Origin of the sequence: Croceivirga thetidis (assembly GCF_012272815.1) — a bacterium.
Classification (GTDB): Bacteria; Bacteroidota; Bacteroidia; order Flavobacteriales; family Flavobacteriaceae; genus Croceivirga; species Croceivirga thetidis.
On record NZ_JAAWWL010000002.1, the window covers coordinates 1 to 57,671 of the forward strand.

Genomic DNA, 57,671 nt, shown 5'->3' on the forward strand with positions numbered 1-57,671 from the left:
GAACCCTTCAGGTACGACCAATGAGTGGATTGTATATTTACCGGCCTCGCTTATTGAGAATACCGGATTTGCATCGAGTCCAGAGATGACCAAATCGTCACCTGCGGTCAATACGAACAACTGCACGTATCCGTCAGGAACGTTTCCATCACCGTTATAAGTAGCGGAAATCTGAACGCTATCAGCATCAAGACAGATAGGTGTTGCATCGGCTGTCATTGTACCGGACCTTGGGTCGTTAACGGTCACCGTTGCCGTTGCCATGGCCTCACAGCCATCAGCAGTTGTTACGGTCACGGTATAATCACCGGCCTCTGTCACCTCGATTGAGGTTGTATCGTCACCGGTGTTCCATAGATAGGTTACACCATCGGTTCCTGTAGCGGTCAATGTACCGGTCTCACCTTCACAGATGTCGATATCGTCAACAGTGACCTCAGGAATTTCATTTACTGTTACAGTCACATCTTTTTCTGCCTCGCAATCAGCGCAGTCTTTAACAGTAACTGTATAGGTAGTTGTTTCATCAGGGGAAACCGTAATTGATTGGGTGGTTTCACCATTTGACCACAAATATTGAATTTCACTTTGTTCTTCGGCAACCTCACATACTAAGTCAAAATTTCCGAACATTTCAGAGCAATTTCCAATAGAACCTCTAGGCCAAGCACCAATTCCATATCCATTACCATCATTACTGGTACCATATCCTATATTCGCATAGGCACTATCCCCACTATTGTAGATAGAGTAAGTATTACCCCCATTTACTTTTAAAGTTCCATTATAGTGGTAGTTATCAAATTCACCAAGGTTATTTTCGTAACATCTAGCAGTCCAATTGCTTGAAGCATTCTCTTTGAAATCATAGTAATCTATTTCAAGCTCCCCAGTATAATTACCTCTATAGACCGTTCCAATAATCTTTGCTGTTTGATTTGGAAACTCTAAATAGTACAAATCATTTCCAGCTTTCCATACATCATAATGATTGCTATTGTTACACTGAAATATAATTCCGGCGCCAGAACCATCAAATATTGAACAAGTTGGATCAGAATCACTTACCTTATATATTTTAGTACCAACGGGATAAGAACCATAATCTTCACAGGTTTCACAAGTTGCTTCACCTGAGGCATTTGCGGTCAGGGTAACTTCTTCACCCTCACATATTTCTTCGTCATCAGCATCAACCGTAAGATTACATTCTACAACTATTTCGAAGTTCAGGGTAATGGTTCCACAAAGTTCACTATAGGTGTTATTGCCTTTATAAGCGGATACTGTAACATGGTGTTCACCAAGGCCGCCATTCCAATTATAACCATCTTGAGCCCCTCCAGGAAATGTGTAAGGAACAATTGTTTCAAGTTTGGATTCACCGTTAACGGTTAAGTTCACACTTCCTATATTACCAGAAGTCTCAGCAACGATATAATAATTAGTAGGCAGGTCGGTAATAGTGATATTCTCCCCATCAACAATTGGCCCATAGGCCCTAGTATCTGTTGTTTGATCATAAATGTATACTCCAGTAAGAGTTCCACATGGGGCGTCATAATGAATATCCGGAGTCTCGCGCATCGAACGTTCTGAACATCCAACTTTTAATGCGCAAAGACGATAATTACCTGCAGAACTTGGATAAAAAGTTAATTCAGCAGGATCAGTAGTCCAACTCGTACGTGCTTCAATTCTTCCATTTACATTTTCGGCCCATAAGAATTGAACTTGATCGCCATAACCATATGGCATACCAGATGCAACAATACTGTTGCCCTCTATGCGTAAAGTTGGCATGACAATGTCAGAACAGCCGAAAAATGTATTGTTTGAGGTAGCTTGAATAAAGCTGCCATTCTCTAATCTTGGACCAAAATTTGCGGTCGTGTTGTTAAAATAGCTAAGGACCGAATTAGCACTAATACCTGATAAAAAGTTCAAGCTGTAGCTACTATTGTAGTCCATGTTCACGGAATTCAATGCATTAGCTTCTGCAGAAAACCCACTGAGGGGCAAAAAGCAAAAAAGCATGCATAAAAAACCTGAATAAAACTGTGAGATGTAGTTTTTCTTCATATAAAACTTGATGTTAATAAACTTTAGTTGTTTTCAAAAAATGAAAATACCAATGGCAGAATGCAGAAAAGTGAAGAGTTGTGGGGCAAAACTTCTGTGTGGGGTGTTTATGTCATAGGCATTAAAGGGTTAGTGTACATTGCAAATTACTAGCCGAAGCCCCGTCATTAAGATTTATATCGATTAACTGCACAATAAAATCTATCAAAAGCCAATAAATTCTTAAAAATGTTAAAAAATGGTAACGATTAGTGTTAATTATAGTTCGGTAAAAAACACATTAGTATCGATAAGTGTCTGATTTTAATGTATTTGTACTTAGCAAAATCTTTTAAGAATTTCAGATTTTTAACTTAAAAAAGTAGGAAAAAGAGGTGTATTTAATATTAAAAACTGTCAAAATTTAGAAGGAAAAAATTAAAAAAAAATATAAATCTTAATTGCATGATTGCTCCGAACTGAATAGCAGATTTGATACTTTTCAAATTGTTATTTTTGGCCATGCAAAATCAGGTTTTAATTTTAGATTTTGGGTCGCAATACACTCAATTAATTGCCAGAAGGGTACGAGAGCTTAATATCTATTCTGAGATTAAGCCATTTAGTTCGTTACCAAGTAATCTGGATGCTTATCAAGCAGTTATTTTGTCAGGATCTCCTTATTCAGTTAGAGCTGAAGACGCACCACACCCTGATTTAGAGAAGATTAAGGGGGTTAAACCTTTACTCGGAATTTGTTATGGCGCACAGTATTTGGCTCATTTTAATGGTGGTAATGTAGCACCGTCTGCAACACGTGAATATGGCAGGGCAAATCTTTCAACTGTCTTGAATGAAGACGTATTTCTTGACGGGATTTCAGCGGGGAGCCAAGTTTGGATGAGCCATAGTGATACGATAAAGCAATTGCCTGAGAATGGGGTTTTATTGGCAAGTACACATGATGTTGAGAATGCTGCATACCGCATAAAGGGAGAAGAAACTTATGGAATACAATTTCACCCAGAAGTCTACCATACGAAAGATGGTAGTAAGATTCTTGAGAATTTTCTAGTCAAAATTGCTGGTATAAAACAAGATTGGACTCCAAAGGCATTTATTGAAACAACAATAAACGAGCTTAAAGAAACAATTGGAAATGAGCAGGTCATTTTAGGATTGTCAGGAGGAGTGGATAGTAGTGTTGCAGCAATGCTTTTGCACAGAGCAATTGGCAGTCGGCTGCATTGCATTTTCGTCAATAACGGGTTGTTGCGCAAGAATGAATTCAATAGTGTTTTGGAGCAATATAAGGACTTGGGCCTTAATGTGAAGGGGGTTGATGCTTCGGCACGTTTTTTGGAAGCCCTTAAAGGTGAAAGTGACCCAGAGGGTAAGCGAAAAATCATAGGTCGCACTTTTATCGATGTTTTTGATGATGAATCTCAGATGGTGGAAAACGCAAAATGGTTGGCGCAAGGAACCATTTATCCTGATAGGATTGAATCGGTTTCTGCTAGTGGAGGCCCATCGGCAACCATTAAGAGTCATCATAATGTAGGTGGTTTGCCTGATTATATGAAGCTAAAAATAGTTGAGCCTTTACAATTGTTATTTAAGGATGAAGTACGTAGAGTTGGTCGCAGTTTGGGAATGCCAAGTGATATACTTGGTAGACACCCTTTTCCCGGTCCAGGATTAGGAATTCGTATTTTGGGAGATATTACGGAAGAAAAGGTAACGATGTTGCAAGAAGTGGATGCTATTTTTATAAGTAGTCTTAAGGAAAACGGTCTTTATGACCAGGTTTGGCAAGCTGGAGCCATATTATTACCTGTTAATAGCGTCGGAGTAATGGGTGATGAACGTACATATGAACAATGTGTGGCATTAAGAGCGGTAGAAAGTACTGACGGAATGACCGCGGATTGGGTCAATTTACCTTATGAGTTTTTACAAAAAGTCTCAAATACAATAATTAACAGGGTTAAAGGCGTTAATAGAGTGGTGTATGATATTAGTTCGAAACCGCCTGCCACTATAGAATGGGAATGAAAAAAAAGAAAATACTTCAGAATTTAATTCTGGCTCTTTTCTCCTTTACGGCAATGAACGGCGTTGCTCAAGAGAAATATGTGAGCCATGAAGTTCTGCCTGGAGAAACGATTTACAGTATCTCCAAAAAATACAAGGTTACACCTTATTCTATTCTTCAACGAAACCCAGACATAAAAGACGTTGAAGAAATCAAGCCGCAGACTATCTTAATAATTCCAGTTGCCAATAGGTCCAATTCAATTTCTGCAAAAAAGAATGGTCAGACGCTACCGCAAATAGAGCCCTTAGGATTCAAAAAGCATAAGGTTAGAAAGCGGGAAACTTTTGAAAGCATACTTTTTAAGTATGGAATTTCAGAACAGCAGCTGAAAAGGTATAATGCTGAATTGTATGCCGAACCTCTCAAAAAAGGTATGGTTTTGCAAATTCCTGAGTACCCAAAAACGGATGCTACGGAAGAAAGAGAGTTAGAGTTTGACAACTACATTGTAAAGCCCAAAGAAACTCGATGGAGCATTGCCCATAAATTTGGTATTTCGTTGGATAGCCTAGCTGCTTTAAATCCAGATCTCCCAATAAATAGCAGTTATTTAGCTGATGGCCAATCCTTGAAGGTACCTCGCCCAAAAGGAGATAGTCTAGATGAACAAGAGGTTATTCTTTATGAATCTTACACAGTTCCAAAATCAATAGGTTTATATAGGGTCTCACAGAATTATGATATATCGGTTGATTCAATTATGCGTCTTAACCCGCAGATTGCAGAAGCTGGCGGTTTGAAAGAGGGCATGGTTTTAAGATTGCCCAAGCCGACTTCAAAAAATGAGTTGATAAACACTGACAACTATATTTTTCATGTTGTCAAACCAAAACAAAATATTTTCCGACTTACACAAGAATTAAAGATTTCTCGAGATTCATTGTACTTATTGAATCCCGAGTTGGAAAATGGCCTCAAGGCAGGAATGATTCTGAAATTACCCAAAACCAAGGCTAAACAGCTCGAGGTCAAAAACTCTTTGGTTATGGAGCAAATAAATTTGGTGGATAGCATAGATGTGGCCAATCGACCTAATTTAGTTTTTATGTTACCTTTCAGATTGGATAGAATCAATTTTTCAGATAATGAGAAAACAGAAGCACAAGTAAAAACGAGAAAGGATATTCGCTATTCAATGGGCTTATATACCGGAGCATTGATTGCTTTAGATTCTATTAAAAAACTCGGGTTGTCTGTAAATGCAAGGTTCATTGATACCGAAAATGATAGTCTAAAGGTAAATGCCGCTTTAGTTCCAGAATCATTGATTGGAGTGGATGCCATAGTTGGACCTGTTTTTCCTAGTTTATTGGGAGAGATTGCTGCAAAAAGTTCTAGTGCAGAAGTACCTTTGGTTGTTCCTTTTGCTTCAGAAAGCAGCTATCAATTCAACAACATATTTTTTAGTTCACCAAAGGATGCCGTGCTGCGTGATAAATTACTTGATTATGTTGAAAGCCAGCGAACAACTGAAGAAATTATAGTTATTGCAGATGCCAAACATCAAGTTGCAAGAGATAGTATACTGAGTAAATTTCCAAGGGCAAGAAGCGCAAAAATGAGTGCGGATGGTTCACTACATCTTGTCGATTTTGAAGATATGTTACTCGATGATACCACCTATTGGATTTTTGTTGAAACCAACGACCAAAATTTGGTTTCGAGTATATCATCCATTCTAAATGCAAAGAATTCTGAAGAATTGTACACTGTAAGAATGTTTACTACAAATTATAATAGTGCTTTTGAATCTGAATCAGTATCAAGGCCTCATTTGTCAAATCTGGAATTTACCTTCCCTTCAGCTTTTAGGGAAGTAGAGGATGATAGTTTTACAAAAGCATACCGAAAGAAGTTTGGTTATAGACCGGATAGATATGCAGTACGTGGTTTTGATATCACGTATGACTTACTCCTTAAGTTAGCGCACAAGAAAAATTTATTTGCAACCTCTCAGATAATCGGACAGACCGAATATAGTGGAAATCGTTTCGATTATGTCAATCGCTGGATGTCAGGCTATTATAATACAGCTAGTTATTTGATGAAATATCAGGATCTAAGATTAATGGAAATCAAGGAAAATGAGATTAAGGGTAACGCATCTAGATAAACAAACTATTTTAAATTTTATGGTCTGAAGTTGAATGTATTTTTGAACTACGTAGAGCGATACTTCAAAAATCAGCTTGTACTATAAACGCTCATTCTAATTATTTTAAATACCCCTGACACCCGATGGTATCAAAGCTTATGTTTCTATATTTTCTTTTAGGTATTGTCTATATGACCAATGCCCAAAAGAATGGTGAAGAGGTGATACCTTGGTCTGAAGAAAGACGCCTTTCATGGTCTGATTTTAAAGGTGAGGTGCCCCGAGATGCCATGGCAGCTGCAACCACGGCCAGTGGAATTAGTTATAAATATTCGGCCAATCTAATGTTCAATGAGGTAAACTTGGATTTTGAAGTGAATACCTACTTTTATCCTGATGGGTCTTGGTACAAACCGGATATTTGCGATAGCACGGTGTTGGCTCACGAACAACTACATTTCGACATTACCGAACTTTTTGCACGTAAGATGCGGAAAAGATTACGACAGTCTACTTTTTCAGACAATGTTAAAGCAGAAGTAAGGGATATCTACAATACAATTTTAGCTGAATTGAATGCCTTTCAAGAACGTTATGATTGGGAAACTGATTTTTCTCGAAAACATGAAGCGCAAAAGCGCTGGAAGGAAAGGGTATGGGCGCAACTGGCTGTTTATGAGCCAGAAAAATAAAACTATATTTTGTTTACGCTAGCCTCGAACAAAGACGATATCAAACTCTATCTTTAACGGGAATTACAAATTTCAGTCCTGACCAAGTTGCATCTACTGCACAGACTTTTACATCTACTAAACCGATGTTTAACCCAAATGACCGAACAATATTGCCATCTAGGTTTGTGTCAATTTTTGCAGCTTTTTTTGGCCATGACACCCAAACCATCCCGTCTTGTTTGATTTCTTTGGCCAGATTAGGTAATAGCTCTTCCAGTTCTTTCCTTTCTTTGGTAAAAAAATGAATGAAGTTTTTTAAAACAGCTGAGTTTTCAGTGATTAGCAAACCAGAAGGTAGCTCATCAAAAAGTTCGAAATAATTTGTTGGAGGATTTACCAATTTGATTTTGTATCCCTCTTTTAGTCCTAACTTTTTGACTAAAGGTGTGGCAGAATACCCAGCTGATTTCATTTAACCACTTTAGACATCACAGCGTTTTAAGGCATCCTTTAATGCCTCGATTTTATCTTCCCAGGTTACTACAAATTCCTGGGCTACATGGCCAGTGAATCCAGTATCCAAAATCGCTTGCATTATTGCTGGATAATATAACTCTTGGCTTTCATCAATTTCATTACGACCAGGTACGCCAGCAGTATGGTAGTGTCCAAAATATTGATGATAGTTTTTAATGGTATTGATAATATCACCTTCCTGTACTTGCATGTGATATATATCGTAAAGCAATTTGAAGTTTTCGCTACCCAGCCTTCTGCAGAGTTCAACTCCCCAAATTGAACTATCACACATATAATCAGGATGGTTTTGTTGATTGAAAAGCTCCATTTGAATGACCACTCCATGTCTCTCTGCAAGCGGAATTATTTGTGATAATCCTTCGAAACAATTCTGTAAGCCTACATAATCATCCATACCTCTCCTGTTGCCGCTAAAGCAAATGAGATTTGTATAACCTGCTTCCGCAACTTTTGGAATGATATCGGTATAATTTTTAATTAGTTCATCATGATATTTGGGGTCATTCCAGCCTTCGGTCAAACTAATTTCAGCCCCATTGCACATAGAGCATTCGATGTTGTATTTTTTTAATAATGGCCAATCATCAGGCCCTATTAAATCGATGGCTTTAACCCCTAGGTCGTTTAGGATCGCAAGAAATTCTTCCAGTGGGTAGGTATCAAAACACCATTGGCAAACGCTATGGTTTATATTTCCTTTTAAAACAAAATCGCCCATTGGTTTATAAGGTTGGCTTTGCGCGTTGGTTGCCATTACCCCCGCTGAAGCCATTAATGATGTAGAAAGAAAATTTCTTCTTTTCATAATAAGGTAGTTGGTTATTGATGTAAGGTACTATTTTAGGGACTGAAATGGAAATCAAGCCAGATATAAAAAAACTACTGGAGTTAGCGCACTATAAAATGCCCTTCGGTAAATATAAAGACCGTTATCTAGTCGATTTACCGATTGCCTACTTGGTCTGGTTTAAACAAAAAGGATTTCCTAAGGGCAATTTGGGTAATCATATGCAAACCATGTTGGATTTGAAATCAGATGGGCTCGAACCAATGATTCGAAAAATTCGACAAGATTTTCCTCGGGAATAATTTTCATTCTGACCAAACTTTGTAACTTTACATCCCGTAACAATACTTCCCAAAATGGCCGAGACCAAATACATTTTCGTTACGGGTGGCGTAACATCTTCATTAGGAAAAGGAATTATCGCCGCTTCATTGGCCAAGCTCCTTCAAGCTAGAGGATACAAATCAACAATACAAAAACTTGACCCTTATATAAACGTAGATCCAGGGACCCTAAATCCATATGAGCATGGTGAATGCTATGTTACCGATGATGGTGCCGAAACCGATTTGGACCTTGGTCATTATGAACGATTTTTAAATCTCAAAACCTCTCAGGCCAATAACGTAACAACAGGTAGAATATATCAAAGTGTCATTGAAAAGGAACGACGTGGAGAGTTCCTCGGCAAAACGGTTCAAGTGGTACCCCATATCACCAATGAGATCAAAGAGCGAATTCAGATATTGGGTAAAAGTGGGGAATATGATATTGTTATCACCGAAATTGGAGGTACTGTGGGTGACATTGAATCTTTACCATATATAGAAGCTGTACGTCAGTTATTATGGGAACTCGGAGAAAACAATGCTATCGTGATTCATTTGACCTTGGTTCCCTATTTGTCAGCGGCTGGTGAATTAAAGACCAAGCCTACTCAGCATTCGGTTAAGACTTTAATGGAAAGTGGAATAAAGGCCGATGTTTTGGTTTGTCGAACCGAACACGAAATTTCTGAAGAAAAACGGGAAAAATTAGCGCTGTTTTGCAATGTTAAGAAAGAGGCTGTAATACAATCTATCGATGCGTCTACAATTTATGATGTGCCACTTTTAATGATGCAAGAAGGATTGGACACTGTTGCCCTTAAAAAACTGGCTTTGTCTGATGCACTTGATCCCGACCTCACCAGATGGAATCAATTTTTATCAAGACATAAAAATCCAAAAGAAGAAGTTACCATCGGACTAATTGGTAAATATGTTGAACTTCAAGATTCCTATAAATCCATATTGGAATCATTCATCCATGCAGGAGCCGAAAACGAGGTAAAGGTCAATGTTAGGTCAATACATTCAGAGCATTTGAATGCTAAAACATTGGATAAAAAACTGATGGGTCTTGATGGTATTCTTGTTGCTCCTGGCTTCGGTGAACGCGGTATAGAGGGTAAAATTATGGCAGTTCGATACGCACGAGAGAATGACGTGCCTTTTCTAGGAATTTGTTTAGGAATGCAAATGGCCTGTATTGAATTTGCCAGAAATGTGCTTGGAATGGAAGGTGCCAATTCAACAGAGATGGATGAAGACTCCCCATATCCAGTAATTAGTTTGATGGAGGAACAAAAATCAATTACAGATAAAGGAGGAACTATGCGTCTTGGGGCCTGGGACTGTAATTTAAAAGCGGGTTCCTTAGTACACCAAGTGTATGGACAAACTGAAATTTCTGAGCGACATAGGCATCGCTATGAATTCAATAACCAATTTAAGACAGAATTCGAGCAAGCCGGTTTGATTGCCTCAGGGGTTAATTCTCAAACGAATTTGGTAGAAATCATTGAAATTCCTTCGCATCCTTGGTTTATAGGTGTTCAGTACCATCCAGAGTACAAAAGTACTGTTGTCAATCCACATCCGCTTTTCGTTGGTTTTGTTAAAGCAGTACTTCAACAAAAACAGGCACAAACAAATGCCAGTTTGGCATAAACTGCCTTTTTGGACATATATTTGCGAGCTGACTAAACCAACAGACGGAAACACAATTTCATGGAAGAGAAAAAACTCGATATAAACTCCATAATAGGTTTTGTTCTAATTTTTGCAATTCTTTTAGGATGGATGTACTTAAGACAACCAAGTGAAGAAGAATTGGCCGCGCAAAAAGCGCAACAAGAACAACTTGAAGCTCAACAAAAGGATAGTTTACAAAAACTCGATACCCAAACTGTTGCAAAAACACCGGTTAGGCTTGACGTTAATGACTCAACAGCGATATCTAAATATAAAAGTGAAGTAGGAGCATTTGGATTTACCCAAGTTGCTGAGGGCGAAACCGTACTTGAGAATGAACTTCTTTATTTAAGGATATCGAACAAAGGAGGTCAAATCGTTGAAGCTAGACCTAAAGAGTTTGTAACCTATGATTCGCTTGCAGTTCATTTGGTGAAGGATGGCAACGCTGATTTCGGACTTAATTTTTCCACCTCGGATAATAGAGTACTTAACACCAAAGACTTGTATTTTGAACCATCGGTTTCTTCAAGTGGTGAAAACCAGGTGTTGTCGCTTAAAGCGAAGGTGAACCAAGACCAATTTTTGGAATACCGGTATGAAATGAAACCAAACGATTACTTGGTTGATTTTACGATTCGTTCCCAAGGCCTTGAAAGTGTTATTAACAACAGTAAACCTGTTGAGTTAGAGTGGAACTTAAAAGGCATTCGTCATAATAAGAGTGTTCAGTACGAGAACCGTTATACCCGTTTAACTTATAAGTACGAAGGTGACAAAATCAGCAAATTGTCTGAAAGCAGTGAGCTTGATGAAGAAACGGAAACTGAGGTCTCATGGCTTTCCTATCGGCAACATTTTTTCAGTTCAATTTTGGTTTCAGACAATCCATTTGAATCAGCTGAATTGAGTTCACGTAATTTGGTTGAAGAAGAAAGCAAGGAGACCAAATTTACAAAAGCTTATTCTTCAAAGGTACCATTGACTTTAACGGGTGGCGAACTAGCCCAAAATATGCATTGGTATTATGGTCCAACAGACTTAAAGGTTTTGAAACAATACAAAACCTATGGTCTTGAAGATTCGATTCCTTTTGGTTGGGGAATTTTCGGATGGATAAATAGAAACGTGTTTACACCTTTCTACGCATTTTTGAGCTCATTCTTACCTTATGGTATTGCGATTATTGTAATGACTATTGTAGTACGTTTGGCGCTTTCTCCAGTAACTTATAAGTCGTATTTGTCTCAGGCAAAAATGAAGGTTTTGAAACCAGAGATTACTGAGCTCAACGAAAAGTATAAGGACAATGCCATGAAAAAGCAACAGGAGACAATGAAGTTGTACAACAAGGCAGGAGTGAATCCTATGAGTGGTTGTATTCCAGCATTGTTACAACTTCCGATATTCTACTCGCTTTTCATGTTTTTCCCTACTTCATTTGATTTAAGGCAAAAATCATTCTTATGGGCTGAGGATTTAAGCTCGTATGATACAATTTTCAATTTACCCTTCAGTATTCCATTTTATGGGGATCATGTCAGCTTATTTCCAATTTTGGCGTCTGTGGCGATTTTCTTTTATATGACTTTGACTACTGGTCAAACCATGCAGATGCAACAACAACCTGGTATGCCGAACATGAAATTCATCATGTATCTATCACCGTTGATGATGCTGTTTTTCTTTAATAACTACGCAAGTGGATTGAGTTTGTATTACTTTATTTCAAACCTGATTACCATCGGAATTATGCTTGTTATTAAGAATTACATACTTAATGAGAATAAAATTCACGCGCAGATTCAGGCAAATAAAGCGAAACCTAAGAAAGAAAATCGTTTTCAAAAGAAAATGCGTCAAATGATGGAAGAGGCTGAAAACCAAAATCGAGCAACTCGAAGAAAAAAATAATACCAACAAGGTTAAACCTTTTTACTTATTTCTGGTCTAAATCTCAAAACAAATACCCGTTGAGATGAAAAACCTTAGAATTATTTATTTGTTTCTTTTTCTTGTTATGTTCTTGACGCCAACGTCAACTACTGAGGCACAAGATTCAAATTCCACCACCACGGTAATTACAAAACGTAAAAACCGTAGGATTAAAAGAAGAAAGACCAGACGAAAAGTTCGGCGAACCGTTCGAAGGGTCAATAGAAGAAACACCAGATTCAATAATCTGAATACGTTGCCAGTTGGTACACGAGCGGTCTTATTTAGAAACGTAAATTATTACCCCGTGCGAGGTGCGTATTATATCAGCCGAAATGGTATCTACGTAAGAAGGGTACCTCCTGTCGGTTTTAGAGTAGCTGCCATTTCTGGAAGACCTTATAGGTTTTCATTTCGCAATAGAGCTTATATTTATTCTTCGGGTCTTTTTTATAAAGAGGTAGATGATTCTTATGAGTTGATTGAGGCCCCTGTTGGGGCAATAGTGCCAGAATTACCAGAAGAGACCGAGGAAGTTCTATTGCAAAATATTACTGCTTATGAGCTCTATGACATTTTATATGAGAAAACCGATGAAGGTTATGAAGTACTTGGTAAACTTGAAGACTTTGAATAAAAAAACTTCCCCCAGAAAATTAAGGGGGAAGCTTTTGCCATAACGAGGCTTAGTTTGGAAAGATTTGGGACTCCAAAGATGGCCCATAATAAAGCAAGAAAAAATTATTAGTTGTCAAAATGCCTTTTTCTGTATGGCAAAAGAAAAGCTTTTGTAGGCTTATCGACGAACTACTTTCAAAGGGTTGCAACGCAATAATAATAGTCAAAACATAATGTAGGATTATACTGTAATATGCTATAAAAAAAAGGCCTCAAAATAGAGACCTTTGGTTTATCATCAATACTAAATATTAGTTCATTGTGTCAGGTAACATCACCTTATTAACTACATGAATTACGCCGTTGAATGCTTGCACATCGACAACTATAATTCCTATATCATCGTTTCCTGCACCATCTGTAACATCAGCTATATTATCTCCTGTTCCAGGTAGGTTAAGCGTAATATTATCACCTTCTAAGGTTTCAGGTGAAATGCCATCGGTTAAATCGCCTGATCTAACATTTCCTGAAACCACATGATGGTTCAAGACTGCTGTTAATAGTCCTTCTTCAATGTCTGATGAACCATTAACCTCTAACGCAGTATACAGATTTGAGAAAGCATCATCGGTCGGTGCAAAGACTGTAAAGGCTCCTTCGCCGCTTAATACTGTTGCAAAATCTGTTTCTGGTGTAGATGTTGTCAAAGCACCCACTAATTCAGAAAATGTACCATCTGCTACTGCAAATGTTACTACAGTTGGCAGATCAATGACATTATCCACGGCGTGTACAACACCGTTTGTTGCAACTACATCAGCAATCGCCACCGTACTACCTCCGTTGATTACAACACCATCATCAACATTGATATATTGACTCAAATTATCACCATCGCCATTGGTCGCGAAAGTTGAAGCGTAGCCGTTAGAAAGTTCATCTGAATAAACAGCATCACCTACAATAACGTGATATGAAAGCACATCATTGATATCATAGGAATTTGGATTTGTATAACTACTGAAGCCACTATTTACAGGAGCAAATACCGTAAAAGTAGTTTGGTCATCTGAAAGGGTAGTAGTGAATGTTGTGTTGCCGTCTGCAGTCAGCGCACCTACAAGTGATGATAATTCGCCATTGGCAACAGCGTGATCAACAATAGTTGGTAACCCAATTACACCGTTAACGATATGTACTACACCATTATCTGCGGTAACATCTGGTGTAGATACCGTTGCAACGCCATTTATTACAACTCCGTTAGAAGTATCAACAAATAAACTTAGGTTTCTACCTTCCGCACCCGCGGTAGACAGACTTGAAATATATCCAGTGCTTAAGTTGGTTGAAAGATTTGTTCCACTTACAACGTGGTTCAATAAAACCTGAGTTAAGACATCAGTTGGAACATCATCAAGAGAAGCAAAATTGTTAGCGGTCAAAAAAGCTTCAAAAGCTGCATTTGTTGGAGCGAATACAGTAAAAGGTCCATCTCCCTGCAGGGTTGTTACCAAGTTTGCTCTGGTAAGTGCAGTAACCAAAATACTTAAATCTTCGGTATCCAACGCCAAGTCAACTACGGTAGTTGTTGGGTCAACGTTTGGCGTGGTGCCATTGTCATCATCAGAACATGAGTAGGCCATAAACAATACTAACGTTGCTGCGAAGACATTTTTAAATAAATGTTTCATTTAATTTTAGGGTTTTAAATTAGAATTGAAAAAAACCTCCTTTACCATTATTTGATAAAGGAGGTCGTTATTTTTAGTGAAGCGCGTCTATAACTTCTTGAGGTATTAAGACTTTGTTGATAATATGCACTATTCCGTTGCTAGCTTCATTATCAGCTCCTATAACTTCTGCATCAACATGTGTTTTATCTCTAATAAACACACCATGGTTTAAAATTGCGAAAAGTGATTCTCCTTGAACGGTACCCAGTTCTTGGTGGTCATATAGGTCACCTGAAGCAACTGCAGCACCAGCCACTACGTGGTACGTCAATATACTGGCCAAAAGCTCTTTTTCAGCCGCAGTATCAAAATCGGCAAGACTGTTGTAATTGTCACCTAGAGCGTGTAAAAGGTCTGCAAAAGCCTGATTCGTTGGAGCAAAGACCGTAAAAGGACCATCGCCCTTAAGCACCTCTACAAGACCGGCATCTGCCTGTACTAGAGCATCAACCAATAAACTCAAATTGTCAACCGATTGCGCTAGTTCGACGATGTCAGTTGATTGTAGATCGGTTACAAAATCGATAGCCTCTTGTGGCAACAATACCTTATTGATTACATGCACCACACCATTGCTTGCCTCTACATCCGGCATTACGACCTGAGCATCGGAATCGGAAGCGTCTTGGATAAACACACCACCATCAAGGCTTACAGTCACATCGGCTCCGTTTACGGTTGGAATCATCATACCATCAGACAGGTCCGTTGAGAAAGCGGCAGTTCCTGCAACAACATGGTAGGTCAATATTTTAACAAGAAGGTCCAATTCTTCCTGTGTATCGAAATCGGCAAGACTGTTGTAGTCATCACCAAGAACGCCCAATAGGTCAATGAAGGCCTGGTTGGTAGGGGCGAAGACTGTAAAAGGTCCTTCGCCGCTCAAAGTTTCGACCAAGCCAGCATTTGCGGCGGTCAAAGCATCAACCAAAAGGCTAAGGTCATCTGTCTCAACAGCGATTTCAACAATGTTCTTTAATTGTAGGGAAGCAACGAAATCGATAGCCTCTTGTGGCAACAATACCTTATTGATTACATGCACCACACCATTGCTTGCCTCTACATCCGGCATTACCACCTGCGCATCTGAATCGGAAGCGTCTTGGATGAACACACCACCATCAAGGCTAACGGTCACATCGGCTCCGTTTACGGTTGGAATCATCATACCATCAGACAGGTCCGTTGAGAAAGCGGCAGTTCCTGCAACAACATGGTAGGTCAATATTTTAACAAGAAGGTCCAACTCTTCCTGTGTATCGAAATCGGCAAGACTGTTGTAGTCATCACCAAGAACGCCCAATAGGTCAATGAAGGCCTGGTTGGTAGGGGCGAAGACGGTAAAAGGCCCTTCACCGCTCAAAGTTTCGACCAAGCCAGCATTCGCAGCGGTCAAAGCATCAACCAAAAGACTAAGATCATCTGTCTCAACAGCAATTTCAACAATGTTCTTTAATTGTAGGGAAGCAACGAAATCGATAGCTTCCTGTGGCAACAATACCTTATTGATTACATGCACTACACCATTGCTGGCCTCTACATCGGGCATTACGACCTGTGCATCTGAATCGGAAGCGTCTTGAATGAACACACCACCATCAAGGCTAACGGTCACATCGGCTCCGTTTACGGTTGGAATCATCATACCATCAGACAGGTCCGTTGAGAAAGCGGCAGTTCCTGCAACAACATGGTAGGTCAATATTTTAACAAGAAGGTCCAACTCTTCCTGTGTATCGAAATCGGCAAGACTGTTGTAGTCATCACCAAGAACGCCCAATAGGTCAATGAAGGCCTGGTTGGTAGGGGCGAAGACGGTAAAAGGTCCTTCACCGCTCAAAGTTTCGACCAAGCCAGCATTCGCAGCGGTCAAAGCATCAACCAAAAGGCTAAGGTCATCTGTCTCAACAGCGATTTCAACAATGTTCTTTAATTGTAGGGAAGCAACGAAATCGATAGCTTCCTGTGGTAATAAAACTTTATCGATTGTGTGGGCAACCCCATTGGAAGCAATAAAATCAGTACCTGTTATATTGGCGTTTGTATCTGAAGCATCGCCGATAACAAAAGTTTCATTTGCGGCGATTACTTCAATAGAATTATCCATTAGGGCAGTTCCTACTTCACCTTCAGCCAAATCGGCCTCAAGAACTTGTGCTGGAATAACGTGGTATAGTAAGATGTTGGTCAGTAAGGCGATTTCCTCGTCTGTATCGAAGTCATCCAAACTATTATAATCATCTCCAAGGGCATCCAGTAATGCAACGAAAGCATCATCGGTCGGTGCAAATACTGTAAAAGGTCCTTCGCCAGATAAAGTTCCTGCCAAATCGGCTTTTAAAACAGCAGCTTCTAAAACAGAAAGAGCATCTGTTGCAACCACCAAATCAACTAAGGTATTTGAATCTTCAGCGTCACTACTTAACGCATCGATTACAGCTTGTGGTAGCAGTACTTTGTTGATTACATGTACAATTCCATTTGAGGTGTTAACATCTGGCAGGGCTACTTGGGCATCTGTATCTGTAGCATCGCCAATAAAAACACCACCTTCAAGAGAAATGATTACATTTTCACCTTGTACGGTTTCTATTTCTTGACCTTCTGTCAAATCAGTTGAAGCGGCGGCAACACCTGCGACAACGTGGTATTTTAATATTGTAGCTAATAATGCTTTTTCTTCTTCACTATCAAAATCCTCTAATGAATTAAAGCCATCCAAACTTTCCAAAAGCGCAGTAAAGGCCTCGTCAGTAGGCGCGAAAACGGTAAAAGGTCCTTCTCCGCTTAAAGTACCTACCAAATCAGAATCATCATTTTCGTCGGCTTTCAACAGAGCTCCGACCAAGGAACTCAAAATTTCGGTTTGCTGGGCCGTTTCAACAATATTGGAAGAGGCAATCATTTCTTCCATTGCTTCGGCTTCTTTATCATCCTCACAAGAGAGGGCAAAGAAGCTAAGAAAGGCAAAAAGGAGCATGCCTTTAAAATTCATCAAGTTTTTCATAGTCAATTGTTTAAATGTTTAACTTTTAGTGATATAAATTAGTCAACTAAAAAATTGATGATTATTGGCTATTTGAGCTTAGACATTTATAATATGCTAATAAAATAGGATAATCAGCTGTATTTGTTTAGTATGTGACAAAGATTAAAGAAACTTCTCTTGGTTGCTTTTGTGTAACATTATTTATAAAAAGTTTAACAAAAAGTATATAAAGCCAAGTTCCAAACAACTTCTTTTATCTTCTTCGAAGAGAATTTTTTATACATGCAGTTTACCTGGTACCAATAATTGGCACTATTAAAAAATGTCAAGTTTAGCCAGTTGAAATGGTTCTTAACAGATTGTAAGTTTTGTAATTTTGTACTACCAATAACAGGTATGAAAAAAGTAGTCGTTGGATTGTCCGGTGGAGTAGATTCCAGTGTTGCAGCCTATTTGTTAAAAGCTCAAGGTTACGACGTGATTGGTCTATTTATGAAGAATTGGCATGACGATTCAGTAACAATTTCTGATGAATGCCCTTGGTTGGAGGATAGTAATGATGCTTTACTTGTAGCCGAGAAACTAGGAATTCCATTTCAAACTGTTGACCTAAGTAAAGAATACAAAGAACGCATTGTTGATTACATGTTCGACGAATATGAAAAAGGTCGTACGCCAAATCCCGATGTGCTTTGTAACCGTGAAATCAAGTTTGATGTATTTTTAAAAATTGCACTTGATTTAGGAGCGGATTTTGTTGCAACTGGTCATTATTGCCGAAAGGGTATTATTAATAATGCCGATGGAACCAAGACCTATCAACTATTAGCAGGTAAGGATGGTAACAAAGATCAATCTTACTTTCTTTGTCAAGTTTCACAAGAACAATTGGAGCAAGCTTTATTTCCGATTGGTGAGCTTACCAAGCCAGAGGTGCGTAAGATCGCTGCAGAGAACAACTTAATAACTGCTGAAAAACGTGACTCACAAGGTCTTTGCTTTATCGGTAAAGTCAGATTACCAGACTTTCTTCAACAAAAGCTAAAACCTAAAAAGGGACTAATAGTTGAGGTGCCCAATAGTTCTATTCATTATCATCAGGAGATAAATAAATTCGATGATAAATCAGAAGAACTGGCCCATTTTTCTTCGAAACCGAATTATGTCTTAGAAGATGGGAAAGTTGTCGGACAACATAATGGAGCCCACTTTTTTACTGTTGGACAACGTAAAGGATTAAATGTGGGAGGTACTAAAGAACCCCTTTTTGTTTTAGATACGGATGTCAATGAGAATGTTATTTATACTGGTCAGGGTAAGTCTCATCCTGGACTTTTCAGAAGGACGCTTTTTGTGAAGGACGATGAACTTCATTGGATTCGAACTGACCTATGTCTTGAAATTGATGGAACTATGCAGGTAATGGCGCGTATTCGATATCGGCAACCGCTACAAAAGGCAACCCTTTATAAAGTTGAAGGGGGAATGTATGTTGATTTTCAAGAAAAACAGTCAGCAATTACCGAAGGCCAATTTGTTGCTTGGTATCAAGAAGATGAATTAATTGGGTCTGGGGTTATTTCTTAATTGTGGAGAACAAGGTAAATCAATTGTTTGGTATCAAATATCCGCTTATACAAGCGGGTATGATATGGGCTAGTGGGTGGCGATTGGCATCGGCCGTTTCCAATGCCGGAGGTCTTGGACTTTTAGGAGCTGGAAGTATGTATCCAGAAATACTCAGAGAACATATCCAAAAATGTAAAAAGGCCACTGAAAAACCTTTTGGGATCAATGTTCCAATGCTATATCCTGACTTGGAACAAATCATGCAGATAATAGTTGATGAGGGTGTGAAAATTGTATTCACTTCAGCTGGAAATCCAAAAACATGGACTCCTTTTTTTAAAGAACATGGTGTGACCGTAGTACATGTGGTAAGTAGTTTGAAATTTGCACTTAAAGCACAGGATGCAGGTGTTGACGCCGTAGTTGCAGAGGGTTTTGAAGCTGGAGGTCATAATGGTAGGGATGAAACCACAACATTTGTATTGATTCCTATGCTTAGAAATGAAATTGAAATTCCTTTAATCGCGGCTGGCGGTATTGCAACTGGCCAACAAATGCTTGCCGCAATGGTACTTGGTGCAGATGGCGTTCAAATTGGAAGCCGTTTCGTGGCTAGCACAGAGGCTTCTTCACACCAAGCTTTTAAAGATGCCGTTTTAAACGCAAAGGAGGGGGATACACACTTGACCCTAAAAGAATTGGCCCCCGTAAGACTACTAAAAAACAAATTTTATAGCGAGTTGCAGACAGCTTATTCAAATTGCGCATCACCCCAAGAACTAAAGGCCATTTTAGGTCGTGCTCGAGCAAAAAAAGGAATGTTCGAAGGGGATATGGAAGAGGGGGAACTGGAAATTGGTCAAGTATCTGCCATGATTAACGAAATTAAACCTGCCTCTGAAATTGTTTCAGAAATTATGCAGCAATACTTGAAGGCCAAAACGAATCTGCCCCTTTAATACCATCAAAAAACAGCAGCCGTTATTTCGAGGTCTGAATGCTCCATAGCTTTTTTCAATTCCTGTCTTATTTGATTGGCTTCTTCTAGTTTCCCTTGTTTCTCGAGGGATAGGTAAAGACCGGTCAATGACCAACCATTTTGGCGTAATTCAGCTAAATCTTCTTTAAACGTACTTTCTGCTTCATCGTATCTTTCTGCTTTTAGTAATGCTGTACCAAGATTTTGCCGTGGTGGTATATACCAAGCAGAAGGTTCATTGTAAACTAAACTATCTTCAATATGAACAGCATTTTTAAAGTGTGAAATAGCTTCGTCAAAGCGCGCCTCCATCAAAGCAATTTCCCCTGAAACTATTTCTGAAGCTAGAGTCGCTATTGTATGACTTGAATCAAAACCTACAGCCATCATATTTTTCAAGTCATCATCCAAAAGCATTGCTTCGATAGCTTCAAGTTCCTCTTTTGCCTCTTTTAGGTTTTCCTTTTTCGCAAAAGCCACCCCTCTAGCATAATGCCAAATAAGACGTAAGTGTTTAATTTCTTGATTTGGAGGTGGCGTGGTCAGAATATCATTCCATTTGCCAAATCGCACGTAGGACAGTAAGGGTGTGGCGGCGAAATTTTGGAGGAAGTGCAAATCTTTCATCTCACCAACCGGAACCTTTTCAGCTGTTTTTTTTGCGGCATCAATGGCAATTTCACTATGCCCCAATAAACTGGCCGCAGACCAAAGAAAATGGACATTGTGAGGGTAATAGGCCAATGGATACATTCCTTGTGCATAACATTGTGAAATGTAATCTTCATCTGCCAATATCGCTTTTTGATTGACCTTTACGGCATCAAGATATCTTCCTACTCGTATATAAATGTGTGAAGGCATATGCACGATATGTCCGGCAGAAGGCATTAGGTTACCTAAAGAATCTGCACTTTGAACGGCCAAATCAGGATTTGGAAGTTCAACCATATGAATATAATAGTGATGTGCACCGGGATTTTTCGGATTAATTTTAATTGCTTTTTCCAAGCCTTTTTTTGCTTCTGCAATACCATTCATGGGCTCATTGCTTTCATTCCAATAATTCCATCTTGTAGTATTCATAACTGATGCGGCAAAAAGGGTTAAAATGTCAGTATCATCCGGAAATTTTTTGACAACTTTTTGCATTGCCTCCATGTAACGTTCGTCAAGTATATTTAAATCAATGGTGGTATCGGCCGAATATCTCACTGATAATGCTTCAATTAAAGCTTTTTCCTTCGAATCTGCCTTTGAAACATGCTTTAATGCCTTGAGTGCCGCTTCATTTGCCTTGATTCTTCTTTTGCTATCAGGAATCGGATCATTAATATTTGGACCTAAAGCGTAGGCTTGACCCCAATAAGTCATGGGTGAAGATGGGTCTAACCTTGAGGCCTCCAAAAATGAGCGGTGGGCTTCGGCATGGTTAAACGCATAAGTTAGCTTTAAACCTTGGTCAAAAAACATTTGACAATCTGGTTCATCGGTAGAAATCTTTAAATGATGATTTCCTAGACCTTCAAATATTGGTGCAATTTGTTGGGTGCTATCAACGGCTTCCAACATAAAGTTTGCAACGGTACATTTCATAAAATTTAAAGAAGCCAATTGTCTTTCTGACGATTTTTTCTTTTCGTTCAATAAAATGGTTATGGAAACCAAAAGAAAAATTGCGAAAAGTAGATACGTGTTTTGTTTGAAGCTTTTCATTTGATTGAAATTAATGTTCAAAATAAAATATCAACGCGGAGAAATCCGGTATAGGGGGGAAGGTCAGGTCTTGGTGGAGTTAATTCTGCTGTAAGTATTGTAAAGTACTAAAAAAAAGCAAATTAAGTCCAATTTTCAAGCGTTAATCTGAAATTGAAGTAGACAAGGTAGTAGCATACTATTCAATTCAAACTTTAACTAGTTGCTTCCTTGTATCAAACCTTATATTTGTGTCCTATGAAAAACCTATTATTTGGTCTGGTATTGCTATTCTTTATAAAGGGAAATGCTCAAATAGAGAATGACAAAATCCTTCATTTTGTGGGAGGTAATCTCTACGGTTTGGCTGGCGCTGGAATTGCAAAACAAGTTTCAAATGGGAATCGTTTTTGGACGTTCGCTGGTGCAATCGGCGGAAGTGCGCTGGTTGGTTTAGGTAAGGAGGCCATAGATTCAAACCCAAATGGCTCTGGTTGGGATAATGGCGATTTATTGGCTACAATTCTTGGGGGAGCTACCGTTGGAATTACTATTGATATTTTTACAGACCATAAAAAAAATAGAAAAACTAAGCCTCAGGGCGGTTTAACGGTCGGGTTCGTACCCGAATTACAAGAACTTCAGATGGTTGACAATAGGCTTCCAACACTTTCGGAATTAGCGTTGCCTACCCATATTTTAGATTAATCCTCGAGCTTTGATTTCTAAATACTTATTTATGGTATTTATAGTCAAATCTTCTGGTTTTGTTAGGATTGTTTGAATACCGTATTTCCTCAATTCATTTACGATGCGTTTTTTTTCGTAAATAAACTTTTCCGCTATTGTTTGCTCAAAAATTTGATGGGTGTTTTTTGGTGGTTTTGAGGCAAAGTCCTGTAATTCGGTATTTTCGAAAAAGATGACAACCAACAAATGGTTTTTTGAAATGGCCTGTAGATATGGTAATTGCCGATGCAATGCATCTAAGGTTTCAAAATTGGTGTAAAGTAAGAGAAGACTTCTTTGGTTTAGGTTTCTTTTAATATCGATATATAATCGACTGAAATCACTTTCTACGAAGTTGGTATCCAAATTATATAGGGTCTCAAGAATCAAATTCATTTGAGAACTTCTTCTGTCAGCAACAACTCGATTTTGAATGGCATTGCTAAAAGCAAACATACCGGCCTTGTCATTTTTTTTAATCGCTATGTTACTAATGACCAAGGTTGCATTAATTGCATAATCCAATAATTTAAGACCATTGAAAGGCATTTTCATAACCCGTCCCTTATCAATAACTGAATAAATTGGTTGTGATTTTTCATCCTGATACTGATTAACCATCAATTGGTTTCTTTTGGCAGTTGCTTTCCAATTAATGTTACGAATGTCATCGCCTATTACATAGTCTTTAATCTGTTCAAATTCCATAGTGTGGCCGATGCGACGAATTTTCTTTAGGCCATATTCAAAAAGTCTATTTGAGAATGCGATTAAATCGTATTTCCTTAATTGTAAGAATGAGGGATACACTGGAATTTCTGCTGCTTGATCAAATTGAAACCTTCTGGCCAACAAACCTAAAGGGGAAGAGGCGAAAATATTTAAACTGCCGAACGAATAGGAACCTCGCTCTGTTGGTCTAATATGGTAGTTGTAAAATTTGGCAGCTCCAGATTTTAAGTTGCTTTCAAGACCAAAATCACGCTTCTGAAATTGAAAGGGCAACTCGTCTATAATTTTTATCGTTGCTGTAAATAAATAGGTGTTTGAAATGTTTATTGGGATAGGGTTTTCATCACCATTAGAAAGCTTATCTGGTAATTCACGCTTGCCTTCAATCCGTCCTTTTGAAACGAAAAGTAAAAGAATATCCGCTACAATCAACAACACAAAAACGTAAAATAAGATTTGAAAAACACCCAATAGATTTTGAAAAATGAATGCCACCAAAAAACCTATCAAAATGCATGTTAGCACAATGAAAAATCGTTTTTGTAGAAATACATTTTTAAAAACCTTCTTCACCTTAACGGGGTATTTCAATTGATTCCACCAACTGATCAATCACCTTTTCAGGAGTAAGCCCTTCCATCTCGCGTTCTGGAGTCAAGATGATTCGGTGTCTTAAGATGGGTTTGGTAACTTTTTTAATGTCTTCTGGCGTAATGAAATCACGTCCGTTCATAACAGCCAATGCTTTAGATGCATCCATAATGGCAATAGAAGCCCTTGGTGAAGCCCCTAAATACAGACTAGCATTGGTTCTTGTGTTTTCAACAATAGAAGCGATGTACCTTAAAAGATTGCTTTCTACTATGACCTCTTTAATTATGTTTTGGTATTCTGCAATTTCTTTAGCGGTCAAAACAGTTTCTACAAACGCTTCTTCATCTTTATTTTTAAGGTCGTGTTTACTCTCTAATATTTTAATCTCTTCTTCCAATGATGGATAATCTACGTTGATTTTAAAGAGAAAACGATCTAGTTGGGCTTCAGGTAGGCGATACGTACCTTCTTGTTCTACAGGGTTTTGGGTAGCAAATACCAAAAAAGGAGCTTGCATTTGATATTCTTTGCCATCAATGGTAATTTGGCGCTCTGCCATAGCTTCAAACAATGCCGATTGTGTCTTGGCCGGAGCCCGATTGATTTCATCAATTAATATCAAGTTTGAAAACAAAGGACCTTTTTTGAATTCGAATTCTGAGGTTTTAACATTAAAGACCGACGTACCTAAAATGTCGCTGGGCATTAAATCTGGGGTGAATTGAATTCGATTGAAATCAACATTCATTGTACGGGCCAATAGTTTGGCTGTAACAGTTTTAGCAACACCTGGCACTCCTTCAATTAAAGAATGTCCATTTGCCAAAATTGATATGATAAGTAGTTCTATCATATCGTGTTGCCCGATGATAACTTTGCCCAACTCCGCTTTAATTTTTTCAACGGCTTCTTGCAATTTTGCAAGGTCTATTCTTGAGCTAAATTCCAATGGATTATTTTCTTGGGTTGTTTCCATGTTAAGATTTAAATGCGGTGATTTTTTTGTTCAACTGAATGAGGTCTTGCTCAGAGTTGATTGGTTTTCCCTTTAGGTAAATGATGAACTCCATGAGCTTTTTAACTTCTTCGTATGGTTTCGCTGACTTAGATGCGATAACCTTAAATGTGTTTTCGTTTATGGTAGTTGTATCTATATAATATCGTTCACGTAAAAAGGCTAAAAAGTAATTCAATTTTTTTTCGATAAGGTCATTATAATCTTTGCTCTGATAATATAGGGAACCAACAGTTCTAGCGAATTCAACCGAAGAGTTTTGAATTGGTTCTATAACAGGTATAATACGTTGCTCTCGTTTTGCCCTAAAAATTACAAAGAGCAGTAATCCGATAATCATGAGGTAGTAGGCCCATTTCAATGCATCTTGATTAAGAACAAACCGCATTGGGGAATCAATTATTACGCGACCTGATTTTTTATAATTATCCCAGAATATTTTGTCGGTATCTATATAGGAAAGGACATTTGCTGCGTAATCGGAATTACCACCAAGTAAATAATAATTTGCAAAAGCTTGGGGGGTAGAATGAATAAAAATATCGCCTCTACCGAATTTGGTTTTTATAAAGTTCGGCAACTTTATTTTTTCTGCAGGTTCTGGAACAAATTCATTTTTACGAAGAAATTCCAAATAACCCAAGATTGTTGTGTTTGCCGTATCAACTTTGGTGATTTGGGTGTTGTTCAATCCTCTTGCAAATGAAAATTTTTGACCTTTAAATTTTTGATGGGTCAAATCGACCAATACAGTGTCTTCAGTTATAGTATAATCACTTCTGATGACCAAGTTCAATGTGTCCGCTAAATTATAACTGATTGAATTTGTAGATAAAAAGACCGAGTTTCCTTTTTCGACGAAACTCAATAATTGATTGAGTTCTTGTTGATCTAAATCCACAAAATCATTGATCAGCATGTAATTGGATTTTTCGGTAGAATCCAATGCGATCAAAACATCGTACAAGCTCTCTTCGATAGTCTCAATTTGACTGTTCGGAAAAATAGTGGGGAGTTCATTGTGAAGTACATAACACCCAAATGGAATTTTGTCATTCAAAGTATACGAAGGGCGCCAATCTAGTGGTCTGGGTCTAATAATTTCCGATGCTATGATGCCCAATAATACCAAACCGAAAATCCATAATATGATTTTTGCACGCCTTTCCATATTAACGTGGAATGATTTGGTTCATTTTTTCAAACTGATTTGCTGCCCTACTGAACAGACTTTCGGTGATGGGTTGTTCACCATACCAAACATAATCGTACAAATACGCTAGCTCTTTAAAACCAGATTGTAATTTGGGCTCCTGGATTTCTTGATGGTATTCAGAGTTTGTCTTTTCAAAATGCCATTCAATAAGTTCCTTTTGGGATAATCGTTTTAGCAGTTTTAGAAAGTGGTATCTCACAGCCAAACGATAATCTTTATTTTTCAATGCATCTTTAAGTAAGCTATCAAAATCAATGGCTTCAATATGTTGCTCGGCGAGTTCAATGTCGGCAAAGGACTTGGCTTTTTTTGAAAAAATGGCTTCAAAGCGTTCATTAACGAACATTCGAACAATTAGGAAGATAACCAAACCGCCCATAACAATGTAGATCAACCATTTAAGCACTTCAAGTGTTCCAGGCGGAATTTGAATTCCGAATGTATCATTTAGCCAATTGCCGAACCATCTCAAAAAACGGGAAATCAGGTTTGCAGATTCACCCGTTTTTATGGTGTAATCAAATTCCTCTCCTGAATATCTTTCATTTAAGCCATCCTCAAAATTCCTTTCTTGAAGAATGGAATTTTTATCCTCCGCAAGGGACAATGAATCTTTTTCGACTTGTGTAAAGCCAAAAAAAGAACATAAGAAAAGAAGGATTGTAATTCTCACTATAGTGATTCGCCTATTTGCTCAATTTTTTTCCTTGTGTGGATATTGTATGTTTTTTCATGCAAAGTATAATACAATAATCCATTGCCAAATTGGGTGAGGCATTGACCGTAAACAGCAACTATTAAAACCACACAAGTACCCAACGTATATACGATTGTAGCCACCACTGAATTCACAAAGTCCACATCATTTTGCACCACATGAAAGGTGTAAAATCCGATAATGACCCCAGGGACGATTAAGGCAACCAAAATTAGGATTCCCAACAATAGGCCTAAAACAAAATTAACCCCGACCGAACGCCAAAAGTTTTTCGTTACAAGATTCCACCCTTCACCAAGGGCAGCTGTAACACCTTTGTTATTTTGTAACATGTCAAAAAAGGAGACCCCAACCCATGCTATTAGAAAGTATTGGATGATGTATTGGGCAAATATTCCTAGAATAGGGATTATGGCGCAAATAATGGCGATAATCATGAATATAATGTAAATGGGTATTAACAGTAAAACAAAAAGAACAATGTTCCCTAATTGGTTTCGCGCGTACCCCCAAACCTCTTTTTTGTCAAATTGATTACCCTCTTTTTCATCATATTTGACCATATAACTGGTTGAAAGGCTATAATTTAAAATGGCGACAGCGATAAAAACAAAGAAAAATAATATACCACCGGCACCAATAAGAATTAAATAGTCTTGCTCGGATGAATCAGGTCTATTCAAACCAAAGGTGCTACGTTCTGCGGCAATCATTCCCATAAAACCGGAAACCAAGAGGTAACTGACAATTAAGAGGGCCACTAAAAAAATACCGTTGTAACTTAAAAATACATTGGTGAATTTTTTAATGTTTTGCTTGAAAAAATCAAAGTAAGTGGTGATGATATCACCAAAATCTCGATTTACCCTAAGCGGGATGTAATTTTTTTGCATCTAAACGATTTAAAATTCTAGGATATATTCCGTAATAAAAAACGATTAATAGTAATGAAGCCCCTATAATCAAAAAAGCCAACCAATTGGGCATATCGGTATAACGAGTTATAAAGCCTTCAATAAAACCTGCAACTATAAAAAACGGAATAGTGCTTACCACTACCTTAAGCCCGTCTTTCGCACCTTTCATAAATGAGACTCGTCTTGAATAGGTCTTGGGGAATAAAATACTATTGCCCATTATCAATCCGGCACAACCAGCAACAACGATTACTGAAAGTTCTATAGTGCCATGTAACCAAATCTGTTTGTTTGCTTCAAAGAACACACCCTTAGTATAAAAAAACGTTATAAAAGCACCAACCATAACACCATTACTAAATAGAATATAGGCCGTGCCAATACTGGTAATTACCCCAAAGGCAAAGGCTAAAAAGGCTACTCGAATGTTATTAATGGTAATTCCTAAAAAGCTTCCTATTTCACTACCGCTTTTATATATAGCAGCAGGATCTCCATTGGCTATGTTGTTTAGAGTTTCATTGACATATGCATCTCCTAGAATTAAGCGTACGAAAGTTGAATCATTGAGCGCAGAAACACTTCCGATGGCCACAGCGACAACAAAAATCAAGACCGATACCAATAAGGTTTTTTGATAACCTTTAAAAAATAAGGGGAATTCATACGCCCAAAAATCCACAATGCGATTGCCGCTTTCTTTTTTGTTCTTGTAAATTTTTTGGTGGGCTTGTGAAGCAAGGGAATTTAGATACAATAAAGTTTTACTTCCTTCGTAATAGGTTTGCGCGTATGCCAAGTCGTTTGTTAGTTGAATATAACCATCTGCAAGTTCGTCTGGGTTTGTCTTGGAGTTAAGGGTGATAGCCTTTTCGAATGCTATCCATTTTTCCTTATTTTGTTTGACAAAGGCGGCTTCGCGCATAAAATCTAATTACAGCAAGATAAAAGTACCTGTTAATGGGCAACCTTCAAATCAATACAACGCAAAATGTTAACCTTAATTATAAAATTGTCAGTATTGGTGAACGAATCGTGGCATTTTTTATAGATGCTTTTATTTTATACCTCTATGCGATTTTAGTCAATTTAATCGGCGATGCCATTGGCTATATTTATGAGGACCGATGGACCCAACGTGGTCTGGTGGCATTGATTTTTCTTCCAGCGATGGGCTACAGTTTATTCATGCATAGCATCTTTAATGGCAGAACGGTTGGCAAGATGTTATTAAAAATGAGAGTTGTTCGTTTTGACGGTACTCCTGTACATTGGAGTAATTATTTGGTTCGATGGATGCTGCGTTTGGTTGATATCTGGATATTTTTTGGGTCAATAGGTATTTTGACATTACTCTTTTCTGAACGAAGACAGCGACTCGGAGATGCCGCTGCCGGAACCGTTGTAATCAGTACTAAGAATAAAGTAAAGGTTTCGCATACCATCTTAGAAAATGTTGAAGAGGAATATATTCCGAAGTTCACGAACGTTTCGATATTAACGGATAAGGATGTAAGACTTATTAAGGAGACCTATCTTATTGCAAGGAAGAGTAATGATTTCAAAACACTCAAAGAACTGCGTCTAAAGGTCGAAAGCATCCTTAACTCCAATTCGGAGCTTTACGATAGTCAATATTTGGATACTGTTTTAAAGGACTATAATTACTACACTCAGAAAATTTAAGGGATGTTCTTTCAGGTAATTGACATCTTAGGAACTATTGCTTTTGCCATCTCAGGAGTCTTAGTGGCAATGGAGAAAAAATTGGATTTGTTCGGAGTAGTAATCATTGCTTTTGTCACCGCTATAGGTGGTGGTACCCTTCGAGATTTGTTAATTGGAAATACTCCGGTCGGATGGATGCAAAACCTGACCTACGTTATTGTAATTCTAGCCTCAGTCGTATTCGCCATAATATTTGTAAAACAGTTGAAATACCTAAGAAAATCTCTGTTTTTATTTGATACAATTGGTATTGGGCTTTACACTATGGTTGGTATTGAAAAGGGCCTTCAAGCCGAACTGGTACCCGTAATTTGTGTGGCTTTAGGAACAATGACAGCAAGTTTTGGAGGTGTAATTCGTGATATCTTGTGCAATGAAATCCCCGTGATATTTAGAAAAGAAATTTACGCTACTGCTTGTATCGCTGGTGGCTTTAGTTATTTTCTCTTTGCTCAGCTTCCGATAGTGGATGCCTACGCAAATATTGCAGCTATTATCGTTGTAATCTTGACCAGACTATTAGCCGTTAAATTTAAAATTACCCTTCCGAATATTTACAGGACTTAAAAAGCCTCCGCTTTTAGAATGTATACATTTTGCATGGGCCAATCACCTGAATCTACCTCAACCTTATTGATTTTATCCACAACATCCATTCCTTCAACTACCCGACCGAAGGGGGTATAACTTCCATCTAGGTGATAACTTCCAGGTTTTGTGACCACAATGAAAAATTCATAGGGTGATGCTAACTTATGTGGGTTGTCGCGTTCGCTGCTCGGCATTGAAATGGTGCCACGATGGTGTTTGTGCCCTTTTCGAGTATCCGGTGGTAAAAGATAACGACCGATTTCTTTTCGTTTTTGCGAAGTTGCTTTATTATCCGCATTTCCACCTTGAATGATAAAATTCTTGACGACTCTATGGAACATGGTGTTGTCAAAATAACCTTGTTTGGCCAAATAAATAAAATTACCCTTGTGATAAGGCACATTATCATACAACTCAATGGTGATAGCACCCATTGAAGTCGTTAACCGAACTTTGGTTTCCGTAACTTCTTTAGCATAATTGAAGAAAAAATCAATGGCGTTCTCTTCATTTAAAAGAAAAGGCTCTTCCTCCTGAATTACCTCAGATTCCTCAATATTTAGGCTGTCCTTATTTGTAGATACCACATCAACTTCGGTTTTTTCTTTTGGTTTGTTTTGGCAGGAGAGGAAAAAAATAAGCGTTATACTTGCAGCTATTGTCAACCGAAGGTTTTGCATGAAATTTGAAGATTTATATCAACTGTCGTCAAAAATAAAAAATCTACCCTTGCCCGGCGAAGAAGCACATTTTTTGATGGAACCAGCAATGCGCCGAGAATGGCGCAATTTGGAAAAGATTGAAAAACGAAATCCAAAGCATTCTGCGGTAATGGCCTTGTTCTATCCTAAAAATGAGATTGCGCATATCTTACTAATTCTTCGCAAGTCATATAAAGGTGTCCATTCAAATCAAATAGGTTTTCCTGGAGGAAAAGTTGAAGCAGCGGACAAGAATTTATTGGATACAGCCTTGCGGGAAACTTCTGAAGAGGTAGGGGTGAAAGGTTCAGATATTGAAGTACTAAAAGAGCTGACCAGATTGTATATTCCCCCAAGTAATTTTTGGGTACAACCATTTTTGGGTATGTTTCCAAATCCTTATCCTTTTGAAGTTCAGGTATCTGAAGTAGAAAATCTGGTTGAGGTTTCTGTTCAAGACTTTTTGGATGATTCAAAATTGATTAAGCAGAATTTGAATACTTCCTACGCACAAAATATTGAAGTACCTGCTTTTATGCTCAATGGTCATACCGTTTGGGGAGCAACCGGTATGATGCTCAATGAAATCAAATCACTATTAAGGCAGCTACTTTAGCTGTTTTTGTAAATTAGCCTTTCAATAGAATTCATGGGTTTATTTAAGAAAAATCCTTTCGGACATTATCTTTTTTTAAAAAAATGGCTTATTCGCATTATGGGGTTAATTACCCATAATCGATACAAGCAGTTCAATACCCTTCATATCGAAGGTTCTGATGTTATTCGTGAACTACCTGAAGCGAACGTTCTTTTTGTAAGCAATCATCAAACCTATTTTGCAGATGTGGTGGCAATGTTCCATGTGTTCAATGCAGCACTTAGCGGACGTGACGATAGTATAAAAAATGTAACCTACCTATGGAAACCAAAGCTCAATTTCTATTATGTTGCGGCTAAGGAAACCATGGGCAAAAGTCTGTTGACCAAAATTTTGGCCTACGCGGGTTCCATTAGCATTGAGCGCACTTGGCGTGCCGATGGCCAAGATGTAAACAGGCAGGTGAAAATGAGCGATATTTCCAATATAGGTATTGCCCTTGAAGATGGTTGGGTAGTTACTTTTCCGCAGGGTACGACCAAACCTTGGAAACCCTTACGAAAAGGCACTGCCCATATTATAAAACGTTACAAGCCTATTGTAGTACCCGTTGTTATTGATGGTTTTAGGCGTTCTTTTGATAAGAAGGGATTGTATATTAAGAAAAAGGGAATTCTTCAATCCATGCAGATAAAAGAGCCTTTGAACATAGACTACGATAATGAATCCATTGAGCAAATCATAGAGAAGCTAGAGTATGCTATTGAACAACATCCTTCTTTTTTAAAAGTGATTCCCGAAGACCAGATTGCTGCCTACGAAGAAGACCACCAAAAAAGGCGCTACAGCTATAAGGGAGAATATTGATTAGGTCTAAACTTCAAGCTTTTTAAGCTCCCTGTAATTTTCATTTAAGCGTTTGAGTAAAATACCGTAAAGAACACGGTAAAGTAACCAAAGAATTAGGGCGAAAAATACAATTGCACCAAGAAGTATCAATGCAAATAATGCCCATAAGGCAAGACTATTATCTGCAGTTGCTATTTTTTCGGTCAAGGCGCCATTTGGATTTGAAATAACGTACTCCACTGAAATGACAACCATCATCAAGGCAAAAAAGCACAAGTTGAACCAAACGTATTTCATTACTGTGCTTCTGGTCTTTATGATTTTCTTCATCAGGTTACGCGCATTATCTGCAGCACTTATTTTGCGATAATTCTGATAAAATCTATAAATAAAGAAAGCAACTACACTGTAAAAAACAATGTCTAGAATAGTGTTCAACGTATTGAACATTTGAATCTTTTCTACATTAAGTTCTTCGGTATCAATAGGTAAAAAAGAAAGTAATAACCAAAAACCAAATTCGATTAAACTGATATAAAAAATCCATTTCACAATGGAAGAGGATTTTTTCTTTATCATCTTATAAATCTGGTCAAAAGAAAGTTTGGGAAGGTCTTTTTCCTTCTTCTGCCAATCTTTCTTTAAAAGTTCTAATTCGTCCATCATATCACTACGGATTAATAATGGTTTTAAGTTTGTTCTTAATTCGGTTCATCTTGACCCTTGCATTAACCTCGGTAATACCCAAAGTTTCTGATATTTCTGCATAATCTTTATCCTCTAAGTATAAGAATACCAATGCTTTATCAATGTCACCCAATTGTTTAATTGCATCATACATCAATTTCAGCTGGCGCTCTTCAGTATCGTCATATTCATTCGCCTTAATCTTAAAAATCACGGAATCATAGTCTTGTGTTTTGACCCGTCTTTTCGATTTTCGGTATAAGGTTATGGCAGTGTTCAAGGCCACACGGTACATCCAAGTGCTGAATTTAGCGTCTCCCCTAAATTTTGGATACGCTTTCCAGAGCTGAATTGTAATTTCTTGAAACAGGTCATTGTGGGAATCGCGGTCATTGGTATAAAGACTACAAACCTTGTGAACAATGTTTTGATTGTTCTCGAGTTCGGTCACAAATTGATGCTCAAGTTCTTTTTTCACTAAAGGCTGGATGGTTAACTATTGGACAACAAAAAACCGTGATTGTTACAACTTTCACGGTTTTATTTAAAATTTTATTTTCGATAGTCTAGTGCCGGTGGGCGATCACCCAACAGTGGGGCATAGACAAAATCAACGCCTCTTCGTTCCTCAAATTCCTTTTTTGCTTGTTCGATTAGGTCTGTATTGGTAAATAAATCAATCGCCGTTGCGGTTAAAGTTTTAGCGGCAACAACCATTCCTTTATGGCCAATAGAAGTTCCTCCTGCAGCCACCGCTTGCCAGCTATGGGCAGGTGTTCCAGGCACCCAAGTTGCTGTGCCAAAACCAACTGTTGGAACAACAAAACTTACATCCCCCACATCAGTTGAGCCGTAAGCTCTGGCGGTTTCTTTAAATGGTTGAACTTCAAGGGCCCTTTTTTCGACGAGTTCTTTCTGCCCGAGACTTTGTGATATTTTTTCTGCAAATTCACGCTCCTCAGCAGTATAGGTGAAGCCCCCTATTTCAGAAAGATTGTCGTGAACAACTTTTTGAAGAACCAAATTTGGTAATAGTTCGTGGACCCCATTCACGATTTCATATTCCATGGTAGTTCCTGTGCCCATGGCGGCACCCTCTGCAGCCTTTATAATACGGTCAAAAACATCGCGTACAACATCTCGGCTGTTATGTCTGGCGTAATAATAGACTTCGGCAAAATCTGGAACAACATTCGGTGCTTTTCCACCATCGGTGATAACATAATGAATTCGGGTTTCTTGAAGAACATGTTCACGCATCATATTGACCATGTGGTTCATTGCTTCAACACCATCCAGGGCCGAACGGCCCATATGGGGAGCACCGGCAGCATGTGCTGAAACTCCATTAAACCGAAACTTTCCGGAAATATTTGCTAATGCAGCTGCTGCACTAGCCGCATTCTGAGAACTTGGATGCCAGTGGAGTACAATATCAACATCATCGAACAACCCCTCTCGAGCCATATAAACCTTTGCCCCACCACCTTCTTCTGCGGGACAGCCATAGAAACGTATCGTTCCCATTTGATTGGTCTCTTTTAGCCATTCTTTAACTGTAATTGCAGCAGCGGTCGAAGCGGTTCCGAATAAATGATGACCACAGGCGTGACCACCTATTCCTCCGGCAGATTCTTTTTGCGGAATTGCTTTTTGAGATAATCCGGGTAAGGCATCAAATTCTCCTAAGATACCTATCACTGGACCGCCAGAACCGTATTCAGCTACGAATGCAGTCGGAATATTTGCCACACCAGAGGTAATTGTAAAGCCTTCATTTTCAAGAGTTTCTTGTAATAGGGCAGTACTTTGTACTTCTTGGTAGCCCATTTCGGCAAAACCCCAAATTTTATCTGCAATTGCGGTATAAGTTTCTTTTTTAGCATCGATTTTTGACAAAGCACTTGACTTGTCTTTTTGACCCTGGGCAACGATACTTACGAGCCCTATAATGGCGAATGTTAAGAATGATTTTTTCATGCGATGTGTTGGTTTTCGAATGTTTTAAAAATAGCAAAAACAAAACTCTTTTAGGCAGCAAAAGGGGCAAGTTTGGTTAAATTTGTGCTTTCTTTTTTTATGAACATACCTCAGTCGAGTTACCCTAGGGTTATCATTATTGGAGGCGGTTTCGCGGGCATAGCCTTGGCGAAGAAACTCGCGAACCAAGAATTTCAGGTGGTTTTGATGGATAAGCACAATTATCACACATTCCAACCCTTACTTTATCAAGTATCAACGGGAGGTCTTGAACCTGATTCAATTGCCTATCCTATCCGTAAAGTTTTGCAAGGATATCCTAATTTTTATTTCCGATTGGCCGAGGTATCACAGATAAATAAGGATAAAGAAGAAGTTGAGACCAATATTGGGTCTTTAAAATATGATTACTTGGTTGTTGCGGTAGGTTCAGAAACAAACTTCTTTGGTAATGAAAGCTTGCAGAAAAACAGTATGGAGATGAAGTCCATTCCTCAGTCACTCAATCTGCGAAGTCTAATTTTGGAAAATTTTGAGCAAGCTTTGCTTACTGATGATTTGCATGAGCGTGAGGCATTGATGAACTTTGTTATTGTTGGAGGTGGACCTACCGGCGTGGAGCTTGCAGGTGCCCTTGCAGAGATAAAAAAAGGGATTCTTCCTAAAGATTATCCAGATTTGGATACACGTAGGGCCCAAATAAACCTTGTTCAAGGTGGTGACAGGTTATTACCCGCCATGAGTGAAATAGCTTCAAAAAAAGCAGAGGACTTCTTAGAAAAGCTTGGTGTAAATGTTTGGAAGAACTTAAGGGTGCAGGAATATGATGGAAAAGTTGCCAAAACAAACGACGACACCATTTTTGAAACCCAAACACTTATTTGGGCGGCCGGGGTAAAGGCAGTTTGTTTGAATGGCTTAAATTCAAAAGAATTTCTTTGTCGTGGAGAACGATTAAGGGTTAATGAATTTCATCAAGTACATGGCTTTGAAAATATATTCGCCATTGGTGATGTGGCCCAAATGGAATCTGAGACCTGGCCAAAAGGGCATCCAATGATGGCTCAACCTGCTATGCAGCAAGGTAGAAATTTAGGTGATAATCTGGTGTTGCTTTCGAAGGGTAAGGCTATGAAGCCCTTTAACTATAATGACAAAGGAAGTATGGCTACGGTTGGACGTAACAAGGCAGTGGCAGACTTGCCAAAATTCAAATTCCAAGGAGTATTTGCCTGGTTTGTCTGGATGTTTGTCCACCTCTATTTTTTGATAGGATTTCGAAATAGGATTGTGGTATTCATAAATTGGGTGTACAATTACATAAAATTTGATCGAGAGGCCAGATTGATAATTCGTCCCTTCAAAAAGAAGTATCAACTAGATTGATGAATTTATGATGCAGTTCTTGGGTGAAACTTTTTCAAAACTTCGGTTAAATGACTTCTATCTACATGAACGTAGACTTCGGTTGTTGTAATACTCTCATGCCCCAGCATCTGCTGAATCGCCCTTAAATCTGCTCCACCTTCAAGTAAATGTGTAGCAAACGAATGTCTAAATGTATGCGGGCTAATATTTTTTTTGAGCCCAATTTTTTCAGCTAATCGTTTGATAATTTCGAATATCATGGCTCTGGTTAATTGCCTCCCATTTCGGTTTAAATAAAGAAAATCTTCATAGCCTGGTTGTATTTTTTGATGGTTGCGAACATGTTTTCGATACAAGTCAATATATTTTTTGGTGTGTTCTGCAATGGGAACCAATCGTTGTTTATCTCCTTTTCCAGAAACCTTTATAAAGTCCTCGTCCAAAAACAAATCTGAAAGTCGCAAGCTTACCAATTCAGAAACCCTAAGACCACAACCGTAAAGTGTTTCGAGTATGGCCCTATTTCTTTCACCCTGAGGATGGGACAAATCAATGGCACCTATTAGTTCATCGATTTCTAGTTGAGACAAAGTATCGGGTAATTTTCTACCAATTTTTGGAGATTCTATCAATTCCATTGGATTATCGGGTCTGTAATTTTCGAAGATCAAATAGTTGAAAAACCCACGTAGGCCCGATAATATTCGCGCTTGAGACCTTGGGTTTACTTCTTTGGAAATGTCATATATGAATCGCTGAATAATTTCCTTACCAATAGTTTGAGGAGGACTTTTGATTGCACTTGCTTTCAAATAATCGACTAATTTTTTTAAATCGAACTGGTAATTTTTAATTGAATTTTCAGAGAGGCCACGCTCGATTTTTAGGTAATTCGAATAATCAACTATTGCCTCTTCCCACTTCATAATTTAAAATTAGGGTATTCGATTTGTATGGTGTCCACTAAAAATGAAATTTTTACGTTTGGTACTATGACCCAAATCTAAAAACCAAATTTAACCGAATTAGCTATGAAGCAACTTTCGCTTTTAATCGTTTTATTTTTCGTCTGCGCTTTTGTTCAATCCCAATATATTGAACGAGGTTTTATGAAGGCCGGTTTTCATGCCGGAATGCCAACCAGTCAATCCGCCGATTTTTCCTCATTTACTTTCGGCTTCGACTTTTTCCAGCATTATGGCATATCCGAAGAATTTGATATTGGTTTCGCCACTGGTTTTACAAACGCTTTTGGCAAGACAGAACAAGTTCAAGTTGGTGATTTTTCAATCAATGGAGATTTCAATAATCTACAATTCATCCCAGCTGCCGCTTTACTGCGATATTACCCACAACGTTATCTAAATATAGGTGCTGATGTGGGTTATGCTTTAGCCCTTAATCAAGGACTTGGAGGCGGATTATATTATAGACCAACAATAAATTTTGATGTTACCGAAAACACAGGATTTTATGTTTCCTATACCAATATCGAATTGGAGGAACTAAAATGGTCTACCATTACGGGAGGACTCATATTTACTTTCTAGAAAGGAAGAATTGCATTGTTTTTTAGATTAAGTGTTTTAAAAAGATTTCTAATTTTAGCATTAGAACTATAAAACACTTAAATGATGAAAAAACTAATTTTGACAAGTGCTCTTGTCTTATTTTTTGCAATCTCAATGCAAAGCCAAGTTTATTCAACAGCTCTTGGTTTAGGAATTGATTCAGGTAACGGAGCTACTTTTGTTGGCCCGTCTGTTAAACACTTTTTCTCTGAGAATCATGCAGGACAGGCAGAGGTCACTTTTGAAACAGGGGTGACGGCCATAACAGCTTTGTACCAATTTCATGATGAATTTGATGGCGCTAATGGATTACAGTGGTTTGCTGGAGGTGGTGCTACTTTGTTCTCAGGTAGTGGTGATTCCTTATTTGCACTTCGAGGTTCCTTGGGTCTTGATTTCAAAATACCTGGTGCTCCAATAGCACTTGCCTTCGATTGGAGGCCGGCGCTTGCATTGGATGGAGATGCTGGTAACACCTTTGAAGCCGGCGCTTTTGGATTCGGCGGTAGGTATGTCTTTAATTAGATTATGATCACTAAGATTTATTAATGACGGCAACATTAAGTTGCCGTTTTTTTTTGAGTTGTTGCCGAACATAAGGAAACTACGGCATGCTTCTTGTAACCCGCTTATAGATTGATTTTCAAAAAATTAAATATTTTTAAAATCCTATTGAAACACTATTCTTATGAAAAAACTATTTTTTTTAATTGGCTTTTGTCTGATTGCTAACGGTCTTACAGCTCAAAGTCCTATCAAATTTGGAGTTACCGGCGGATTATTAAATTCAGACGCTAATATTGACCTTTCACTAGGGTCGATAGTAGAATTGGCCTCAATCGACGCTGTTAATGAAACAGGTTTTTATATTGGATTGATTTCTGATATAGAGGTTGCTGAATCCTTTCATGTTCAACCAGAACTAACTTATGGTAGCGCCGGAGATTTATCTTTTGTTTACTTCCCTATAATGGCGAAGTACTACCTTATAGCTAACAAACTAAATGTTCAACTTGGTCCACAATTAACATTTTCATCAAACCTTGATGATATTAAAAATGCCATTCAAGATATTGAAGGGGTCTTGGGAACAAATGGTAATATTGACGATGTGCTGAACACTTTCGGTGTCGATATCGGATTTGGAGCTGGTTTAGATATTACGGATAAGTTATCCGTGCAGGCAAGATATGCCCTTGAGCTTTCAGACAGGTATTCAGGTCCATTAGGTAATTCATTGGATATTAGAGGCGCCACCCTGAATGTCGGAATAGCCTATTTCTTTTAACCAAATGATGAGATTGAAAAAGGGAGTTTTACTCTCTTTTTTTATGCATTTAAATATCTATACTTTTGATAAATGAAGTTAATTATCATTAACGGTCCGAATTTGAACCTTTTAGGAAAACGTGAGCCTGAGGTTTATGGTAGCAAAACATTTGAAGACTACTTTGATGAAATTCAAAATAGATTTGATTCCCTACAAATAGATTATTTTCAATCGAACATTGAAGGTGAGTTGATTGATAAAATTCAACAAGTAGGTTTTGATTATGATGGTATTATTTTAAATGCTGCAGCGTACACCCATACTTCGGTGGGCATTGGTGATGCAATTAAGGCTATAACAACCCCAGTTATAGAAGTTCATATTTCAAATACCTTCTCTAGGGAAGAATTCAGGCACCAATCATACATATCGCCAGTTGCAAAAGGGGTCATTTTAGGTTTTGGTCTGCAGAGTTACGACTTGGCGATTCAAAGCTTTTTGTGATTTAGTTAAGAAAACTATACATCCAATAGACTGTTTTCATCCGTATTTTATTGAAATATATAATCCCCAATTACGATGAAACTATACAGATTAACTTTTATAGCCTTACTGGCTCTATTTTTTGCATGTAATTCAGATACCATTGAGCCAATAGGAGATGATGGGCAAGACAGTCAACAAGACGACTCAAATGACGATGGTGATGATGGTGTGGATGATGGTATTCTTAATGAAACAGTAACGGTATCGGTTGTAAATGCATTTGAGAATTTAGCTTTTACCCAGCCTTTAGATTTACAGTCACCGAATGATGGTACTGACCGAATTTTTGTTGCAGAGAAAACGGGTCGAATTCGAGTTTTTGAAAATGATCCTAATGTTACTTCAGCAGACACCTATTTAGATTTAAGTGGCAACCTTTCTACTACAAGTGAACAAGGTTTGATTGGCTTTGCGTTCCACCCAGATTACGCTTCAAATGGTTATGTATATGTTTGTTACAACCCCTCAACCGGTGTTTCCAATATTTCAAGGTTTACCGTTTCACAATCCAATGCCAACGCGGTTGACCCAGGTAGTGAAGTTTTGATTATTCAGATTTCGCAACCGGATACAAACCACAACGGAGGGCAATTGGCGTTTGGACCTGATGGATATTTATATATTTCCTCAGGTGATGGTGGCGGTGCAGGTGATACTGACAATAATTCTCAAACAAGAAGTAATTTATTAGGTAATATCTTGCGTATTGATGTGGATAATACAGAAAATGGATTGAACTATGCTATCCCTCTAAGCAATCCTTTTGTTGGTGAAAATGGAGTTCGTGGTGAAATCTACGCTTATGGTTTACGAAACCCTTGGCGAATGAGTTTTGATTCTGAATCAGGTAGTCTTTGGGCTGCCGATGTAGGTCAGGGAGCAAGAGAGGAAATAGATGTTATTGTTTCTGGGGGAAATTATGGTTGGAAGCTTTTTGAGGGTACATCATGTTTTTCAGGAGATTGCAATGACTCAGGTCTCACACCTCCAATTTATGAATATGGACATGATAATGGCGATCGCTCGGTCACGGGAGGAACGGTGTACCGAGGTGATGAAATAAGTTCTTTAAAGGGAAAATATATTTACGGCGATTACGTAAGTGGGCGAATTTGGGCCTTGGAAACAGATGGTAGTACCAACCAACTTGTTACAGGATCACGTTTGAGTGTTTCAGCTTTCGGCGTCGATTCGAATAAAGAACTTTACGTATGTGATTTGGTGGGTGGAATCTACAAGTTTGTAGAAACCCCAATTCAATAAAAAATTATTTGCTGAAATTTTTTTTATCGGCATAAAAGGTTCCAAAGGGGAGTAAAGAAGCCAATGCAAAAATCAGAAAGCGCTTTATTCCCCATTTTTTTTCGAACACCAAAACAGTCAATAACAAAAAGTACACAATAAACAAGCTGCCGTGGGCGTAGCCTACCCATTTATTGGGTTGTCCGATGTCTGCCCAATATTTCAATGGCATGGTTAGCCCAAAAAGCAATAGGTAAGAGATTCCTTCTAATATTGCTGTTATTCTAAAAGCCTTCAGCATATTCCTTACAAATGAATTACCTCATCATAAGCATCTGCGACAGCTTCCATTACCGCTTCGCTCATTGTTGGATGCGGATGAACTGCTTTTAAAACTTCATGCCCGGTAGTTTCAAGTTTTCGTGCTACAACAGCTTCGGCTATCATATCAGTCACTCCAACACCAATCATATGGCAACCCAACCATTCTCCATACTTTGCATCAAAGATTACTTTAACAAAGCCGTCGGCATTACCCCCGGCTTTGGCTTTTCCGCTTGCTGAAAAAGGAAATTTGCCTACTTTGATTTCGTATCCTTTTTCCAAGGCCTGTTTTTCAGTAAGACCGACCGAAGCAACTTCTGGCATACAATAGGTACAGCCTGGAATATTACCATAGTCCAATGGTTCAACATGCATTCCCTTTATTTTTTCTACACACAATATGCCCTCTGCAGAAGCAACGTGCGCTAAAGCTGGCCCGGCGGTTACGTCACCAATGGCATAATAACCAGGTATATTCGTTTGATAGTAATCGTTTACCAGAATTTTATCCCTATCTGTTGCTATTCCTACATCTTCAAGGCCTATATTTTCGATATTGGTTTTAATACCCACAGCAGATAAAACCACATCGGCCTCTAGAACTTCTTCGCCTTTTGAGGTTTTTACCGTTGCCCTGACCCCTTCACTAGATGTGTCAACATGTGTTACCTCAGCTGAAGTTTTGATTTTTATCCCTGATTTTTTAAAACTTCGTTCCAGTTGTTTTGAAACATCTTCATCTTCTACGGGAACAATTCTTGGTAAATATTCGACCACGGTTACTTCAGTGCCCATAGCATTATAGAAATAAGCAAATTCTATTCCGATAGCACCACTCCCAACTACAATTAACTTCTTTGGTTGCTCACTCAAGGTCATCGCTTCACGGTAACCAATTACTTTTTTGCCATCTTGCGGTAAACTTGGCAATTCTCGACTTCTAGCCCCAGTCGCTACTATTATATGGTCAGCAGTATATTCAGCTGGGTCACCATGTTCCCCTTTGACAATTACTTTTTTGCCAGGTTGAACTTTACCGTAGCCTGATAAAACTTCAATTTTGTTTTTTTTCATCAAGAACTGAACACCTTTGCTCATGCCATCGGCTACGCCTCGACTACGTTTAACGACAGCGTCAAAATCATGTTCTACATCGTTTGCCTTAAGGCCATAGTCTTCTGCGTGTTTAAGGTATTCAAAAACCTGTGCTGATTTCAACAGTGCTTTGGTTGGAATACACCCCCAATTCAAACAAACTCCACCTAGGCTTTCTTTTTCAACTATTGCAGTTTTAAATCCTAATTGTGAAGCTCTAATGGCGGTTACGTAGCCTCCTGGTCCGCTTCCTAGTACAATGACATCAAAATGACTCATGCAAATTTGTTTTTAGTTTTAGATGATGATTGTTTCTAATAAAGAAACAGCTGCAAATTTAAGGAAGAGCTAGGAGTTTTTACCAAACATTTCGCTATTGAATTGTTTGGATTCTCCTTTGTTAATTGTTAGCGAATTCCAATGCTCTCCTTTTTGTAGTTTACCCAATAAAACGATTTGTCCGACGTGACTGGAATAATGTGCTAATTGACGGTTTATTGCTTCAATTACAGTATGTTTTTGTCCTCGAATTTTGATAATGGAGTCGAAATTGTTTTGATTTAGTTGGTCCAATGCCTTGAACAGGCAATTCCAGCCTTCTTCCCATAAGTTTAAAATTTCTGCCTTTGTTTTTGGAGCAGCATCGAATTCTGCATCGCGATTGCGCCATTGCTTTTCGCCATCCTCGGTTAAAAAATTGGTCCATCGGCTGAGCATATTTCCAACCATATGCTTGACAATGAGTGCAATACTATTATCGTTATGCGAAGATTGCCAATGAAGTTGTTTTTGATTTAATTGAATAAAGGTTTTGTCTCCGTATTCCTTATATCGCTCAAACTCGAATCTTACGTTTAACAAATAGTTTTCGACAAAATTCATTGTTCTTTTTCCGGATCAAACCCAATACTCAATGAGTTTATACAATAACGTTGACCTGTTGTTTCTTTTGGGCCATCATTGAAAACGTGACCTAGGTGACTGCCACAATTGGCACATAAGGTTTCTGTTCGGATCATACCATGCGAGGTGTCTCTAACATATTCAATTGCTCCTTCAACTGCTTGGTCAAATGAGGGCCAACCACAGCCACTTTCGAATTTGTTTCCACTTTCGAATAGTATGGCATTACAAGCTTTACAATGATAATTTCCTTTTTCAAAGTGAAGATTATATTCCCCTGTGAAGGGCCTTTCAGTTGCTTTTTTGCGAAGGATTAGAAACTCATCTGTTGTTAGCTGATCTTTCCACTCCTTTTCAGATTTTTCGATAGAATACTTTTTCAATGCGTTTAATTTTTACTTAAAACTAACTGTAAAAATATTAATAGCTGCTATCCGGTATAAAATCCAAGGCAGCTCCGTTAATACAATGTCTTTTTCCGGTAGGTTTAGGACCATCTTCAAATACATGTCCTAGGTGACCACCACAGTTTGCACAATGTTCTTCGGTTCTAGGGTATCCAATTTTGTAGTCCACATCGAATTCAACATTACCTTCAATTTCTTGATAAAAACTTGGCCAACCTGTTCCAGATTTGAACTTGGTCTCACTTCTGAACAGTTTAGTACCACAACCAGCACACACATAGGTTCCTTTTTCATTGTTTTCCAGTAAATCACTGGTAAAAGAATATTCTGTTCCGGCCTTTCGTAATATGTAATATTCCATATCGTTTAATTCAGACCTCCATTCTGCATCGGTCTTACTAACCGGAAAGGTTTTTGTTTCCGCTTTTGAAACAGTCTTATTTTGCACAGTATTCATGCAACCTACAAAAACCAAAACTATAACTAACAGAAAATATCTTGGCATAATTCTTTTTTTAATTCGACGTAAAATCGTGATAATCCTTTCAATAAAAAAACCCGTTTCAATTTTGAAACGGGCCTCTTAATTATATTTTAATAATGACTAAAATCCAATTCTTTGAATATCGTCTTCACCCATATTTATTTCATCCATTACAGCATTCAAATTGGTAGGGTCAAAGTTAGGGTCTTCAGAGAATTCGGTTGGGACTATTACAATTCTAAATACTTGATCATCCGTATCAGCAGGTAACAAAGTGGCTAAATCAAAATCCGATTCTAGAAATATGCTAACGTCTAAAAATGTGTGGTCAAAATTGTACTGCAAGAGACCTTGGTCTAGTATCCTAGTCTGTGGTAAAAGACGCCATACATCAATCGGATCTCCACCATTTGGGTCATCTACTTGTTCCCATAACAGGTAAACAAAGACTGCGTCTGATTCAAATACCTCCACAGTACTCGGAAATTCATAAAAAATCGAATAGTTATTATTCGCGTCGAAAGTTCCTTGAATCTCCAATACTTGTCCCAAAATATTAATGCCATCTGCTCCATCTATACCATTGAGACCGTCAAGTCCATCAAAGCCAGGAGGACCTGGAGGGCCCGCAGGACCTTCACATGAAATAACGGCCAAGGCGACCAAACTTCCTAAAAGTAATTTTAATTTTTGCATGATTTTCTATTTGTATGAATTGATTGCATTATAGTAAACAAAAAGCGTTCCAAAAAAAATGAATTCAAAAAACTGAACTGTTGCTTTTGGTTGTTTTAAAGATGGTTATCTTGCGAATAACTAAATCATCACCATGGCAAAAGTTATTCCTCACAGCTTGTTCACAGAATTTGATATTGACTTGTTCAAAGGAGGAAAACACTACCGTTTATATCAGAAACTGGGTTCGCATGTTATTGAAGTCGATGGCCAAAAAGGCGTATATTTTGCGGTATGGGCACCTTCAGCCAAAGCCGTTTCTGTAATAGGTGATTTTAACTTTTGGAAGGAAGGTGAACATCAATTGAACGTCCGCTGGGATTCTAGTGGTATTTGGGAAGGATTTATTGCCGGTATAGGAAAAGGAGAGCACTACAAGTATAAAATAACCTCACATAATAATGATATAAAAACCGAAAAGGCAGATCCATTTGCCCGCTATTCAGAACAGCCACCAAAAACGGCCTCAATTGTTTGGGATGCCCCATATGAATGGAAGGACGACGAATGGATGAACACTCGTGAAGCCCATAATAACTTAGATAAGCCGTACTCAGTTTATGAGGTTCATTTGGGTTCTTGGAAGCGTAAAAACGGTTGGGAAGGGCTTTCATATGTCGAGGCTTCTAAAGAATTGGTGAAGTATGTTAAGAAAATGGGTTTTACACATGTAGAATTCATGCCAATTATGGAATACCCATATGATCCTTCTTGGGGTTATCAACTTACAGGATATTTTGCCCCGACTTCGCGTTTTGGAACCCCCGAGGATTTTAAATTACTCGTAGATAAATTTCACGAGGCAGGAGTAGGGGTAATTTTAGATTGGGTACCTTCACACTTCCCCGAAGACGCCCATGGCCTTGGTTTTTTTGATGGTTCCCATCTATACGAACATCCAGATAGAAGAAGGGGTTATCACCCAGATTGGAAAAGTTTGATTTTCAACTATGGAAGAAATGAGGTTCGAGCTTTCTTAATAAGTAACGCCCTTTTTTGGTTGGAACAGTATCATGTCGATGGCCTAAGGGTTGACGCTGTGGCTTCAATGTTATATTTGGATTACTCTCGTGAAGATGGCGAGTGGGAACCCAATATGTATGGGAATAATGAGAATCTTGAAGCCCTGTCCTTCATACGTGAATTGAATACAGAAGTGTACGCCAGTTTTAAAGGGGTGCAAACGATTGCAGAAGAATCAACTGCTTTTAAAGGAGTTTCAAAACCTGTGAATCTGGGTGGATTAGGATTTGGCATGAAGTGGATGATGGGATGGATGCACGATACATTGGAATACTTTAAAAAAGAACCCGTGTACCGCAGTCATCATCAAGGCGATATCACCTTTAGCTTGACCTATGCCTTTACTGAAAATTTTATGTTGCCATTTTCACACGATGAAGTGGTTTACGGAAAAAATTCTTTGATTTATAGAATGCCTGGTGATGAATGGCAACGCTTTGCTAATCTCCGCTTGTTATTCGGGTATATGTTTACCCATCCTGGTGCAAATCTAATTTTTATGGGAGGGGAATTTGGGCAGACCTCTGAATGGAATTTTCAGGAAAGTTTGGACTGGCATTTACTCGACTACGACTTTCATAAAGGAATACAGAAAACCGTTCAACATTTAAATAAATTATATAAAGAACAACCAGCTTTATTTGAAAAACAGTTTAGTCCAGAGGGGTTTGAGTGGATTGAGTGGAATGACCATACAAATTCAGTTCTTACGTACGTAAGAAAAGGACATAAATCGAAAAATGATTTAATAGTTGCCTGTAATTTTACTCCGGTTACTCGAGAAAACTATAGGGTCGGGGTTCATAAAAAATCAGATTTGAAACTTGTCTTTAATAGTGATGATTCAAAATTTGGAGGTAGTGGAGTAGGTAAATCAAAGGTAACTGTTGAAAAAGTAAGTTCACATGGTCGGGAACATTCTGCGGTTTTTGACCTACCACCTCTTGGGGTTGTTGTTTACAAGTAAAAAAAGACGACTACAATAATCTTTTACAAACAGGGTTTAGATGGTTTGGCCATAGATTCCAAAATTTAATCTAAAAGAAATATCATACTAGATGATTACCAACACAGATATAAAAAAAACTGGAAATCAGTTTCCCAATAGAATTGTAGAGTTTAAGGAAGAGGGTGACAAATTTTATTTTACAACGAATAACGGGGTAATATTAGAAGTCACTATTCTGAGAGATAGCGCAATGCGCTTTAGATATGCTACCGAATTCGTTTTTGAAGACGATTTCTCCTATGCCATCGATGATGATGTTAGTTTGGGCTACAATCTTTTGGAATTTAAAGAAGAAATACCCTATTTCACCATAACGACTTCTAAAATCAAGGTATTTATTGATAAGGAAAGCCTGAAGGTCACCATTGAAGATCTTAAAGGTTTGATAATAAATGAAGACGAGGTAGGTTTTCATTGGGAAGAAAATTATGATTTCGGCGGAAATACCGTAAAAATGAGTAAAATCACTCAAACAGGGGAGAATTTTTACGGAATGGGTGATAAAGCATCCCACATCAACCTGAAAGGTAAAAAAGTTAGTAATTGGGTTACCGATTCCTATGCTTACGGTAAGGATCAAGAACCGTTGTATAAAACAATCCCCTTCTATGTGGGCCTTCATAATGAAGTTGCCTACGGAATCTTTTTTGATAACTCTTTCGGAAGTTATTTTGATTTTGCCCATGAACGTAGAAATACAACCAGTTTTTGGGCCGATGGTGGGGAAATGAACTATTACTTTTTCTATGGGCCCAAGATTGAACAAGTTGTTGAAGCTTACACCGATTTAACAGGAGTTCCTGAATTACCACCCTTGTGGGCTTTAGGTTTTCATCAGTCGAAGTGGAGTTATTACCCCGAGAAACAGGTAAAAAAAATTGCCTCAACTTTTAGAAAACTCCAAATACCCTGTGATGCTATTTATTTGGACATTGATTATATGCAGGGATTCCGTTGTTTTACTTGGGATAATCGAAGATTTCCCAATCCTAAGAAAATGGTTGATGAACTTTACAAGGAAGGATTTAAAACCGTAACAATGATTGATCCTGGTATAAAAATTGACCGGGATTATTGGGTCTATCAACAGGCGATGGATAATGATTTTTTCTGTAAACGTGCTGATGGGCCACATTTTAAGGGTAAGGTTTGGCCTGGTGATTGTAAATTCCCGGATTTTACCAATCCAGAAGTACGCGAATGGTGGTCTGGCCTCTACAAGGAAATGATAGCAGATATCGGGGTACATGGTGTTTGGAACGATATGAACGAACCTGCCGTGATGGAAGTTCCGACGAAAACGGCAAATCTTGATGTAAGGCATGACTACGATGGCCATCCGTGTAGCCATAGAAAGGCACATAATATTTATGGAATGCAAATGGTTCGTGCAACATTCGACGGATTAAAAAAATTCACCTTCCCAAAACGGCCATTCGTATTAACTCGTGCGGCATATTCAGGTACGCAACGGTACTGCGCAACTTGGACCGGTGATAACGTGGCTACATGGGAGCACCTTTGGATTTCAAATGTTCAAATGCAGCGTATGAGTATGAGTGGCTATTCATTTGTGGGCTGTGACATCGGTGGTTTTGCTGAGCAACCTAATGGAGAACTTTTTGCGCGATGGGTGCAGTTAGGTGTATTTCATCCTTTTTGTCGTGTTCATTCTAGTGGTGACCACGGTGATCAAGAACCATGGTCTTTCGGCGAGGAAATTACCGATATCGTAAGAAAATATATTGAACTCAGATACGAGTTGTTGCCCTATCTATACACTGCTTTTTATCGGTATGTTAAAGAAGGGGTTCCCATGATAAAGTCTTTGGTCTATTATGATCAAGAAGACACTCAAACGCATTTTAGAACAGACGAATTTTTGTTCGGAGATCAAATTTTGGTTTGTCCTGTACAAGAACCAAATGCGAAAGGTAGAAGAATGTATCTGCCTAAAGGTAAATGGTACAATTTCTTCACAGAGGAACTTGTTGAGGGTGGTGTAGAAAAGTTTGTTGAGGCAGATTTAGATAAAATCCCACTATTCATCAAAGAGGGCGCAATTATCCCAAAATATCCGGTTCAACAATATGTTGGGGAAAAAGAAATAGAGACCTTGGTTGTTGACGTTTATTTTAAAGAAGGCACTGAAGTCTCGATGGTTTATGAAGATCAGATGGATGGTTATGACTACAAAAAAGGTCGTTTTAGTCTTAGAAAATTTAGATTGAAAGGCAAAAGCAATGAGTTGATTATTCAACAGTACAAAGACGGTTCTTTTATTACTTCATACAAAACGATTAAAATGCGTTTTCACGGATTACCTTTCAAGATTGGAATCATTGAATTGGACAATGAAAAAGTAAATTATGAAACTGTTAACTACTACGGGGATAACTCAATTGAGATTAGCAAGGATTTTACCGAAATTCACCTCGTGGGTATTTAAATTGTGACTATTTCTTATTTGCTGTGTCGAATTAGCATAGCTAAAGTCTATGTCCAATTTTGTAAATTACACTTAACTAACACTTTATAAAATGAAAAGGATACTATTAACACTGACCATATTCCTTTCGGTCGTGGCCTGTAAAACCAACCCATTTACTGGAAAAAGTACATTTAACATGTTTCCCAATAGCCAACTTTTTCCGATGGCATTTGCTGAATATGACCAATTTTTGAACGAAAATAAAGTTGTCAACGGAACCTCGGAGGCACAAATGATCACGAATGTTGGGCAACGTATTGCCTCAGCTGCGGAACGTTGGTTGGATGCGAACGGATACCCAGGTTATTTAAAAGACTATGCTTGGGAATACAAATTGGTGCAAGACGAAACAGTAAATGCATGGTGTATGCCGGGAGGTAAGATTGTCTTTTATACTGGAATTTTGCCTATTTGCCAGACAGAAACCGGTGTTGCTGTTGTTATGGGACACGAAGTTGCGCACGCACTTGCTGATCATGGAGCACAGCGCATGAGTGCAGGTATGGCACAACAAATAGGAGCAATAGCGGGAAATGTCGCAATTAAAGATCCACAAAAATTGAATGCCTTTAACCAAGCCTATGGAGTTGTTTCTACAGTTGGGGTAATGTTGCCCTTTAGTAGAAGTCATGAGACTGAAGCCGACAGAATTGGTTTGCAAATTATGGCCATTGCCGGTTACAATCCTGATGAAGCTGCAGAGCTATGGAGACGAATGAAGGCCAAAAGTGGTTCACAGGCTCCACCAGAGTTTTTAAGTACCCATCCTTCAAATGATACTCGTATCAATAACTTGACCACATGGGCACCTTTGGCAAAACAGGAAGCTGCTAAATTCGGAGTTACGACATTTCGATAACTATTTGAGCAATTTTATAAAGTAAAAGCTGCGTATTAACGCAGCTTTTCTACTTTTGGAACATGACCAATGTCTTTTTTCTGAAAGGAAACAAAAAATTGCTGAATGCTTGGGCCTTTTATGACTGGGCAACTTCAGTTTATAACCTAACAATTTCAAGTGCTGTATTTCCCATTTATTATGGGGCATTGTTCAGAATGGCTGAGGTTGAAACCGTTGAGGTTTTTGGTCATCATATTGAAAGGGCACCTTTGATTGGGTATGTGTCGTCTGTATCTTTCGTGATAATTGCCCTAATTACTCCTTTAATTTCCGGTATTGCCGATTACATTGGGAATAAAAGGATATTCTTGAAGTTTTTCACCTATCTCGGAGCTTTTGGCTGTATTGGTCTCTACTGGTTTTCGTTGGACCAAATTTATTTAAGCCTTATTTGCTATATGTTTGGTCTAATAGGTTCTTGGGTCAGTTTTGCCCTGTACAATTCATACCTTCCGGACATTGCCTATCCCGAACAGCAAGATAAATTAAGTGCTAAAGGCTTTTCACTTGGTTATGTGGGTAGTGTACTCCTATTGATTTTCAATTTAATCATGGTCATGAAGCCCGAACTTTTCGGATTGGTTGATACGGAAACCGTTCCGGCAGCAGTTCAGGCCATGAAAATTTCATTTGTAACCGTTGGTGTTTGGTGGATAGTTTTTAGTCAATATACATTTTATCATTTGCCTAAAGGATACAAGAAAGAAGGTGAAAGGCGAAATATAATTCTAAATGGCTTTTTGGAAATAAAATCGGTTTGGCACCAACTTCAGAATCACCCGAAATTGAAAAAATACCTTAGGGCATTTTTTGTTTATAGCATGGCTGTTCAAACCATTATGCTTATTGCTGCTTATTTTGGTGAAGAAGAGATTCAATGGGGCTCTGCAGAGAATAGACAAATTGGCCTTATTACCAGTATATTGTTAATTCAACTTGTAGCCATCATTGGTGCTTATGCGATGGCTTTTATGGCAAAAAGAATCGGTAACATAAAAACATTGATAATTGTAAATATTATTTGGTTTGCACTTTGCATTTACGCTTACACTATGGTAACTCCTACCGATTTTTATATTGGAGCAGGATTGGTTGGCCTTGTTATGGGCGGCATACAAGCAATTTCAAGATCGACCTATTCTAAATTCATTCCTGAAACAACCGATACAACTTCATTTTTTAGTTTCTATGATGTATCTGAAAAAATTGGGATTATAATTGGGTTATTGGCTTTTGCTTATATCAGCGAAGAAACTGATGGAATGAGAAATTCCGCACTCGCTTTTGCACTGTTTTTTATAGTTGGTGCCATTTTATTGATACGGGTATTCAAGGAAGAAAAGCTTAATAGCGATTCGCCCAACTAAAACCCTGAAAACGAAGGGTTTCGGTCCTTTAATCTTCTTGTCGAATTTCTAGGCTAGTTTAACGAATTGTGAGGTCTTCTAGCTTAAGAATTAGTTCTTTTGCACTTAGCTTAAGCCGACCGATAATATGAAAAAACACTACACCTCAATTGGGATTGCCATTTTGTTAATCTCAATCATTTACTCATTTACTAATTTAAATCTTTTTTCACCACCAGGTTTAACTTCTCCTGAACCGATTGGGAATTTTTTAAATGGGAATTTCCCGGATATTTCACCTGAAGGTGATCCGTATGTCGAGGCCTTTCCAAATTTGACATTTGATTCACCACTAACTTTTACTCCAGTACCCGATTCTAACGTTTTGGTCGTGGGACAGAGAGACGGTAAAATTTACTGGTTTGACAATAGGGATGATGTGCCAACCAAGAATTTGGTCGCTGATTTGTCCAATGAAGTTGGGGTGGTTTGGGATGGTGGTTTTCTCGGTTTGGCGATTCATCCTGAATTTGGAAATACTGGAAAAAACTATTTCTATTTATACTACACTACTAAAGACGGCCAAGGTAGGGATTACCCCAATGCTTTTGTTAGCGGTTTTGGATGTGATAGGGAAGATTATTGGGGAGGCTTTTTGATTCTCAAGCGAATAGAAGTGAATCCAAACACCTTTACTAGAATAGCCAGTAATGATTTGGTTATGATGAAAAAAAGGATGTTTAGTTCAACTCACCGTGGTGGGGGAATTGCATTTGGTCAAGATGGTTTTTTGTACATACCAACAGGGGACCAATCCGCTTATAGCAAACCTCAAAATTCAACCACAAATCTTGACGGAGGGGTACTTCGAATAGATGTGAACAGCGATTCTTCAAAAAGTCATCCGCCAATTCGTAAAATGCCACAAGGAGGTCGATTTGCCGATGAAATTTCAGGAGTTGGTTATTACATTCCAGATGATAATCCATTTTTGAGTCCTGACGGTTCCAGATTTGAAGAATATTATACCGTAGGTCATAGAAATCCGCATAGAATGACCATGGACAGGGTTACCGGTACTTTTTATATTGGAGAAATTGGAGAAGGTACACACGAAGAAATAAATGTGATTAGTCCAGGTAAAAATTATGGATGGCCATTGTACGAAGGATATCGATTTAGTGGTAGGTGTACAACTATGCTTGATAATATGCCGCATGAAGGACCGTTGGTTGCTTTTCCGCGAAGTCAGGCTAATGCAATTATAGGAGGTTATGTGTATAGAGGTTCAGCAATGCCCGACTTTTATGGTAAATATATTTGTGCCGACTATGGAACAGGGGAGGAAATATGGGCAGTGGATACGGCAACCGGAGAATATGAATTAATCACACAGTTTTCCCCCACAAATATCATTTCTTTTGGCGAAGACAATAGTGGTGAACTCTATTTATTAAGTCAAGGAAATAATGTTACACTTTACAAGCTAAGACAAACAGGAGGGCTTAATGGTAGCTTTCCTAATTTGCTTTCCGAGACGGGTGCGTTTAAAAATTTACAAACTTTAGAACCTAGCGAAGGTGTATTGCCTTATGAATTGATTGAACCATTCTGGTCAGATGGGGCCGAAAAGAAAAGATGGATGGTTATACCAAATGATGGAACACACAATACACCCGCAGAGCAGATTTCCTTTTCTGAAGACGGAGATTGGGAGTTTCCGGTTGGCTCCGTTTTAATCAAACATTTTGAACTACCAATTGATGAACGTAATCCTACTTTAACCAGAAGGCTGGAAACGCGTTTTTCGGTCAAAGCGAGTAATGGTTCCTTTTATTATCTTACTTATAAATGGAACAATCAACAAACGGATGCAACCCTACTTAATAGTGGTCTTAGCGAAAATGTTCAAATAACCAAGGCAGATGGTAGCAATGAATTTCAAGTTTGGGATTATCCTTCGACACAAGACTGTATTGCTTGCCATAATCCTGCAACCGGTGGCACATTAGGTACACGAACGAGATATCTAAATTCTGATTATACCTATTCAAAGTCAGGATTAACGGGTAATCAACTTGTTACCTTAAGTCATTTGGGAATTCTGAATGCTCCTATAACTGATGCAACCACCCAAAATTTTCAGACCTATAAGGCCTTGAATGATTTTAACGCAAGTTTGGATGAACGAGCAAGATCATACCTTGATTTAAACTGCGCCTACTGTCATAGGCCTGGTGCAACTGGAGAACGTGCGCAATTTGATTTGAGACTTTCCAATTCATTTGATCAAACGGGTCTTCTCGTTGCAGGAACGAATACTCCTTTAGGAATACCAGGTGAAAAGATTTTGGTGCCTGGCAACGCTGCAGCTTCAATATTATACCATAGGACTGATTCTGCAGACCCAACGGTTATGATGCCACCTTTGGCAAAGAACAAAATTGATGAAACAGCAGTTGCATTGCTCGAAGATTGGATAAACCAAATGGATCCAAATTTGGTGCCTCAAGAGTGTACCGCAAGTGGCACGATACTCTTGGAACGATATAATAATATCGGCGGAATTGCCCTAAATGATTTGTTTAATGCTCCGAATTACCCTGATAACCCAAGTAGTACCCAGCAAATCAACAGTTTTGAGATTGCTGTTAATTCAGGTGATAACTATGGGGTAAAAGTCAGCGGTTTTCTATGTCCACCGGAATCGGGGGTTTACTATTTCTGGGTTTCAGGCGATGATGAGTCAAGGCTAGACATCAGTACAGACCAAAATCCTGCCAACATAAGTACCATTGCAAATGTTCCAGGTTGGACTTCATCTAGGCAATGGAATAAGTTTCAAGAGCAAAAGTCAAATGCAGTTCAGTTGATCAAAGGGCAGCGCTATTACATTCAGGCTTTTATGAAAGAATCTGGAGGTGGTGATAATTTGGCTGTAGGTTGGAGAAGACCATCCGACGGTAATGGACAAACACCGGCAGAGATAATTCCAGGAAACGTACTTTCACCTTGGGCAAATAATGTTTTTGTTACAGATGTGAGTGTAAATCCAGAAAATCTGGTATTGACCGAAGGGGAGAACACAAGCCTTACGGCAACGGTCAGTCCGTCGGATGCAAGTGATAAGTCAGTAATCTGGTCAAGCAGTGACGATTCCGTTGCCACGGTGGATGACTCAGGAAACGTAACGGCCATCGCCCCAGGAGTAGCGACCATAACGGTCACGACCAATGATGGAGGTTACCAGGCGAATACTACGGTTGAGGTCAACGAATTGATCATCCCAGTAAGTGGGGTCACCTTGAACACGGACAGCTTGGTATTGACCGAAGGGGAGATCGCAAGCCTTACGGCAACGGTCGGTCCGTCGGATGCAAGCGATAAATCAGTAATCTGGTCGAGCAGTGACGATTCCATTGCCACGGTTGATGACTCAGGAAACGTAACGGCCATCGCCCCAGGAGTAGCGACCATAACGGTCACGACCAACGACGGAGGTTACCAGGCGAACGCCACGGTTGAGGTCAATGAATTGATCATCCCAGTAAGTGGGGTCACCTTGAACACGGATAGCTTGGTATTGACCGAAGGGGAGAACGCAAGCCTTACGGCAACGATCGGTCCGTCGGATGCCAGCGATAAATCAATAATCTGGTCGAGCAGTGACGATTCCGTTGCCACGGTTGATGACTCAGGAAACGTAACGGCCATTGCCCCAGGAGTAGCGACCATAACGGTCACCACCAACGACGGAGGTTACCAGGCGAATGCCACGGTTGAGGTCAATGAATTGATCATCCCAGTAAGTGGGGTCACCTTGAATACGGACAGTTTGGTATTGACCGAAGGGGAGAGCGCAAGCCTTACCGCAACGGTCGGTCCGTCGGATGCCAGCGATAAATCAGTAATCTGGTCGAGCAGTGACGATTCCATTGCCACGGTTGATGACTCAGGAAACGTAACGGCCATTGCCCCAGGAGTAGCGACCATAACGGTCACCACCAACGACAGAGGTTACCAGGCGAATGCCACGGTTGAGGTCAATGAATTGATCATCCCAGTAAGTGGGGTCACCTTGAACACGGATAGCTTGGTATTGACCGAAGGGGAGAACGCAAGCCTTACGGCAACGATCGGTCCATCGGATGCAAGTGATAAATCAGTAATCTGGTCGAGCAGTGACGATTCCGTTGCCACGGTGGATGACTCAGGAAACGTAACGGCCATCGCCCCAGGAGTAGCGACCATAACGGTCACGACCAACGATGGAGGTTACCAGGCGAACGCCACGGTTGAGGTCAATGAATTGATCATCCCAGTAAGCGGGGTCACCTTGAACACGGATAGCTTGGTATTGACCGAAGGGGAGAACACAAGCCTTACGGCAACGGTAGGTCCATCGGATGCAAGTGATAAATCAGTAATCTGGTCGAGCAGTGACGATTCCGTTGCCACCGTGGATGACTCAGGAAACGTAACGGCCATCGCCCCAGGAGTAGCGACCATAACGGTCACGACCAACGATGGAGGTTACCAGGCCAATGCCACTGTTGAGGTTAATACTATTATAATCAGCGTTAGCGGTGTTTTACTGAATCCGGAGATTTTCAGTTTGGTCGTTGGAGAATCACAGGTATTGAATGCAGAGGTATTGCCTGCCAATGCTGATAATAAGGATATTATTTGGTATACGAGCGATGACAGTGTTGCATCAATCAGTGATATAGGTGAGGTGACCGCACTATCAGAAGGTACTTCGGTTCTAACTGCAAGAACGGTAGATGGTGGCTTCGAGGCCTATAGTACCCTAACTGTATTACCCGGTGGTGGCAATGGGATAGCCGTTACTGGTGTTACTTTAGAACCTGAGATATTCAGTATGTCGGTTGGAGATTTGCAAACACTAACTGCAGTCGTATTACCGTCAGATGCGGACATTAAAGACATTATTTGGTATACCAGTGATGATAGCGTTGCCTTGATTAATGGAAATGGGGAAGTAACAGCAGTAGCCGAAGGAACCTCAGTTCTTACGGCCAGAACTGTTGATGGTGGCTTTGAGGCCTATAGTACCCTAACCGTATTACCCGGAGGCGGCAATGGGGTTGCTGTTACTGGTGTTACTTTAGAACCTGAAATATTCAGTTTGCAAGTTGGTGAGTCGAGAACATTGGATGCCAATGTGCTTCCTTCAGATGCCGATAACAAATCGTTGATTTGGTATACCAGTGATGACAGCGTTGCCTTGATTAATGGAAATGGAGAAGTAACAGCAGTAGGTGAAGGAACCTCAGTTCTTACGGCCAGAACGGTAGATGGTGGCTTCGAAGCCTACAGTACAGTCACTGTGTTACCTAGTGGTGGCAATGGGGTTGCTGTTACAGGTGTGACATTACAGCCTGAATCCTTTAGTTTGTCTGTTGGAGAATCACGGACATTAGAGGCTACAGTTTTTCCTGCAAATGCTGATAACCAAGAAATTATATGGTACACAAGCAATGATACTGTTGTTTCAATTAATGGCAACGGAGAGATAACCGCATTGAGTGCCGGAACTTCAGTACTTACTGCTCGCACTTTAGACGGTGGTTACGAAGCCTATAGTTCCGTTAATGTAATTTCAGGTGGGCAAGGTATTGCAGTAACCGGAGTAATTCTTGAACCGGAATTATTAAGTATTTCAATTGGGGAAACAATAGGGCTAACAGCATCCGTGATACCTTCTAATGCCGATAATAAAGACTTGATTTGGTATACAACCGACCCGGGTATTGCAACAATAAGTTCCGATGGACTGCTGACAGCTTTGAACGAGGGTGTGGTGGTAATCACTGCGCGGACTGTTGATGGTGGCTTTGAAGCCTACAGCACGGTTACAAGTGTTGATGCACAACCTGGAACGCTTAGTATAGTACTAGGGGAACTTGCACCACAAGACCAATCAATTGTGAATTTAAGGGTAGCGCCAAATCCAATTAATCCAAATTCCACTTTTTCATTGAGCTTTGTGGCCTTTAAAAGTGAACCACTTACAGTGGAGTTATGGGATTATAGTGGTAAACGCATTAAGCAAGTATTGGGTAAATCAAATAATGGTTTTAATA

The 57,671-nt window shown here is 38.9% G+C and carries 47 protein-coding genes and 1 pseudogene (1 of these 48 running past the window's edge); 25 read left to right on the top strand and 23 right to left on the bottom strand.

Translation table 11 applies throughout. From position 1 onward, the window contains the following. Positions 1-2,082: pseudogene (locus HCU67_RS07870) on the bottom strand (hypothetical protein); the annotation flags it as partial. A gap of 501 nt (positions 2,083-2,583) precedes the next feature. Between HCU67_RS07870 and guaA the strand changes: the two are divergent. The 3 genes from guaA (at position 2,584) to HCU67_RS07885 (ending at position 6,946) form a co-directional block, all read left to right on the top strand. Beyond that, positions 2,584-4,116 carry a glutamine-hydrolyzing GMP synthase gene (gene guaA / locus HCU67_RS07875; RefSeq protein ID WP_168552098.1) on the top strand — a complete coding sequence of 511 codons (1,533 nt, stop codon included), beginning with the start codon at positions 2,584-2,586 and terminating at the stop codon, positions 4,114-4,116. Then, positions 4,113-6,272 carry a LysM peptidoglycan-binding domain-containing protein gene (locus HCU67_RS07880; RefSeq protein ID WP_246865741.1) on the top strand — a complete coding sequence of 720 codons (2,160 nt, stop codon included), beginning with the start codon at positions 4,113-4,115 and terminating at the stop codon, positions 6,270-6,272. Before guaA ends, HCU67_RS07880 begins: the two co-directional genes overlap by 4 nt. Before the next feature lie 125 nt (positions 6,273-6,397). Next, complete coding sequence (locus HCU67_RS07885) at positions 6,398-6,946, top strand: DUF922 domain-containing protein (RefSeq protein ID WP_168552100.1); 549 nt, start codon at positions 6,398-6,400, stop codon at positions 6,944-6,946. Positions 6,947-6,986: 40 nt separating this feature from the next. Here the strand turns inward: HCU67_RS07885 and HCU67_RS07890 are convergent, their stop codons facing one another. After that, on the bottom strand, positions 6,987-7,400 hold the full coding sequence (locus tag HCU67_RS07890) for a DUF3052 family protein (RefSeq protein WP_168552101.1): 414 nt from the start codon (positions 7,398-7,400) through the stop codon (positions 6,987-6,989). Between the two features lie 9 nt (positions 7,401-7,409). Further along, complete coding sequence (locus HCU67_RS07895; protein ID WP_168552102.1) at positions 7,410-8,273, bottom strand: hydroxypyruvate isomerase family protein; 864 nt, start codon at positions 8,271-8,273, stop codon at positions 7,410-7,412. Between the two features lie 47 nt (positions 8,274-8,320). On the opposite strand from HCU67_RS07895, the gene HCU67_RS07900 reads away from it, so the two are divergent. The 4 genes from HCU67_RS07900 to HCU67_RS07915 all read left to right on the top strand — a co-directional run bounded on the left by HCU67_RS07900 (position 8,321) and on the right by HCU67_RS07915 (position 12,842). Then, positions 8,321-8,557: a DUF3820 family protein gene (locus HCU67_RS07900; protein ID WP_168552103.1), complete on the top strand. Its 237-nt coding sequence runs from the start codon at positions 8,321-8,323 to the stop codon at positions 8,555-8,557. A 54-nt stretch (positions 8,558-8,611) separates the two neighbouring features. Continuing rightward, positions 8,612-10,246, top strand: a complete 1,635-nt coding sequence (gene pyrG / locus HCU67_RS07905) for a CTP synthase (protein ID WP_168552104.1) — start codon at positions 8,612-8,614, stop codon at positions 10,244-10,246. Between the two features lie 60 nt (positions 10,247-10,306). After that, positions 10,307-12,184: a membrane protein insertase YidC gene (gene yidC, locus HCU67_RS07910; protein ID WP_168552105.1), complete on the top strand. Its 1,878-nt coding sequence runs from the start codon at positions 10,307-10,309 to the stop codon at positions 12,182-12,184. A gap of 64 nt (positions 12,185-12,248) precedes the next feature. Further along, a complete protein-coding gene (locus HCU67_RS07915; protein WP_168552106.1) occupies positions 12,249-12,842 on the top strand; it encodes a DUF6515 family protein in 594 nt (197 codons plus the stop codon). A gap of 292 nt (positions 12,843-13,134) precedes the next feature. Here HCU67_RS07915 and HCU67_RS07920 read toward each other — a convergent pair whose 3' ends face one another. Next, the gene (locus tag HCU67_RS07920) at positions 13,135-14,520 is read right to left on the bottom strand and encodes a fasciclin domain-containing protein (protein ID WP_168552107.1); all 1,386 of its coding nucleotides are present in this window, start codon (positions 14,518-14,520) and stop codon (positions 13,135-13,137) included. A 73-nt stretch (positions 14,521-14,593) separates the two neighbouring features. Next, entirely contained in the window at positions 14,594-17,569 is a 2,976-nt protein-coding gene (locus HCU67_RS07925; protein WP_168552108.1) for a fasciclin domain-containing protein, read from the bottom strand. Between the two features lie 378 nt (positions 17,570-17,947). Here HCU67_RS07925 and mnmA point away from each other — a divergent pair, with 378 nt between their 5' ends. Further along, positions 17,948-19,138 (top strand): tRNA 2-thiouridine(34) synthase MnmA, encoded by a 1,191-nt coding sequence (mnmA, locus tag HCU67_RS07930; RefSeq protein ID WP_168552109.1) that lies wholly within the window; start codon positions 17,948-17,950, stop codon positions 19,136-19,138. 2 nt (positions 19,139-19,140) lie between these two features. Further along, positions 19,141-20,079, top strand: coding sequence for a nitronate monooxygenase (locus tag HCU67_RS07935; protein ID WP_168552110.1), 939 nt, complete (start codon positions 19,141-19,143; stop codon positions 20,077-20,079). A 5-nt stretch (positions 20,080-20,084) separates the two neighbouring features. On the opposite strand, the gene HCU67_RS07940 is transcribed toward HCU67_RS07935, so the two are convergent. Then, complete coding sequence (locus HCU67_RS07940) at positions 20,085-21,815, bottom strand: tetratricopeptide repeat protein (protein ID WP_168552111.1); 1,731 nt, start codon at positions 21,813-21,815, stop codon at positions 20,085-20,087. Positions 21,816-22,052: 237 nt separating this feature from the next. Between HCU67_RS07940 and HCU67_RS07945 the strand changes: the two genes are divergently transcribed. Continuing rightward, positions 22,053-22,502, top strand: a complete 450-nt coding sequence (locus HCU67_RS07945; RefSeq protein WP_210423674.1) for a YfiM family lipoprotein — start codon at positions 22,053-22,055, stop codon at positions 22,500-22,502. Here HCU67_RS07945 and HCU67_RS07950 read toward each other — a convergent pair. The 6 genes from HCU67_RS07950 to HCU67_RS07975 are packed head-to-tail and all read right to left on the bottom strand — an operon-like array spanning position 22,494 to position 28,640. After that, complete coding sequence (locus tag HCU67_RS07950; protein WP_345890699.1) at positions 22,494-23,780, bottom strand: DUF58 domain-containing protein; 1,287 nt, start codon at positions 23,778-23,780, stop codon at positions 22,494-22,496. The two genes, HCU67_RS07945 and HCU67_RS07950, sit on opposite strands and share 9 nt — an antisense overlap. 49 nt (positions 23,781-23,829) lie before the next feature. Next, on the bottom strand, positions 23,830-24,825 hold the full coding sequence (locus HCU67_RS07955; RefSeq protein ID WP_168552113.1) for an AAA family ATPase: 996 nt from the start codon (positions 24,823-24,825) through the stop codon (positions 23,830-23,832). 1 nt (position 24,826) lies between these two features. Next, a complete protein-coding gene (locus HCU67_RS07960) occupies positions 24,827-26,035 on the bottom strand; it encodes a DUF4350 domain-containing protein (protein ID WP_168552114.1) in 1,209 nt (402 codons plus the stop codon). A gap of 1 nt (position 26,036) precedes the next feature. Next, positions 26,037-26,753 carry a DUF4129 domain-containing protein gene (locus HCU67_RS16765; protein ID WP_168552115.1) on the bottom strand — a complete coding sequence of 239 codons (717 nt, stop codon included), beginning with the start codon at positions 26,751-26,753 and terminating at the stop codon, positions 26,037-26,039. Then, the gene (locus tag HCU67_RS07970) at positions 26,753-27,691 is read right to left on the bottom strand and encodes a hypothetical protein (RefSeq protein WP_168552116.1); all 939 of its coding nucleotides are present in this window, start codon (positions 27,689-27,691) and stop codon (positions 26,753-26,755) included. The genes HCU67_RS16765 and HCU67_RS07970 overlap by 1 nt, the downstream gene beginning before the upstream one ends. Beyond that, positions 27,666-28,640, bottom strand: a complete 975-nt coding sequence (locus HCU67_RS07975) for a stage II sporulation protein M (protein WP_168552117.1) — start codon at positions 28,638-28,640, stop codon at positions 27,666-27,668. Before HCU67_RS07975 ends, HCU67_RS07970 begins: the two co-directional genes overlap by 26 nt. A gap of 35 nt (positions 28,641-28,675) precedes the next feature. Between HCU67_RS07975 and HCU67_RS07980 the strand changes: the two genes are divergently transcribed. Both HCU67_RS07980 and HCU67_RS07985 read left to right on the top strand, forming a co-directional pair. Continuing rightward, complete coding sequence (locus tag HCU67_RS07980; protein WP_168552118.1) at positions 28,676-29,401, top strand: RDD family protein; 726 nt, start codon at positions 28,676-28,678, stop codon at positions 29,399-29,401. Between the two features lie 3 nt (positions 29,402-29,404). Beyond that, entirely contained in the window at positions 29,405-30,010 is a 606-nt protein-coding gene (locus HCU67_RS07985) for a trimeric intracellular cation channel family protein (RefSeq protein ID WP_168552119.1), read from the top strand. On the opposite strand, the gene HCU67_RS07990 is transcribed toward HCU67_RS07985, so the two are convergent. Then, positions 30,007-30,714: a peptidylprolyl isomerase gene (locus HCU67_RS07990; protein WP_168552120.1), complete on the bottom strand. Its 708-nt coding sequence runs from the start codon at positions 30,712-30,714 to the stop codon at positions 30,007-30,009. The two genes, HCU67_RS07985 and HCU67_RS07990, sit on opposite strands and share 4 nt — an antisense overlap. On the opposite strand from HCU67_RS07990, the gene HCU67_RS07995 reads away from it, so the two are divergent. Both HCU67_RS07995 and HCU67_RS08000 read left to right on the top strand, forming a co-directional pair. Then, on the top strand, positions 30,713-31,351 hold the full coding sequence (locus HCU67_RS07995; protein ID WP_168552121.1) for an NUDIX hydrolase: 639 nt from the start codon (positions 30,713-30,715) through the stop codon (positions 31,349-31,351). The two genes, HCU67_RS07990 and HCU67_RS07995, sit on opposite strands and share 2 nt — an antisense overlap. 33 nt (positions 31,352-31,384) lie before the next feature. Beyond that, a complete protein-coding gene (locus HCU67_RS08000; RefSeq protein ID WP_168552122.1) occupies positions 31,385-32,200 on the top strand; it encodes a lysophospholipid acyltransferase family protein in 816 nt (271 codons plus the stop codon). 6 nt (positions 32,201-32,206) lie between these two features. Here the strand turns inward: HCU67_RS08000 and HCU67_RS08005 are convergent, their stop codons facing one another. From HCU67_RS08005 to HCU67_RS08015, 3 genes are all read right to left on the bottom strand, one after another. Next, the gene (locus HCU67_RS08005; protein WP_168552123.1) at positions 32,207-32,848 is read right to left on the bottom strand and encodes a hypothetical protein; all 642 of its coding nucleotides are present in this window, start codon (positions 32,846-32,848) and stop codon (positions 32,207-32,209) included. A gap of 4 nt (positions 32,849-32,852) precedes the next feature. Continuing rightward, positions 32,853-33,347: a sigma-70 family RNA polymerase sigma factor gene (locus tag HCU67_RS08010; RefSeq protein WP_168552124.1), complete on the bottom strand. Its 495-nt coding sequence runs from the start codon at positions 33,345-33,347 to the stop codon at positions 32,853-32,855. Between the two features lie 74 nt (positions 33,348-33,421). Next, entirely contained in the window at positions 33,422-34,849 is a 1,428-nt protein-coding gene (locus tag HCU67_RS08015) for a M20 family metallopeptidase (protein ID WP_168552125.1), read from the bottom strand. A 99-nt stretch (positions 34,850-34,948) separates the two neighbouring features. Between HCU67_RS08015 and HCU67_RS08020 the strand changes: the two genes are divergently transcribed. After that, positions 34,949-36,235 (top strand): NAD(P)/FAD-dependent oxidoreductase, encoded by a 1,287-nt coding sequence (locus tag HCU67_RS08020; protein WP_168552126.1) that lies wholly within the window; start codon positions 34,949-34,951, stop codon positions 36,233-36,235. Between the two features lie 5 nt (positions 36,236-36,240). On the opposite strand, the gene xerD is transcribed toward HCU67_RS08020, so the two are convergent. Further along, positions 36,241-37,143 (bottom strand): site-specific tyrosine recombinase XerD, encoded by a 903-nt coding sequence (xerD, locus tag HCU67_RS08025; RefSeq protein WP_168552127.1) that lies wholly within the window; start codon positions 37,141-37,143, stop codon positions 36,241-36,243. Positions 37,144-37,248: 105 nt separating this feature from the next. Here xerD and HCU67_RS08030 point away from each other — a divergent pair, with 105 nt between their 5' ends. From HCU67_RS08030 to HCU67_RS08050, 5 genes are all read left to right on the top strand, one after another. Then, the gene (locus HCU67_RS08030; RefSeq protein ID WP_168552128.1) at positions 37,249-37,767 is read left to right on the top strand and encodes a hypothetical protein; all 519 of its coding nucleotides are present in this window, start codon (positions 37,249-37,251) and stop codon (positions 37,765-37,767) included. An 84-nt stretch (positions 37,768-37,851) separates the two neighbouring features. Beyond that, positions 37,852-38,313, top strand: coding sequence for a hypothetical protein (locus tag HCU67_RS08035; protein WP_168552129.1), 462 nt, complete (start codon positions 37,852-37,854; stop codon positions 38,311-38,313). A 163-nt stretch (positions 38,314-38,476) separates the two neighbouring features. After that, on the top strand, positions 38,477-39,076 hold the full coding sequence (locus tag HCU67_RS08040; protein WP_168552130.1) for an outer membrane beta-barrel protein: 600 nt from the start codon (positions 38,477-38,479) through the stop codon (positions 39,074-39,076). A gap of 72 nt (positions 39,077-39,148) precedes the next feature. Then, a complete protein-coding gene (aroQ, locus tag HCU67_RS08045; protein WP_168552131.1) occupies positions 39,149-39,562 on the top strand; it encodes a type II 3-dehydroquinate dehydratase in 414 nt (137 codons plus the stop codon). Positions 39,563-39,637: 75 nt separating this feature from the next. Continuing rightward, positions 39,638-40,867: a PQQ-dependent sugar dehydrogenase gene (locus HCU67_RS08050; protein WP_168552132.1), complete on the top strand. Its 1,230-nt coding sequence runs from the start codon at positions 39,638-39,640 to the stop codon at positions 40,865-40,867. 4 nt (positions 40,868-40,871) lie between these two features. Here HCU67_RS08050 and HCU67_RS08055 read toward each other — a convergent pair whose 3' ends face one another. The 6 genes from HCU67_RS08055 to HCU67_RS08080 all read right to left on the bottom strand — a co-directional run bounded on the left by HCU67_RS08055 (position 40,872) and on the right by HCU67_RS08080 (position 44,755). Continuing rightward, positions 40,872-41,147 carry a DUF3817 domain-containing protein gene (locus tag HCU67_RS08055; protein ID WP_168552133.1) on the bottom strand — a complete coding sequence of 92 codons (276 nt, stop codon included), beginning with the start codon at positions 41,145-41,147 and terminating at the stop codon, positions 40,872-40,874. A 5-nt stretch (positions 41,148-41,152) separates the two neighbouring features. Beyond that, entirely contained in the window at positions 41,153-42,544 is a 1,392-nt protein-coding gene (lpdA, locus tag HCU67_RS08060; RefSeq protein ID WP_168552134.1) for a dihydrolipoyl dehydrogenase, read from the bottom strand. Positions 42,545-42,613: 69 nt separating this feature from the next. Beyond that, positions 42,614-43,147, bottom strand: coding sequence for a DUF1572 family protein (locus tag HCU67_RS08065; protein ID WP_168552135.1), 534 nt, complete (start codon positions 43,145-43,147; stop codon positions 42,614-42,616). Further along, complete coding sequence (msrB, locus tag HCU67_RS08070; RefSeq protein ID WP_168552136.1) at positions 43,144-43,551, bottom strand: peptide-methionine (R)-S-oxide reductase MsrB; 408 nt, start codon at positions 43,549-43,551, stop codon at positions 43,144-43,146. The genes HCU67_RS08065 and msrB (HCU67_RS08070) overlap by 4 nt, the downstream gene beginning before the upstream one ends. 37 nt (positions 43,552-43,588) lie before the next feature. Then, a complete protein-coding gene (gene msrB / locus HCU67_RS08075; RefSeq protein WP_246865742.1) occupies positions 43,589-44,032 on the bottom strand; it encodes a peptide-methionine (R)-S-oxide reductase MsrB in 444 nt (147 codons plus the stop codon). Positions 44,033-44,179: 147 nt separating this feature from the next. Then, entirely contained in the window at positions 44,180-44,755 is a 576-nt protein-coding gene (locus HCU67_RS08080) for a collagen-like protein (protein ID WP_168552138.1), read from the bottom strand. A gap of 133 nt (positions 44,756-44,888) precedes the next feature. On the opposite strand from HCU67_RS08080, the gene glgB reads away from it, so the two are divergent. The 5 genes from glgB to HCU67_RS08105 form a co-directional block, all read left to right on the top strand. After that, on the top strand, positions 44,889-46,784 hold the full coding sequence (gene glgB / locus HCU67_RS08085; RefSeq protein ID WP_168552139.1) for a 1,4-alpha-glucan branching protein GlgB: 1,896 nt from the start codon (positions 44,889-44,891) through the stop codon (positions 46,782-46,784). Between the two features lie 91 nt (positions 46,785-46,875). Next, complete coding sequence (locus tag HCU67_RS08090; RefSeq protein ID WP_168552140.1) at positions 46,876-49,275, top strand: glycoside hydrolase family 31 protein; 2,400 nt, start codon at positions 46,876-46,878, stop codon at positions 49,273-49,275. A gap of 91 nt (positions 49,276-49,366) precedes the next feature. Continuing rightward, entirely contained in the window at positions 49,367-50,176 is an 810-nt protein-coding gene (locus tag HCU67_RS08095) for a M48 family metallopeptidase (protein ID WP_168552141.1), read from the top strand. Positions 50,177-50,238: 62 nt separating this feature from the next. Beyond that, the gene (locus HCU67_RS08100; RefSeq protein ID WP_168552142.1) at positions 50,239-51,585 is read left to right on the top strand and encodes an MFS transporter; all 1,347 of its coding nucleotides are present in this window, start codon (positions 50,239-50,241) and stop codon (positions 51,583-51,585) included. A gap of 127 nt (positions 51,586-51,712) precedes the next feature. Continuing rightward, on the top strand, positions 51,713-57,671 hold the 5' portion of the coding sequence (locus tag HCU67_RS08105) for an Ig-like domain-containing protein (RefSeq protein WP_168552143.1). Its footprint extends 98 nt past the window's final position; only the first 5,959 of its 6,057 coding nucleotides appear in the window; its start codon is at positions 51,713-51,715; its stop codon lies off the right edge, out of view.

Coding starts and splice junctions, on each gene's coding strand:
- guaA (WP_168552098.1), top strand. CDS start 2,584: ATGCAAAATCAGGTTTTAATTTTAGATTTTGGGTCGCAATACACTCAA.
- HCU67_RS07880 (WP_246865741.1), top strand. CDS start 4,113: ATGAAAAAAAAGAAAATACTTCAGAATTTAATTCTGGCTCTTTTCTCC.
- HCU67_RS07885 (WP_168552100.1), top strand. CDS start 6,398: ATGGTATCAAAGCTTATGTTTCTATATTTTCTTTTAGGTATTGTCTAT.
- HCU67_RS07890 (WP_168552101.1), bottom strand. CDS start 7,400: ATGAAATCAGCTGGGTATTCTGCCACACCTTTAGTCAAAAAGTTAGGA.
- HCU67_RS07895 (WP_168552102.1), bottom strand. CDS start 8,273: ATGAAAAGAAGAAATTTTCTTTCTACATCATTAATGGCTTCAGCGGGG.
- HCU67_RS07900 (WP_168552103.1), top strand. CDS start 8,321: ATGGAAATCAAGCCAGATATAAAAAAACTACTGGAGTTAGCGCACTAT.
- pyrG (WP_168552104.1), top strand. CDS start 8,612: ATGGCCGAGACCAAATACATTTTCGTTACGGGTGGCGTAACATCTTCA.
- yidC (WP_168552105.1), top strand. CDS start 10,307: ATGGAAGAGAAAAAACTCGATATAAACTCCATAATAGGTTTTGTTCTA.
- HCU67_RS07915 (WP_168552106.1), top strand. CDS start 12,249: ATGAAAAACCTTAGAATTATTTATTTGTTTCTTTTTCTTGTTATGTTC.
- HCU67_RS07920 (WP_168552107.1), bottom strand. CDS start 14,520: ATGAAACATTTATTTAAAAATGTCTTCGCAGCAACGTTAGTATTGTTT.
- HCU67_RS07925 (WP_168552108.1), bottom strand. CDS start 17,569: ATGAAAAACTTGATGAATTTTAAAGGCATGCTCCTTTTTGCCTTTCTT.
- mnmA (WP_168552109.1), top strand. CDS start 17,948: ATGAAAAAAGTAGTCGTTGGATTGTCCGGTGGAGTAGATTCCAGTGTT.
- HCU67_RS07940 (WP_168552111.1), bottom strand. CDS start 21,815: ATGAAAAGCTTCAAACAAAACACGTATCTACTTTTCGCAATTTTTCTT.
- HCU67_RS07945 (WP_210423674.1), top strand. CDS start 22,053: ATGAAAAACCTATTATTTGGTCTGGTATTGCTATTCTTTATAAAGGGA.
- HCU67_RS07955 (WP_168552113.1), bottom strand. CDS start 24,825: ATGGAAACAACCCAAGAAAATAATCCATTGGAATTTAGCTCAAGAATA.
- HCU67_RS07960 (WP_168552114.1), bottom strand. CDS start 26,035: ATGGAAAGGCGTGCAAAAATCATATTATGGATTTTCGGTTTGGTATTA.
- HCU67_RS07970 (WP_168552116.1), bottom strand. CDS start 27,691: ATGCAAAAAAATTACATCCCGCTTAGGGTAAATCGAGATTTTGGTGAT.
- HCU67_RS07975 (WP_168552117.1), bottom strand. CDS start 28,640: ATGCGCGAAGCCGCCTTTGTCAAACAAAATAAGGAAAAATGGATAGCA.
- HCU67_RS07980 (WP_168552118.1), top strand. CDS start 28,676: ATGGGCAACCTTCAAATCAATACAACGCAAAATGTTAACCTTAATTAT.
- HCU67_RS07985 (WP_168552119.1), top strand. CDS start 29,405: ATGTTCTTTCAGGTAATTGACATCTTAGGAACTATTGCTTTTGCCATC.
- HCU67_RS07995 (WP_168552121.1), top strand. CDS start 30,713: ATGAAATTTGAAGATTTATATCAACTGTCGTCAAAAATAAAAAATCTA.
- HCU67_RS07990 (WP_168552120.1), bottom strand. CDS start 30,714: ATGCAAAACCTTCGGTTGACAATAGCTGCAAGTATAACGCTTATTTTT.
- HCU67_RS08000 (WP_168552122.1), top strand. CDS start 31,385: ATGGGTTTATTTAAGAAAAATCCTTTCGGACATTATCTTTTTTTAAAA.
- HCU67_RS08005 (WP_168552123.1), bottom strand. CDS start 32,848: ATGATGGACGAATTAGAACTTTTAAAGAAAGATTGGCAGAAGAAGGAA.
- HCU67_RS08015 (WP_168552125.1), bottom strand. CDS start 34,849: ATGAAAAAATCATTCTTAACATTCGCCATTATAGGGCTCGTAAGTATC.
- HCU67_RS08020 (WP_168552126.1), top strand. CDS start 34,949: ATGAACATACCTCAGTCGAGTTACCCTAGGGTTATCATTATTGGAGGC.
- xerD (WP_168552127.1), bottom strand. CDS start 37,143: ATGAAGTGGGAAGAGGCAATAGTTGATTATTCGAATTACCTAAAAATC.
- HCU67_RS08030 (WP_168552128.1), top strand. CDS start 37,249: ATGAAGCAACTTTCGCTTTTAATCGTTTTATTTTTCGTCTGCGCTTTT.
- HCU67_RS08035 (WP_168552129.1), top strand. CDS start 37,852: ATGAAAAAACTAATTTTGACAAGTGCTCTTGTCTTATTTTTTGCAATC.
- HCU67_RS08040 (WP_168552130.1), top strand. CDS start 38,477: ATGAAAAAACTATTTTTTTTAATTGGCTTTTGTCTGATTGCTAACGGT.
- aroQ (WP_168552131.1), top strand. CDS start 39,149: ATGAAGTTAATTATCATTAACGGTCCGAATTTGAACCTTTTAGGAAAA.
- HCU67_RS08050 (WP_168552132.1), top strand. CDS start 39,638: ATGAAACTATACAGATTAACTTTTATAGCCTTACTGGCTCTATTTTTT.
- HCU67_RS08055 (WP_168552133.1), bottom strand. CDS start 41,147: ATGCTGAAGGCTTTTAGAATAACAGCAATATTAGAAGGAATCTCTTAC.
- lpdA (WP_168552134.1), bottom strand. CDS start 42,544: ATGAGTCATTTTGATGTCATTGTACTAGGAAGCGGACCAGGAGGCTAC.
- HCU67_RS08065 (WP_168552135.1), bottom strand. CDS start 43,147: ATGAATTTTGTCGAAAACTATTTGTTAAACGTAAGATTCGAGTTTGAG.
- msrB (WP_246865742.1), bottom strand. CDS start 44,032: ATGAATACTGTGCAAAATAAGACTGTTTCAAAAGCGGAAACAAAAACC.
- HCU67_RS08080 (WP_168552138.1), bottom strand. CDS start 44,755: ATGCAAAAATTAAAATTACTTTTAGGAAGTTTGGTCGCCTTGGCCGTT.
- glgB (WP_168552139.1), top strand. CDS start 44,889: ATGGCAAAAGTTATTCCTCACAGCTTGTTCACAGAATTTGATATTGAC.
- HCU67_RS08090 (WP_168552140.1), top strand. CDS start 46,876: ATGATTACCAACACAGATATAAAAAAAACTGGAAATCAGTTTCCCAAT.
- HCU67_RS08095 (WP_168552141.1), top strand. CDS start 49,367: ATGAAAAGGATACTATTAACACTGACCATATTCCTTTCGGTCGTGGCC.
- HCU67_RS08100 (WP_168552142.1), top strand. CDS start 50,239: ATGACCAATGTCTTTTTTCTGAAAGGAAACAAAAAATTGCTGAATGCT.